46 protein-coding genes (2 of these 46 running past the window's edge) are annotated in these 57671 nt (G+C 63.9%); 20 read left to right on the top strand and 26 right to left on the bottom strand.

The features are described from left to right. Nucleotides 1-220: the 5' portion of a phosphotransferase family protein gene (locus GGR38_RS15105; protein ID WP_183626981.1), read on the bottom strand. The gene continues 803 nt to the left of window position 1, outside the view; 220 of the gene's 1023 nt are visible here — the first part of the coding sequence; it begins with the start codon at nucleotides 218-220; its stop codon lies beyond the left edge, outside the window. A 95-nt stretch (nucleotides 221-315) separates the two neighbouring features. On the opposite strand from GGR38_RS15105, the gene GGR38_RS15100 reads away from it, so the two are divergent. The 7 genes from GGR38_RS15100 to GGR38_RS15070 all read left to right on the top strand — a co-directional run bounded on the left by GGR38_RS15100 (nucleotide 316) and on the right by GGR38_RS15070 (nucleotide 7625). Then, nucleotides 316-1032 carry a TetR/AcrR family transcriptional regulator gene (locus GGR38_RS15100; RefSeq protein WP_183626979.1) on the top strand — a complete coding sequence of 239 codons (717 nt, stop codon included), beginning with the start codon at nucleotides 316-318 and terminating at the stop codon, nucleotides 1030-1032. A 56-nt stretch (nucleotides 1033-1088) separates the two neighbouring features. Next, nucleotides 1089-3440, top strand: a complete 2352-nt coding sequence (cofH, locus tag GGR38_RS15095; RefSeq protein ID WP_183627037.1) for a 5-amino-6-(D-ribitylamino)uracil--L-tyrosine 4-hydroxyphenyl transferase CofH — start codon at nucleotides 1089-1091, stop codon at nucleotides 3438-3440. Then, nucleotides 3430-4089 (top strand): NADPH-dependent F420 reductase, encoded by a 660-nt coding sequence (gene npdG, locus GGR38_RS15090; protein WP_183626977.1) that lies wholly within the window; start codon nucleotides 3430-3432, stop codon nucleotides 4087-4089. Before cofH ends, npdG begins: the two co-directional genes overlap by 11 nt. 6 nt (nucleotides 4090-4095) lie before the next feature. Then, nucleotides 4096-4863 (top strand): coenzyme F420-0:L-glutamate ligase, encoded by a 768-nt coding sequence (gene cofE / locus GGR38_RS15085; RefSeq protein WP_183626975.1) that lies wholly within the window; start codon nucleotides 4096-4098, stop codon nucleotides 4861-4863. Further along, nucleotides 4860-5789, top strand: a complete 930-nt coding sequence (gene cofD, locus GGR38_RS15080; RefSeq protein ID WP_183626973.1) for a 2-phospho-L-lactate transferase — start codon at nucleotides 4860-4862, stop codon at nucleotides 5787-5789. The genes cofE and cofD overlap by 4 nt, the downstream gene beginning before the upstream one ends. Next, nucleotides 5752-6378 carry a 2-phospho-L-lactate guanylyltransferase gene (gene cofC, locus GGR38_RS15075; RefSeq protein ID WP_343059117.1) on the top strand — a complete coding sequence of 209 codons (627 nt, stop codon included), beginning with the start codon at nucleotides 5752-5754 and terminating at the stop codon, nucleotides 6376-6378. Before cofD ends, cofC begins: the two co-directional genes overlap by 38 nt. Before the next feature lie 74 nt (nucleotides 6379-6452). After that, a complete protein-coding gene (locus GGR38_RS15070) occupies nucleotides 6453-7625 on the top strand; it encodes an acetyl-CoA C-acetyltransferase (protein ID WP_183626971.1) in 1173 nt (390 codons plus the stop codon). A gap of 245 nt (nucleotides 7626-7870) precedes the next feature. Here GGR38_RS15070 and GGR38_RS15065 read toward each other — a convergent pair whose 3' ends face one another. From GGR38_RS15065 to GGR38_RS15050, 4 genes are read right to left on the bottom strand one after another with little or no spacing between them, the layout of a single operon-like run. After that, on the bottom strand, nucleotides 7871-9526 hold the full coding sequence (locus GGR38_RS15065) for an acyl-CoA dehydrogenase family protein (protein WP_183626969.1): 1656 nt from the start codon (nucleotides 9524-9526) through the stop codon (nucleotides 7871-7873). Beyond that, nucleotides 9523-10386 (bottom strand): enoyl-CoA hydratase, encoded by an 864-nt coding sequence (locus GGR38_RS15060; RefSeq protein ID WP_183626967.1) that lies wholly within the window; start codon nucleotides 10384-10386, stop codon nucleotides 9523-9525. Before GGR38_RS15060 ends, GGR38_RS15065 begins: the two co-directional genes overlap by 4 nt. A 13-nt stretch (nucleotides 10387-10399) precedes the next feature. Further along, complete coding sequence (locus tag GGR38_RS15055; RefSeq protein WP_183626964.1) at nucleotides 10400-11182, bottom strand: SDR family NAD(P)-dependent oxidoreductase; 783 nt, start codon at nucleotides 11180-11182, stop codon at nucleotides 10400-10402. An 11-nt stretch (nucleotides 11183-11193) separates the two neighbouring features. Next, the gene (locus GGR38_RS15050; protein WP_183626962.1) at nucleotides 11194-12426 is read right to left on the bottom strand and encodes a CaiB/BaiF CoA transferase family protein; all 1233 of its coding nucleotides are present in this window, start codon (nucleotides 12424-12426) and stop codon (nucleotides 11194-11196) included. Nucleotides 12427-12680: 254 nt separating this feature from the next. Here GGR38_RS15050 and GGR38_RS15045 point away from each other — a divergent pair, with 254 nt between their 5' ends. Then, nucleotides 12681-13547, top strand: a complete 867-nt coding sequence (locus GGR38_RS15045) for a DMT family transporter (protein ID WP_183626960.1) — start codon at nucleotides 12681-12683, stop codon at nucleotides 13545-13547. A gap of 51 nt (nucleotides 13548-13598) precedes the next feature. Here the strand turns inward: GGR38_RS15045 and GGR38_RS15040 are convergent, their stop codons facing one another. Genes GGR38_RS15040 through GGR38_RS15010 form a run of 7 tightly spaced genes read right to left on the bottom strand, consistent with a single transcriptional unit; the run spans nucleotide 13599 to nucleotide 21376 of the window. Further along, entirely contained in the window at nucleotides 13599-14807 is a 1209-nt protein-coding gene (locus GGR38_RS15040; protein WP_183626958.1) for an acetyl-CoA C-acetyltransferase, read from the bottom strand. Between the two features lie 20 nt (nucleotides 14808-14827). Beyond that, nucleotides 14828-15979, bottom strand: coding sequence for an acyl-CoA dehydrogenase family protein (locus GGR38_RS15035; RefSeq protein ID WP_183626956.1), 1152 nt, complete (start codon nucleotides 15977-15979; stop codon nucleotides 14828-14830). Between the two features lie 32 nt (nucleotides 15980-16011). Beyond that, nucleotides 16012-16836 (bottom strand): HTD2 family dehydratase, encoded by an 825-nt coding sequence (locus tag GGR38_RS15030; protein WP_183626954.1) that lies wholly within the window; start codon nucleotides 16834-16836, stop codon nucleotides 16012-16014. Then, complete coding sequence (locus GGR38_RS15025; protein WP_183626952.1) at nucleotides 16833-18041, bottom strand: CoA transferase; 1209 nt, start codon at nucleotides 18039-18041, stop codon at nucleotides 16833-16835. Before GGR38_RS15025 ends, GGR38_RS15030 begins: the two co-directional genes overlap by 4 nt. Further along, nucleotides 18034-19062: an NADP-dependent oxidoreductase gene (locus GGR38_RS15020; protein ID WP_183626950.1), complete on the bottom strand. Its 1029-nt coding sequence runs from the start codon at nucleotides 19060-19062 to the stop codon at nucleotides 18034-18036. Before GGR38_RS15020 ends, GGR38_RS15025 begins: the two co-directional genes overlap by 8 nt. A gap of 3 nt (nucleotides 19063-19065) precedes the next feature. Further along, nucleotides 19066-20193, bottom strand: a complete 1128-nt coding sequence (locus GGR38_RS15015) for an acyl-CoA dehydrogenase family protein (RefSeq protein ID WP_183626948.1) — start codon at nucleotides 20191-20193, stop codon at nucleotides 19066-19068. Between the two features lie 13 nt (nucleotides 20194-20206). Beyond that, on the bottom strand, nucleotides 20207-21376 hold the full coding sequence (locus GGR38_RS15010) for an acyl-CoA dehydrogenase family protein (protein ID WP_183626946.1): 1170 nt from the start codon (nucleotides 21374-21376) through the stop codon (nucleotides 20207-20209). A gap of 350 nt (nucleotides 21377-21726) precedes the next feature. On the opposite strand from GGR38_RS15010, the gene paaG reads away from it, so the two are divergent. From paaG to GGR38_RS14990, 4 genes are all read left to right on the top strand, one after another. Next, nucleotides 21727-22521: a 2-(1,2-epoxy-1,2-dihydrophenyl)acetyl-CoA isomerase PaaG gene (gene paaG / locus GGR38_RS15005; protein ID WP_183626944.1), complete on the top strand. Its 795-nt coding sequence runs from the start codon at nucleotides 21727-21729 to the stop codon at nucleotides 22519-22521. An 84-nt stretch (nucleotides 22522-22605) separates the two neighbouring features. After that, nucleotides 22606-23931, top strand: coding sequence for an MFS transporter (locus GGR38_RS15000; protein WP_343059116.1), 1326 nt, complete (start codon nucleotides 22606-22608; stop codon nucleotides 23929-23931). Between the two features lie 207 nt (nucleotides 23932-24138). Next, nucleotides 24139-27024: a TonB-dependent receptor domain-containing protein gene (locus GGR38_RS14995; protein ID WP_246404723.1), complete on the top strand. Its 2886-nt coding sequence runs from the start codon at nucleotides 24139-24141 to the stop codon at nucleotides 27022-27024. Between the two features lie 84 nt (nucleotides 27025-27108). Then, nucleotides 27109-27939 carry an HpcH/HpaI aldolase/citrate lyase family protein gene (locus tag GGR38_RS14990; RefSeq protein ID WP_183626940.1) on the top strand — a complete coding sequence of 277 codons (831 nt, stop codon included), beginning with the start codon at nucleotides 27109-27111 and terminating at the stop codon, nucleotides 27937-27939. A 4-nt stretch (nucleotides 27940-27943) separates the two neighbouring features. Here the strand turns inward: GGR38_RS14990 and GGR38_RS14985 are convergent, their stop codons facing one another. Beyond that, a complete protein-coding gene (locus GGR38_RS14985) occupies nucleotides 27944-29437 on the bottom strand; it encodes an aldehyde dehydrogenase family protein (RefSeq protein WP_183626938.1) in 1494 nt (497 codons plus the stop codon). A 131-nt stretch (nucleotides 29438-29568) separates the two neighbouring features. On the opposite strand from GGR38_RS14985, the gene GGR38_RS14980 reads away from it, so the two are divergent. Next, complete coding sequence (locus GGR38_RS14980) at nucleotides 29569-30237, top strand: helix-turn-helix domain-containing protein (protein ID WP_183626936.1); 669 nt, start codon at nucleotides 29569-29571, stop codon at nucleotides 30235-30237. On the opposite strand, the gene GGR38_RS14975 is transcribed toward GGR38_RS14980, so the two are convergent. From GGR38_RS14975 to GGR38_RS14955, 5 genes are all read right to left on the bottom strand, one after another. Continuing rightward, on the bottom strand, nucleotides 30234-32513 hold the full coding sequence (locus GGR38_RS14975) for an arylsulfatase (RefSeq protein WP_246404721.1): 2280 nt from the start codon (nucleotides 32511-32513) through the stop codon (nucleotides 30234-30236). The two genes, GGR38_RS14980 and GGR38_RS14975, sit on opposite strands and share 4 nt — an antisense overlap. A 93-nt stretch (nucleotides 32514-32606) precedes the next feature. Further along, the gene (locus GGR38_RS14970) at nucleotides 32607-34562 is read right to left on the bottom strand and encodes an oxidoreductase (RefSeq protein ID WP_183626932.1); all 1956 of its coding nucleotides are present in this window, start codon (nucleotides 34560-34562) and stop codon (nucleotides 32607-32609) included. Between the two features lie 41 nt (nucleotides 34563-34603). Then, entirely contained in the window at nucleotides 34604-34927 is a 324-nt protein-coding gene (locus GGR38_RS14965) for a 2Fe-2S iron-sulfur cluster-binding protein (RefSeq protein WP_183626923.1), read from the bottom strand. Further along, nucleotides 34927-35121 (bottom strand): ferredoxin, encoded by a 195-nt coding sequence (locus GGR38_RS14960; protein WP_183626921.1) that lies wholly within the window; start codon nucleotides 35119-35121, stop codon nucleotides 34927-34929. The genes GGR38_RS14965 and GGR38_RS14960 overlap by 1 nt, the downstream gene beginning before the upstream one ends. Before the next feature lie 5 nt (nucleotides 35122-35126). Continuing rightward, entirely contained in the window at nucleotides 35127-36347 is a 1221-nt protein-coding gene (locus GGR38_RS14955) for a cytochrome P450 (RefSeq protein WP_183626919.1), read from the bottom strand. Between the two features lie 117 nt (nucleotides 36348-36464). Here GGR38_RS14955 and GGR38_RS14950 point away from each other — a divergent pair, with 117 nt between their 5' ends. Next, nucleotides 36465-37070, top strand: a complete 606-nt coding sequence (locus GGR38_RS14950; RefSeq protein ID WP_183626917.1) for a TetR family transcriptional regulator C-terminal domain-containing protein — start codon at nucleotides 36465-36467, stop codon at nucleotides 37068-37070. Here the strand turns inward: GGR38_RS14950 and GGR38_RS14945 are convergent. From GGR38_RS14945 to GGR38_RS14920, 6 genes are all read right to left on the bottom strand, one after another. Then, a complete protein-coding gene (locus GGR38_RS14945; protein ID WP_183626915.1) occupies nucleotides 37067-37963 on the bottom strand; it encodes an alpha/beta fold hydrolase in 897 nt (298 codons plus the stop codon). The two genes, GGR38_RS14950 and GGR38_RS14945, sit on opposite strands and share 4 nt — an antisense overlap. Nucleotides 37964-38014: 51 nt before the next feature. After that, nucleotides 38015-39496: a glycoside hydrolase family 30 protein gene (locus tag GGR38_RS14940; protein WP_183626913.1), complete on the bottom strand. Its 1482-nt coding sequence runs from the start codon at nucleotides 39494-39496 to the stop codon at nucleotides 38015-38017. After that, entirely contained in the window at nucleotides 39489-40952 is a 1464-nt protein-coding gene (locus GGR38_RS14935; protein WP_183626911.1) for a nucleoside hydrolase-like domain-containing protein, read from the bottom strand. Before GGR38_RS14935 ends, GGR38_RS14940 begins: the two co-directional genes overlap by 8 nt. Before the next feature lie 90 nt (nucleotides 40953-41042). Beyond that, nucleotides 41043-42617: an alpha-N-arabinofuranosidase gene (locus GGR38_RS14930; RefSeq protein ID WP_183626909.1), complete on the bottom strand. Its 1575-nt coding sequence runs from the start codon at nucleotides 42615-42617 to the stop codon at nucleotides 41043-41045. Between the two features lie 5 nt (nucleotides 42618-42622). After that, nucleotides 42623-44839, bottom strand: coding sequence for a beta-glucosidase family protein (locus GGR38_RS14925; protein WP_183626908.1), 2217 nt, complete (start codon nucleotides 44837-44839; stop codon nucleotides 42623-42625). A 111-nt stretch (nucleotides 44840-44950) separates the two neighbouring features. Further along, on the bottom strand, nucleotides 44951-47233 hold the full coding sequence (locus tag GGR38_RS14920) for a TonB-dependent receptor (protein ID WP_183626906.1): 2283 nt from the start codon (nucleotides 47231-47233) through the stop codon (nucleotides 44951-44953). A gap of 320 nt (nucleotides 47234-47553) precedes the next feature. On the opposite strand from GGR38_RS14920, the gene GGR38_RS14915 reads away from it, so the two are divergent. Together GGR38_RS14915 and GGR38_RS14910 are read left to right on the top strand one after the other, a co-directional pair. Continuing rightward, complete coding sequence (locus tag GGR38_RS14915) at nucleotides 47554-49689, top strand: beta-galactosidase (RefSeq protein ID WP_183626904.1); 2136 nt, start codon at nucleotides 47554-47556, stop codon at nucleotides 49687-49689. 42 nt (nucleotides 49690-49731) lie between these two features. Further along, nucleotides 49732-50514 carry a FadR/GntR family transcriptional regulator gene (locus GGR38_RS14910; RefSeq protein ID WP_246404719.1) on the top strand — a complete coding sequence of 261 codons (783 nt, stop codon included), beginning with the start codon at nucleotides 49732-49734 and terminating at the stop codon, nucleotides 50512-50514. A gap of 99 nt (nucleotides 50515-50613) precedes the next feature. On the opposite strand, the gene GGR38_RS14905 is transcribed toward GGR38_RS14910, so the two are convergent. After that, complete coding sequence (locus GGR38_RS14905; protein WP_183626902.1) at nucleotides 50614-52404, bottom strand: IlvD/Edd family dehydratase; 1791 nt, start codon at nucleotides 52402-52404, stop codon at nucleotides 50614-50616. Between the two features lie 11 nt (nucleotides 52405-52415). Beyond that, complete coding sequence (locus GGR38_RS14900) at nucleotides 52416-53555, bottom strand: aldose epimerase family protein (protein ID WP_183626900.1); 1140 nt, start codon at nucleotides 53553-53555, stop codon at nucleotides 52416-52418. A gap of 127 nt (nucleotides 53556-53682) precedes the next feature. Here GGR38_RS14900 and GGR38_RS14895 point away from each other — a divergent pair, with 127 nt between their 5' ends. The 4 genes in view from GGR38_RS14895 to GGR38_RS14880 are tightly spaced (at most 56 nt apart) and all read left to right on the top strand, a layout consistent with a single transcriptional unit that may run on beyond the window. Then, complete coding sequence (locus GGR38_RS14895; RefSeq protein WP_183626899.1) at nucleotides 53683-55017, top strand: sugar MFS transporter; 1335 nt, start codon at nucleotides 53683-53685, stop codon at nucleotides 55015-55017. A 56-nt stretch (nucleotides 55018-55073) separates the two neighbouring features. Then, entirely contained in the window at nucleotides 55074-56600 is a 1527-nt protein-coding gene (locus tag GGR38_RS14890) for an aldehyde dehydrogenase (NADP(+)) (protein WP_183626897.1), read from the top strand. Between the two features lie 51 nt (nucleotides 56601-56651). Further along, nucleotides 56652-57644, top strand: a complete 993-nt coding sequence (gene araD1, locus GGR38_RS14885) for an AraD1 family protein (RefSeq protein WP_183626895.1) — start codon at nucleotides 56652-56654, stop codon at nucleotides 57642-57644. A 3-nt stretch (nucleotides 57645-57647) separates the two neighbouring features. Further along, on the top strand, nucleotides 57648-57671 hold the 5' portion of the coding sequence (locus tag GGR38_RS14880; protein WP_183626893.1) for a Gfo/Idh/MocA family protein. The gene runs 897 nt beyond the window's last position; the window shows 24 of its 921 coding nt (coding positions 1-24); the start codon lies at nucleotides 57648-57650; its stop codon lies beyond the right edge, outside the window.

The following is a 57671-nucleotide window of genomic DNA, read 5'->3' as shown; positions in this document are numbered from 1 at the left end:
CGCGCAGCACGCGGGCCTCGCGGCGCATCGTCTCGTTCGAATTGGCGCGCGGATGCAAAGGGGGGCGGCGAAACACGAAGGTCCGTCCGTTCATGGCAAAGCGCAACAGGATATTCTGTGTGCCGCCCGCCAGCGTGGTGACATCCTCGATCACGCCGCCGCCCAGCCCTTGAACACGCATCCATGCGCCCAGCGAATCGGTGTTTACGCCCAAATTCACAAGAGACATCCTCAACTTATGCGATGTGTCATCATCGTCTAATGCAAATGGATAATGCACTTGACGGACGGGCTTGGCAATGAGATTTTGCACTCATGGTCAGACTTCAAAAACCACGGGCAGAGGAAAACACCGCAGGCGGCGCTGAGCAATTGCAGCGGATCGCGCTGCGCCTGTTTGCCGAACGCGGGGTTGATGGCGTGACCGTGCGCGAGATTGCGGCGGCCGCCGGACAGAAGAATCACGGCGCCGTGGGCTATCATTTCGGGTCCAAGGAAACGCTGGTGCGCGCGATCATCAAGGATGGCGCGGTGGAGCTGGACCGGCTGCGCAACGCGGCGCTCGATGCGATGGAGGCGGACGGTGGCCCGCGTCATTTGCGCGATGTGGTCGATGTGCTGATCGGCTCGGTCACGGCGCTGTCGGATGACGATTATGTGCGCTTCATCACGCTGTTCGGCATGACTCACCGCGATTTTATGATCGAGGCGATCGAGCCGGAATGGAACCATGCCTATGGCCGGTGTCTGGCGCATCTGCGCCGCCTGATGCCGGTGATGAGCGCCCAGATGCGCAACCAGCGCTTCGTTTTCATGGGCGCGCTGCTCAGCGCGGTGCTGTCGGCGCGGGCGCGGGCCTTGGCCGATCCCACGCGGACCCATGCGATGTGGGCGGGCGACATTGGCCTGGAACATTTCGCGCAGGTGATGACCGCGATGCTGGCGGCCCCGGTCGATTTGCCGGATAGTGACGTACAAATGGCTGATTCGAAAAGGCTTGCCGATCATGGGCCGCTTGGCCCCGTCGGATAGAATACGGGAGAGAGACAGTGGAAAGCGCGACCAAAACTGGCGCCTTTAACGCGGATATGCCGCTTGATGCCATGATGGCGGCGGCCTGCACCCTGCGCGATGCGGGGCACGGGCGGGTGCAGACATGGTCGCGCAAAGTGTTCATTCCGCTCACGCAATTGTGCCGCGACCGGTGCCATTACTGCACCTTTGCCCAGCCGCCCCAGCCGGGCGAATCGCCCTATATGAGCCGCGAGGATGTGCTGGCCGTGGCGCGCGCGGGGGCGGCGGCGGGTTGCACCGAGGCCCTGTTCACGCTGGGCGACAAGCCGGAGCTGCGTTACAGCGCGGCGCGTGAGGCGCTGGCCAAGATGGGCTATGCCAGCACGATTGATTACCTGATCGCCATGTGCGCGGCGGTGCGCGATGAAACCGGCCTGCTGCCCCATGTGAACGCGGGCGTGATGAGCCGCGAGGATATGGCGCGCCTGCGTGAGGTGTCCGCCTCGCAGGGGCTGATGCTCGAATCGCTCAGCCCGCGTCTGTGTGCGAAGGGCGGGCCGCATTACCGCTCGCCTGACAAAGAGCCGGAGGCGCGGCTGGCCATGCTGCGTCAGGCGGGCGAATTGCGCGTGCCTTTCACCACCGGCATCCTGATCGGCATTGGCGAAACGCGGGCCGAACGCATCGAGGCGCTGGAGGCCATTGCCGCCGCCCATCGCGCCCATGGCCATGTGCAGGAAGTCATTGTCCAGAATTTCCGCGCCAAGGCCCGCACCCCCATGGCCGATGCGCCCGAGCCGGATCTCGACGATCTGCTCTGGACCATCGCGGCGGCGCGGCTGATTCTGGGGTCGGATATGAACATTCAGGCCCCTCCCAACCTGTCGGCGGCGGATTTTCCGCGCCTGATCGCGGCGGGGATCAATGATTGGGGCGGGGTTTCGCCCGTCACCATCGACCATGTGAACCCCGAAGCGCCATGGCCCGAAGTCACCCGCCTGCGCGCCGGGACCGAGCAGGCCGGGCGCAGTCTTGTCGCGCGCCTGCCCGCCTATCCGGCATGGCTGAGCGCCGATTGGCAGGCGCCCGCGATGCGCCGTGCGATTATGGCGGCCAGTGACGCGCTTGGATACGCGCGCGATGATATGTGGTCGCCCGGCGTGGCGCTGCCGAAACGGGCGGCGGCGGCCTCGGCGCTTTCGGTTTCCCCGGAAATTGCCGATGCGGTGCAATCGGCGCTGGCGGGCGATGCTCTGGACGAGGAGGCCATCGTCACGCTGTTCTCCGCGCGCGATGCCGATCTCGAACATGTCTGCGCGGCGGCGGATACTCTGCGGCGGGAGAAGAAGGGTGAGGCGATCACCTATGTCGTCAACCGCAACATCAATTACACCAATATCTGCACCTTCAAATGCGGCTTCTGCGCCTTTTCCAAGGGTGATATGGCCGAGGCTCTGCGCGGGCGGCCCTATGACCTGTCGATGGACGAGGTGATCCGCCGCACCGCCGAGGCATGGGCGCGCGGGGCCACCGAGGTCTGCCTGCAAGGCGGCATCCACCCGCATTACACCGGCGAGACCTATATCAATCTGGCCAAGGCGGTCCGCGCGGCGGTGCCGGAAATGCATATCCATGCCTTTTCCCCACTGGAGGTGTCGCAGGGGGCCAAGGCGTCGAATCTCTCGCTGGAGAATTATCTACGCGCGCTGAAAGAAGCTGGCCTCGATACGCTGCCCGGCACGGCGGCGGAGATCCTCGACGATGAGGTGCGCGATGTCATTTGCCCCGACAAGCTGACCACCGATGAATGGTTGGAGGTGATCGAGACGGCGCATCGCGTGGGCTTCAAGACCACCGCGACGATCATGTTCGGCCATGTCGAAACGCCCCGCCATTGGGCGCGCCACCTGATCCGCATCCGCGATCTTCAGGAGCGTACCGGGGGCTTTACCGAATTCGTACCTCTGCCCTTCATCCATATGGAGGCGCCGATGGCGATCAAGGGACAGGCCCGCCATGGCCCCACCTTCCGCGAGGTGCGCCTGATGCATGCCGTGGCGCGGCTGGTTTTCAACGGCCGCATCGATTCGATCCAGACCAGTTGGGTGAAACTGGGCGAGGAGGGGGTGAAGGCCTGCCTCAATTCCGGCGCGAACGATCTGGGCGGGACCTTGATGAATGAAAGCATCAGCCGCGCGGCGGGCGCCGCCCATGGGCAGGAAATGCCGCCCGAGGCGATGGAAGCCTTGATCCGCAGCATCGGCCGAATGCCGGTGCAGCGCAGCACCGCCTATGGCGCGGTGACACAGGAAACTCACCAGCGCGGGCTGAATGCCGAGGCGCTGACCCCAATGATCCAGACCCCGCCGCGCAAAAAGCGCGAAGGGGCCAATGATAAAACAGAGAGGTTTGAACATGCAGGATAAGGCAACCATCGCCGTTCTGGGCGGCACGGGCAAGGAAGGCGGCGGGCTGGCGCTGCGCTGGGCGCACAAGGGCCACCGCGTCATCATCGGCGGGCGCAGCGCCGAGCGCGCGGGCGAAAGCGCAGCGGCGATGAATGCCACGCTGGGCGACGACAATGTGGTGGGCATGGCCAATGTCGATGCCGCCGCGGCGGCCGATATTGTCGTGCTGGCCGTGCCCTATGCCGCGCAGCAATCCACGGTACAGGAGGTGGCCTCAGGCCTTGCGGGCAAGATCCTGATCGACGTGACCGTACCGCTGGTCCCGCCCAAGGTCAGCCGGGTGCATATTCCCGAGGGCGGTTCGGCGGTCGAGGCGGTGCAGAAGATGCTGGGCGAGGGCGTCCGGGTGGTTTCGGCCTTCCAGAACATTTCGGCCCATCACCTGACCAAGCTGGATGAAGAGATCGAATGCGATGTGCTGGTCTGTGCCGATGATGGCGCGGCGGGCGATGAGGTGGTGGCGCTGGCGCAGGAAATTGGCCTTCGCGCATGGTATGCTGGCCCCCTGTGCAATTCGATTGTGGCCGAGGGGCTGACCTCGGTGCTGATCGCGCTCAACCGGCGGTATAAGGTGCCGGGCGCGGGCATTCGGATTACGGGCGTATAAGATCCCATGGGCGAACCTACTCTCTCGATCCATGCCTTGCCCGGCGTGCCGCTGATCGCGCCGGGCGACGATCTGGGGCCGGTGATCCTTGCTGCGCTGGGCGCGGGCGGGCTGGTCTTGCGCGATGGTGACATTATCGTGCTGGCGCAAAAGATCGTGTCCAAGGCGGAGGGGCGCGCCGTGCCGCTTTCGGGTGTGCGTCCCTCGTTTGCGGCGCAGGATCTGGCCACGCGCTGCGACAAGGATGCGCGGCTGGTCGAGCTGATCCTGTCGGAAACCGACCGGGTGATGCGGGTGCGGCGTGGGGTGCTGATCGTGCGGCATCGGCTGGGCTTTGTGCTGGCCAATGCCGGGATCGACCAATCCAATGTCGATCACGGCGGGGAGCCTGTGGCGCTGCTGCTCCCGCTGGACCCCGACGCCAGCGCGGCGGCGATCCGCGACGCCTTGGTCAAGGCCAGCGGGGCCGATGTGGCGGTGGTCATCATCGACAGTTTTGGCCGCGCATGGCGCAATGGCACATGCGGCGTGGCGATTGGTTGCGCTGGCATGGCGGGTCTGCTCGACCTGCGCGGCACGCCCGATCTCTATGGCCGCGAATTGGCCACCAGCGAGCTGGGCCTTGCCGATGAGGTGGCGGCGGCGGCGTCGCTTGCCATGGGGCAGGCGGCGGAAGGGGCGCCCATCGTGCTGCTGCGCGGGGTGGCCTATGGTCGGCGTGAAGGCAAGGCGGCGGAACTGATCCGCCCGCTGGAAATGGATCTGTTCCCATGAGCATATTGGCAATAGCGGGCGGGGTCGGCGGTGCCAAACTGGCGGCGGGGCTGGCTGCGGTCTTACCTGCGGGCGAATTGACCATCGCAGTCAACACCGGCGATGATTTCGAACATATGGGCCTGACCATCTGCCCCGACATCGATTCGGTCACCTATGCCCTGGCGGGGATGAACAACCGCGAAAAGGGCTGGGGCGTGGCGGGCGAGACATGGGCCTTTATGGACATGGCGGGCAAGCTGGGCGGCGAGACATGGTTCGCGCTGGGCGACCGCGATCTGGCCACGCATGTGCTGCGCACACAGGCGCTGCGTGGGGGGCAAAGCCTTTCGGCGGTGGTAGCGCGGATGACGGCGGCGCTGGGCATCGGCCAAAGGCTCGTGCCGATGAGCGATGACCCGGTGCGCACGATTGTCTCGACCGACGAGGGCGATCTGGCGTTTCAGGACTATTTCGTGCGGCGGCAATGCGCGCCTGTGTTCCGCGCGATCCGGTTCGACGGGGCCGAGCGGGCGCAGATGGCGGCGGGCTTTGCCGCCGCGCTGGGCGATCCGGGGCTGGAGGCGATTGTCTTTTGCCCGTCCAATCCGATCCTTTCGATTGCGCCGATCCTTTCGGTGCCGGGGGTGCGCGATGCCTTGATGCGGCGCCGGGTGCCAGCGGTCGCGCTCTCGCCCTTTATTGCCGGACAGGCGATCAAAGGACCGGCGGCCAAAATCATGGGCGAACTGGGATTGGGGACGACGCCCGGCGCGGTCGCGGATCAATATGCCGGGCTGATCGATGGGTTGATGGTGGATCGCGCGGATGCCGGGGCGCTGGATGGTGTGTTGGTCTGCGCCACCGACACGTTGATGCGCGACCCGGCGGATCAGGCAAGGCTGGCGCGTGAAGTACTGGGCTTTGCCCGCAAGCTGGCGGATTGAGGCGATGGCGCGGCCGGTCATCCTGATCCCGGTAAAGCCTTTCGCGCAGGGTAAGTCGCGGCTGGCGGGCGTGATGGATGAGGCCGCGCGCGAGGATTTGGCGCGGCGGTTGTTTGCTCATGTTTTGGCGCAGGCCAAGCAGGTTGCCGATGTGCTGGTGGTCAGCCGCGATGAGGATGCATTGGCACAGGCGCGCGCGGCGGGCGCGATGGCGCTGCGTGAGACATGCGCGGGGCATAATCCGGCGCTGGCGCAGGCCTTGCTGAAGCTGGACCGGATGGCCCGCGCGCCGGTGCTGATCGTCAGTTCCGATTTGCCGTTGCTGAACGCGCAGGATTTGCGGGCGATGCTGGCCCCGCCCATGGGGGTCTCGGTGATGATCGCCGCGGACACGGCGGGGCAGGGGACGAATGCGCTCTATCTGGCCCATCCCGCGATCCTCGCCCTGCGTTTTGGGCCGGGCAGCCGCGCCGCGCATGAGCGCGAGGCTGCGCGCGCCGGGCTGGGTTGCCGGGTGATCCGGCGCGAGGGGCTGGCGCGTGATCTGGATGTGCCGGAGGATCTGCCTATTTTGCTCTCAAGGGCATAATTGGCTTGTGCCGAAGGGCCGGGGATGCCTATAATTTTGCATTACAGTATAGATTCATAAAGAAGGGATGAGGCATGGCGGAAGCCTATATCGTGGCCGTGGCGCGTTCGGCCGGGGGCAAGCGCGGCGGGCGGCTGGCCGGGGTGCATCCGGCGGATCTGGCCGGGCGGGTGCTGGCCGGATTGATCGACCGGGCGGGGATTGATCCCGCGCTGGTCGAGGATGTCATCATGGGCTGTGCCTGTCCCGGCGGCGAGCAGGGCGCCAATATCGCTCGCAACGCCGTGCTGGCGGGCGGATTGCCCGAATCGGTGTCCGGCACCCATGTCGACCGCCAATGCGGATCGAGCCAGCAGGCCGTCCACTTTGCCGCCGCCACGGTGATGGCGGGCGTGATGGATGTGGTGATCGCGGCAGGCGTCGAGAGCATGACCCGCGTGCCGATGGGCCTGCCCTGGACGCTGGCGGCCAAGCATGGGTTCGGCACCTATCGCAGCCCCGGCATCGAGGCGCGCTATCCCGACACGCCCTTCAGCCAGTTTGGCGGGGCCGAGATGCTGGCGAAGAAATATGGCCTGACGCGCGATGTGCTGGACGCCTATGCGCTGGAAAGCCACCGCCGCGCCGCCGCCGCTACGGCAGCGGGCAAGTTCGACGCCGAAATCATCCCGCTGGAGGTGGTCACGCCTGAGGGCGAGGCGGTGATCCACAAGACCGACGAAGGCATCCGCGCCGACGCCAGCCTCGAAAAGATCAGCAGCGTCAAATTGCTGACCGAGGGCGGGGTGATCAGCGCGGCCAATGCCAGCCAGATCTGCGACGGCGCGGCGGCGGTGCTGGTGGTCAACGAGCGGGGGCTGAAGGCTTTGGGCCTGAAACCTTTGGCGCGCATCCATCAGATGACCGTTCTTGGCCACGATCCCGTCATCATGCTGGAAGCGCCCATTCCCGCCACCCAGCGCGCTCTGGCCAAGGCGGGCATGGGGATCGGCGATATCGACCTCTATGAAGTCAACGAGGCCTTTGCCCCGGTGCCTTTGGCTTGGGCGCAGGCGCTGGGTGCCGATGCGGCGCGGATGAATGTGCATGGCGGGGCGATCGCGCTGGGGCATCCTTTGGGCGGGTCTGGCGCAAAGCTGATGGCGACTTTGGTCAGCGCGCTGCATTCGACCGGGGGGCGTTATGGTTTGCAGACCATGTGTGAGGCGGGCGGGATGGCCAATGTGACGATTGTGGAGAGGTTGTAAGAAAGGGAGTTTGCCTCCGGCGGGCAAAGGGGCTTGGCCCCTTTGCAATCCCATTAATGGGGTGGTGGCAAGATCGCCATGTTGGGGGCAGTTATGAAAGCCTGCGGCGCGGTAAGGTAATCTCTTAATGCGCCGCAGGCTTTATCATTTCAACATCGCGTCCGACACAAAAGGTCGAACCCGACACGCAACGCAGACAGTAACGGGAGCGCGAGGGTCTAGACCCTCGCACCTAAAACTCCCTTTTAATTCCCTCCATCCAGCAACCGCCGCGCAATCACCTGCGCCTGAATCTCGCCCGCACCCTCGAATATGTTCAGAATCCGAGCATCAGCCAGCAGGCGGCTGACGGCATATTCCATCGCAAACCCATTGCCGCCGTGGATCTGCAAGGCATTGTCCGCCGCCGCCCATGCCACGCGGGCGCCGATCAGCTTGGCCATGCCGGCTTCCAGATCGCATCGCTTGCCCTCGTCCTTGCGGCGGGCGGCGAAGTAGGTGAGCTGGCGCGCGCCCATGATTTCCGCCGCCATCATGGCCAGCTTGTTGGCCACGCGGGGGAACTCAATGATGGCCCGCCCAAATTGCTTGCGATCTATCGCATAGGCGAGGCCCACGTCGAGCGAGGCCTGCGCTACGCCGATGGCGCGGGCGGCGGTCTGGATGCGCGCGCTTTCAAAGGTGGCCATCAATTGCTTGAAGCCTTGCCCCTCGACCCCGCCCAACAGGTTGGCGGCGGGAACGCGGAAATCGTCAAAGCCGATTTCGTATTCCTTCATGCCCCGATAGCCGATCACGCCGATCTCGCCCCCGCTCATGCCGGGGCTGGGGAAGGGGTTGGCCTCGTCGCCGCGCATTTTGGGCGCGATCAGCATGGACAGACCGCTGTGGTTGCGGGTTTCCGGGTTGGTGCGCACCAGCAGCGTCATCACATCGGCGCGGGCGGCATGGGTGATCCATGTCTTGTTGCCACTGATGCTGTATTCCTCGCCCGTTCGCGTGGCGCGGGTGCGCAAGGATCCAAGGTCGGATCCCGTATCAGGCTCGGTAAACACGGCGGTGGGCAGGATCGCGGCGCTGGCGATCTGGGGCAGCCAGTGCTGCTTTTGCTCCAGCGTGCCGCCGGTCAGTATCAGTTCGGCCGCGATTTCGGACCGCGTGGCCAGCGAGCCGACCCCGATCCACCCGCGCGACAATTCCTCGGACACCACGCACATAGCGGTCTTGCCCATGCCCAGCCCGCCGAATTCCTCCGGGATGGTCATGGCGAACACGCCCATCTCGCCCAGTTCGTCGACCAGTTCGATGGGGATCAATTCGTCCTTTAGATGCCATTCGTGGGCATGGGGCGCGACCTTGTCATTCGACAGGGCAAAGAACTGATCGCGGATCAGGGTGAGCGTTTCATCCAGCCCGCAATTTTCCAGCGTCACCCGCCCGCGAGCATCGATCAGATGGCGCGCGATGGCGGTTTTCACCTCCTGCGTCCCGCCCTCGCGGATCAGGCGGGTCAGGGCGGGGGCGTCGAGCGCATCGGCATCATCGCAAAGATCGGCGGGGCGGATCACCTCGCCCTGATTCATCGCGATGCCGCCGCGCATCTGCGCGCCATATTCGGCAAACAGCAATTGCGCGAGCAGGGCCTCGACTTCGGTAAATTCCCCATCCTGCTCCAGCGCGGCGGCCCATGTCGCCACCTCGCGCAGCAATTCGGCATAGGAGGCATACCAGCCAAAGCCATGGACGATATGCTGCTCTACATCGGCGGCCACACGGTCCACTTTGCCATCGGGGGCGGCGATGCGGGCCTTCACCTGCGGCTGGGCATGGGCGACAAAAGCCGCCGCCGCATCCGCTGCCCCGGACAGCAGGGCGGTCAGCCCCGGCAGAATAAGCGTCATTCCTTATCCCCCGCCTGCTTCTTGTTGGCCGCCGCCATCGCCTTGGAGTCCAGCCCGCCGACAAGGTGGCCCGTCATCAACTGATTATGCGCATGGGCCAGATGGTGCATGTGGAACACGCCATCCATCGCCTGACGCTTGCCGCGCAGGTCCTCGACGAAATTGAACGCCTGCTTGGTCAGCGCCATGCCGAAACGGTCGCGCTCGACCAGTTCGGCGGCGATCTTGGCGACCTCTTCGCGCAAGGTTTCGCGCGGGTGGATTTCGTTGACCATGCCGAACTGATAGGCGCGCGCCGCAGGCATCCGGCGCCCCAGCAAGAGCAATTCGCGCGCCACGCGGGGCGGCAATTCAAACGCATGGGCGAAATATTCGACGCCCGGCTGCGCCATGCGCAACACCGGGTCCTGAAAAAACGCATCTTCCGAGGCGATGATCAGATCGCACACCCACGCCAGCATCAGCCCGCCCGCAATACAGGCGCCCTGCACCATGGCGATCATCGGCTTGGGGATCTCCTGCCAGCGGCGGCACAGGCCCAGATAGCCGTCCTGCTCCAGCACATATTGCCGCTCGGCCCCGCCTTTGTTGGTGTGGTCCCACCAAAGCCCCACGCGGTTGCGCGGCATATGGCTGTCCTTTTCGGGTGTGCCAATGTCGTGGCCAGCGGAAAAATGCTTGCCCTCGCCGCCCAGCACGATGACCTTGACATCATCATCATTGACCGCGCGTTTGAACGCATTGTCCAATTGGCCCAGCAGGCGATAGTTCTGCGCATTGGAATATTGCGGGCGGTTCAGCATCACCCATGCCACGCCATCGGTGACGTTATAGGTGACGAATTCGGGTTCCTCGCTCATCGGCTCTATCCCCTCAACGCGGCGCCATGCGGATGCCGCCGTCAAGCCGGACATCCTCGCCGTTCCAATAATCGTTCTCGATCATAGCCAGCGCCATGGCGGCAAATTCGGGCGGACGGCCAAAACGCTTGGGGAAGGGCACGCTGGCGGCCAGCGAGGCCTTCACCGCATCGGCCGCGCGCGCCATCAAGGGCGTATCGAAAATGCCCGGCAGGATGCAGTTCACCCGGATGCCGTCATTCATCAGATCGCGCGCCATGGGCAATGTCAGGCTGACGATGCCGCCCTTGGATGCGGCATAGGCGGCCTGACCGATCTGGCCATCCTCGGCGGCCACGCTGCCGGTGTTGATGATGACGCCGCGCGCGCCATCCTCCAGCGGCGAGAGATCCAGCATCCCTCGCGCCGATTTGGCGCAGCAGCGGAACGTGCCGATCAGGTTGATCTGGATGATCCGCTCGAACTGGTCGGTGGGGAAGGCTTTGGTTTCGCCGGTCGCCCTGTCGCGCGATGCGGTCTTGATGACATTGCCGGTGCCAGCGCAGTTCACAAGGATGCGCTCCTGCCCATGGGCCGCGCGCGCCTGCGCAAAGCCTGCGTCCACGCTGGTCTCGTCGGTCACGTCCACCTTGCAGAAAATGCCGCCGATTTCGGAGGCGACGCGATTGCCGGTCTCCTCGTTGAAATCGAACAGGGCGACCTTGATCCCCTTGGCCGCCAGAGCGCGCGCCGTGGCCTCGCCAAGGCCTGACGCGCCGCCGGTGACAATGGCCGAAACGCTGGTGTCGAGTTGCATCAATTCTCTCCTCAAGCCTTGCGCTGGGCAATGACGCCATCGGCGGACAGCGCATCGAGCGCCTCGTCCGTCATAGGCAGCCAGTCCCGCAGGATCTCGTTGGTATGCTCGCCCACACGGGGAGGCTGGCGGCGGTAATCGGCGGGCGTGGCCGACAGCTTGCCCGGATAGGCGACGGTGGGGATTTCCACCCCATCCTCGCGCGTGAAGCGGTGGACGGTGCCGCGCGCCTCGATAAAGGGGTCTTCGAACACGTCCTTGATCGTGTTGACCGGGCCGGAGGGCACGCCGCAGGCCTCGAACCGGTCGATCAGGCTATTGCGCGTGTGGGGCCGGACCAGATCCTGCACGATGGCCTCGATCTCGTCACGGTTGATCAGGCGCGCGCGGCTGGTGGCAAAACGCGGATCATCGGCCAGATGCGCCGCGTCCATTTCGACGCAGAGCGCGCGGAACTGTCGGTCATTGCCCACCGCGATAATCATGATGCCATCGGCCACTTCAAAGGTCTTGTAAGGCACAACCGTGGGATGGCGATTGCCGAGCCGCCCCGGCACGACCCCGCCCACCAGCCAGTTCGAACCCTGATTGGCCAGCATGGCGATTTGCGTGTCGAGCAGGGAAATGTCGATCTGCTGTCCCTCGCCGGTGCGTTCGGCATGGCGCAGCGCGGCTAGGATCGAGACGGTGGCGTACATGCCGGTGGAAAGGTCCGCCATGGCCACGCCCGCGCGCAGCGGGCCGCCATCTTCCTCGCCGGTGATCGACATGAAGCCGCCCATGCCCTGCGCCACGAAATCATAGCCGCCGCGCCGCGTATAAGGCCCGGTCTGGCCAAAGCCGGTGATCGAGCAATAGACCGCGCGCGGGTTGATCGCTTTCAGGCTGTCATAATCCAGCCCGTATTTCTTCAGCCCGCCGACCTTGAAATTTTCGACGATAATATCGGCCTGCGCCGCCAGATCGCGGATCAGCGCCGCGCCGTCGGGATGCGCCAGATTGATCGCGGCCGAGCGCTTGTTGCGATTGGCGCACAGGTAATAGGCGCTCTCGCCCAGTTCAGGCGCGCCATCCGCGCCGATCAGATTGGGCGGTCCCCATGCGCGCGTATCGTCGCCATTGCCGGGCAATTCGATCTTGATCACATCGGCGCCGAAATCGGCCAGAATCTGCGTCGACCACGGCCCGGCCAGCACGCGCGACAGGTCCAGCACCCGCACACCATCCAGCGCGCGCGCACTCATGCCGGTTTCTCGCAAAACTTGGTTGTGGTTGGCACGCGCCTGTCTCTCCCGTCCTGATTCTGATCTGTGGACTTGTTGTTCCTGCGATAGACTCTGGCGCGGGCGAGGGCAAGATATTTTGCACCAAGGGTTACTTTTGATTTTGCGCGATGGGCGATTGGGCGATAGGATTTGCGATGAAAATGCTGGAATTCCGCCTTCCTTATGGGCAAGATTCCTGTACTCTTGTGCAAATATCATAAAGGGATGGGATCATGGAACAGCAGCACCCGCATATGGGCGCATCGGGATTGGCGGTGGCGCTGCTGGTCAATGTGCTGTTTGCGGCCAATGTGATCGCGATGAAGGTGGTGGTCGATGCCACCTCGCCGCTGTGGTCGATTGCGGCGCGCATGGGTGTGGTGGCGCTGGTCTGCGCGCCGTGGTTTCGGCTTCCGCGCGGGCGGGTGCGGGTCATCGCGGCCTATGGGGTGCTCAACGGCGGGCTGTTCTTGCTGCTGATGAACCTTGCGCTGCATCTGGCCACCAATGTCGGGGCTCTGGCGATTGTGGGGCAACTCAGCGTGCCTTTCTCGCTCCTGCTGGGCGCGATTGTGCTCAAGGAACGGCTCTCGCCCGCGCGCGGGGTTGGCGTGGCGCTGGCGATTATCGGCGTGCTGGTGCTGGGCTTTGATCCGCGCATTGCCGGGGAATTGCCCGCCGTGCTGGTGATGGCGGGGGCGGCGATGGTCTGGGGCGGCGCGGCCTTGATCCAGCGGCGGCTGGGCGGGATCGGGGTGATGACCATTCAGGCGTGGAACGGGCTGATGGGGCTGGTCATGCTGGCGCCCTTTGCCGCGATGTTTGAGGCGGATAAATTCGACCGCCTTTTCGCCATGCCCGCCCCGGCGCTGGGTTGGTTCGCCTTTACCAGCCTTGGTTCGACCGTGCTGGGGCAGGGGGCGCTGGCATGGCTGCTGCAACGCCATCCGATCAATGCGGTGATGCCGTTGATGCTGGCCGCGCCGGTGCTGGCGACCTGTTTTTCCGCGCTCTATTTCCATTCGCCGATCACGGCGATGATGGCGCTGGGCGGGGGGATTACGCTGGTGGGTGTGGCGATCATCGCCAAGGTTAAATGAAACCGGCCATCACGGGGAGAGCGTGATGGCCGGTCTTCAATAGCGCGTTGTTCAGGCGCGCTCGAAGATGGCGGCAAGACCCTGACCGCCGCCGATGCACATGGTTTCGATGCCATAGCGGCCATTGCGCCGATGCAGTTCGCGCATCAGATTGGCCAGAATGCGGCCCCCCGTCGCGCCGATGGGGTGGCCCAGCGAAATGCCCGAACCGTTGACGTTGAGCATCTCGTTGCGGCTGTCATCCGCGCTCCAGCCCCAGCCTTTGAGGCAGGCCAGAACCTGCGGGGCAAAGGCCTCGTTCAGCTCGACCAGATCAATGTCGTCCCAGCCCATGCCATTGCGGGCAAACAGTTTCTCCACCGCCGGCACCGGCCCGATGCCCATGCGCGAAGGATCGCAGCCTGCCGCCGCCCAGCTATGGAAATAACCGATGGGTTCCAGCCCCAGTTCCTCCAGCTTGTCCTCGGCCACGACCAGACAGGCCGCGCCCGCATCGTTCTGCTGGCTGGCATTGCCCGCCGTGACCACGCCGTCCCTTTCGATCAGCGGCAGTTTGGCGAGCGATTCCGCCGTGGCGTCCTCGCGGATGCCTTCGTCGCGGGCAAATATGACGGGATCGCCCCGGCGCTGCGGCACGGCCACGGGCACCAGCTCATCGTCGAACTTGCCCGCCGCCCACGCGGCCGTGGCGCGCTGGTGGCTGAGCGCGGCATAGGCGTCGCATTCCTGACGGGTGATGCCATAATCGCGGGCCAGATTGTTAGCCGTCTCGATCATGCCGGAAATCACGCCATAGCGGGCAATCGGCTGCGACATCACGCGCCCGCGCGTCAGGCGGTCATGCATGGTGGTCGAGCCCGAACGCGCGCCCCAGCGGTGGTCCATCGAGTAATATTCGACGTTGGACATGCTTTCCACGCCGCCCGCGATCACCACATCGGCCGCGCCCGTCTGGATGCGCATGGCCGCGTCAATCACGGCCTGAAGGCCAGAACCGCAGCGGCGATCCAGTTGTACCCCCGGAATGCTTTCCGGCAATCCCGCCGCCAGCGCCGACCAGCGCCCGATACAGGGTGCCTCGCCATTGCCGTAGCCTTGGGAAAAGACCACATCGTCGATGCGTTCGGGATCGAGTTTGGTGCGCTCCATCAACGCCTTGATGACAATGGCGCCCAGATCGCCCGCCGAGATGGATTTCAACGACCCGCCATATTTGCCAACGGCGGTGCGGATGGGGGCGACAATCGCGGCTCTGCGCATGGTATTTCTCTCCCTCCCGCTCAGGCCTGCTCGGCCTGACGGATCATCGCTTTGGCAATGATGGTTTGCTGGATCTGGCTGGTGCCTTCGTAAATGCGCAGCAGGCGCACATCGCGGTAAAAGCGTTCGACCTTGTACTCGGCCATATAGCCCGCGCCGCCAAAGATCTGCACTGCGCGGTCGGCCACCCGGCCCACCGCTTCGCTGGCGTGATACTTGAGAGCGGAGCATTCAAGGCTGACCTTCTCGCCCGCATCGAACCGCGCCGCGACCGAGTTCATCAGCGCCTCGGTGGTCAGCATATCGACCTTCATATCGGCCAGCAGCGCCTGCATGAGCTGGAAATTGGCGATGCGTTGGCCAAATTGCTTGCGCTCCATCGCATATTGCAAGGCCATGCCGATCAGCCGATCACACATGCCCAGCGCCACCGCCGCAATATGGATGCGGCCCCGGTCCAGCACCTTCATCGCGGTTTTAAAGCCCATGCCGGGTACGCCGCCGATGATGGCGCTGGCGGGCACGATCACATCTTCAAGGATGACATCGGTGGTGACCGCGCCCTTCTGGCCCATCTTCTTGTCAGGCTTGCCCAGCGAAAGGCCCGGCGTGTTGGCAGGCAGGATGAAGGCTGAAATGCCGCCCGCGCCCTTATTGTCCGGGTCGGTGCGCGCCATCAGGGTGAAAACCGAGGCGCGCGGGGCGTTGGTGATATAGCGCTTGGTGCCGTTGATGCGATAATTGTCGCCCTCGCGGATGGCGATGGTGCGCAAGGAGGCGGCATCCGATCCGGCCTCCGGCTCGGTCAGGCCAAAGCTGGCCATCGCCTCGCCGGTGGCGAATTTGGGCAGCCATTGCGCCTTTTGCTCGGGCGTGCCGTCCATCACGATGCCCTGGCTGCCGATGCCCACGGTCGTGCCGATCACGCTGCGAAACACGATCGAGGCGCGGGTCAGCTCGCGGATGAGGCCCGCTTCCTCGGCCATGGTGCAACCAAGGCCGCCGAACTCCTCGGGCACGGAAATGCCGAAAAGGCCCATTTCGCGCATCTGGTCGATGATTTCGGCGGGAACGGCATCGGCCTCTTCCACCGTGTCTTCGGCCGGGATCAGCCGTTCGTCGACAAAGCGGCGGACGGTGTCGCGCAGCATTTCAAAGGTTTCTGCGTCCACGGGTGAAACTCCTCATGGGTTGAAAGGGAAGCTCAATATTCGACGCTGGCCAGCATCGCGTCGGCCCCGTCCGCGCGGATTGCGGCCAGTTGCCCCGGCACGGCCTCGCGCAGGATGATGGGCGCGCCGCAGAACATCGGCGCCACCGCGCGGAAGGCATAAGACAGCGGGCGGGGGCCATGGCGGCAGGCATGGGCAAACAGGCGTGTGGCGGTGAAAGGCCCATGCACGACGAGGCCGGGATAACCTTCCTCGCCCTGCGCATAGGGCAGGTCGTAATGGATGCGGTGGCTGTTGAAGGTGACGGCGGAAAAACGGAAGAGATCGACGCTGGTGGGGTTCCAGATCGCATCCTCGGCGGCGGGGGTCACATCGGCCGGGATCACCGCAGGCGTGGCCGCGCCCGCATCGCGATAGACGATGGTTTGCCGCTCGGTGACGCGGACCTCGCCCGCCTGGTCGATGATGTGCTCGACCTCCAGCAGGATCAGATCGCCGCTGCGCCCGGATTTGTATTGCAAGTCGCGAATGGTCGAGCGGCGGGTGGCGGGCTGGCCCAAGGTCAGCGCTGAGCCAAATTCCATGCGGCCCGCTGCGAACATGCGCCGGGGCAGGGAAATCGGCGGCATAAAGCCCCCGCGCTTGGGGTGACCATCCGGGCCGATCTGATCGGTCGCTGCGATGGGCAGGAAGAAGGCCCAATGCGCCAGCGAGGGCTGATGGGCCTCGACATCAAGGCTCTCGCCAATCGCGGCGGCAAAGCGGCGCAGCGCCTCGCCGTCCAGCACCTCGTGGCGGACTTCCTCGCGCCCGACCCATGTGCGCCAAAGGGCCAGATCAGTTTCGGGAATGCTCATGCCACCAGTCCTTCATCATGCAGCCGCCCGATGGCTCCGCCATCCAGCCCCAGAACCTGCGCCAAAACCTCATCGGTATGCTGGCCAAGGCGGGGGGCGGGGGTGAGGGCCATGCGCGCTTCATCAGCCAAAGTGGCGGCGGGGCCGGAGGCGGGATAGGTCAGTCCGCTGGGGTGGGTCAGCGATTGAAACAGCGGATTGGCGGTGAACAGGCGCGGGTCATGCGTTACGGCCTGATGCAGGCTTTGATATTGCCCCCATGTCACACCGCCCGCGTCAAAGGCGGGTATCAGAGCTTCAGCATCGCGCTTGGCAAAGGCTGCCTCGAACAGGGGAAAGAGCGCGGCGCGATGGGTGAAACGCGCGCCCTCGTCGCGGGCGAAGCTGACGCCCAGCGCGGCCTCAATGGCGCCCACCGCCTCGGACAGGTCCAGCACTTTGAGCAGACCCGTCCACTGGCGTGGGGTGATGGCCACCACGATCAGGCGCTGGCCATCAGCAGTCACGAAATCGCGGCCAAAGGCGCCGAACAGGTCATTGCCCATCCGGGGGCGGTCGCCGCCGGTCAGCACTTCGGCCACTTGCCCCAGATGCGAGAGGCTGCTGGCGGCAAGGTCGGACAAAGGCACGCGGATTTCCGCGCCCACGCCCGAGGCTCGCCGCCGCAGCAAGGCCGAGGCCGCCGCAAAGGCCGCATAGGCCCCGCCCAGCAGATCCCATGCGGGCAGGACATGGTTGACCGGGCGCGGATCATCGGCAGGCCCGGTCATCTGCGGTACGCCCACGGCGGCGTTGATCGTGTAATCCACCGCAGGCGAGCCATCGGCCCAGCCCATCACGCGCACGGTGATAATATCCTCGCGCCGGGCCTTCAGCGCCTCGTGACTCAGGAAACCCTTCACCGGATAATTGGTCAGGAACACGCCGCCCTGATCCCCCGGCGCGGTGGCCAGCGCCACAGCCAGTTCGCGCCCCTCCGGGCGGCCAAGGTCGATGGCGATGCTCTTCTTGCCCTTGTTGAGCCCCTCCCAATAGAGGCTGGAGCCATCGGGGGCGAGCGGCCAGCGGCGATAGTCCGGCCCGCCGCCAATGGCGTCGAAACGGATCACCTCCGCGCCCATCTGCGCCATATGCAGCCCGGCGGAGGGGCCGGCGATAAAGGCCGCGCCCTCAACCACGCGCAGTCCGTTCAGCAGGTCATACATGGACCGGTTCCCCCAGCTTGACCAAGGTGCGGCCCAGATTGTCGCCGCTGAACAGGCCGTTGAAGGCGGTCAGCGCGTTTTCGATGCCTTCATGCACCGTCTCGGCCTGACGGATCAGGCCCGCCTTGTGCCATGCGATCATGTCGGCCATGAATTGCGGTTCCAGATCCTTGTGGTCCAGCACGATGAAGCCCTCCATGCGGATGCTTTTGGTCATCAGCATGGTCAGGTTTTTGGGGACGGTCGGCGCATCGGTGACGTTATATTGCGAGATCATGCCGCAGATGGCGAAACGCGCGTGCTTGTTGGCCAGAGCCAGCGCGGCCTGCAAGTGATCGCCGCCGACATTCTCGAAATTGACGTCTATGCCCTTGACCCCCAAGGCTTTGACCTCGCGGGCGAGAGCCTTGGTCAGGTTGGGTTCGGCCTTGTAATCAATCGCCGCATCGACGCCCACCGTGTCGAGCAGGAAGGCCTTCTTGCGCGCCCCGCCCGCCGCGCCGATCACCTTGCAGCCCTTGATTCGCGCGATCTGGCAGGCGATGGAGCCGACCGCGCCCGAGGCCGCCGAGACGAAAACGACGTCGTCCTCACGCAGACCCGCAATGCGGATCAGCCCGGCATAGGCGGTCAGACCCGTCGATCCGGCAAAGCCCAGATAGGCGGAAGGCGGCAGGGCATCGCGGTCACGATGCTCCAGCGCGGCGGCGGGGGCGTTGAATATTTCGCGCCAGCCAAGGCGGGAGAAGACCAGATCGCCGGGTTTGAAATCGGGATGGTTCGAGGCCGTCACCTCGCCAATCGCGGGCCCCTCCATCGGCGCGTTCAACGCAAAGGGTGGGACGTAGCTTGGCGCATCGCTCATCCGCCCGCGCATGGCCGGATCGACCGCCATGAACAGGTTGCGCACCTGCACCTCGCCGGGGGCGGGGGGCGGCACATCGCGCGTGATGAGCGCAAAATCCTGAGCCACCGGCGCTCCAACGGGTCGGCGGATGAGGTGAATCTCTCGCGATTGCATCGTTCAATATCCGTTGAGGCGCGCCCAGCGTTCGCGGTGGAAAGAGGAGGAACCATAGGCCTGTTCGGCCACGCGGGACCGTTTGAGGTATAGCCCGGCGTCATGTTCATGCGTCATGCCGATGCCGCCGTGCAGCTGCACCATCTCGCAGGTGATGCGATGGGCGGTTTCATTGGCAATCGCCTTGGCCAGCGAGGCGAGCGAGGGCAATTGCGGGTCATCGGCGTCAATCGCTACCAGCGCTGCCTCCACCGCCGAGCGGGTGAGCTGCAGTTCGCCGAACATCTCCGAGGCGCGATGTTGCAGCGCCTGAAACGATCCGATCAACTGCCCGAACTGGACGCGGGTTTTGAGATATTCCAGCGTGGTTTCAAACGCCTGCGTGGCAAGGCCGAGCAATTCGGCGGCTTGCCCCACATAGGCGCGGTCGAGGATGGCGGAAAGCAGGGCATCGCCCTGGCCCAGCATGGCATCATCGCCCAGCACCACGCCATCGAAGCGCAACAAGGCCGGGCGGCGCGCGTCGATCTGGTCGAGCGGTTCGCGCGTCAGCCCCGCAGCATCGGCGGGGACAAGGAACAGCGCCGTGCCATCATCCCCGCGCGCGGCCACGATGAACAGGCCCGCGCCCATGCCATCGGCCACCGGGCGCTTGATCCCATCCAGACGCCAGCCATTTTCGGCCCGCGTGGCCGTCAGTGCAAGTATATCGGGCAGGTGATGCGCGCCTTCGTCCACCGCCAGCGCGCCGATGATCGAGCCATCGGCCAGACCAGGCAGCCACGCACTTTGCTGCGCAGCATTTCCGCCAAGCCGCAAGGCGCTGACCGCAACCATCGCGCTGCTCAGCAAGGGCAAAGGCGAGAGTGCGCGCGCCAGTTCCTCCAGCACGAAGCCGAGGCTGAAAGCGCCGAAATCGCTGCCGCCATGGGCTTCGGGGACGAGGATGCCGCTCCAGCCCATGGCGGCGACTTCGGCATAGGCATCGGCGTCAAAGCCGGTGGTGGCGTCCTTGCGCCCGCCGCCGCTGTGGTCATACAATCCGCGCGCCACGCCCACCGGCATCCGGTCGCGGACCCATTGCGACACCATGTCTTTGAGCATGGTCTGTTCTTCGTTCAACACGGCCATCGCGCGTCTCCCTTCAGCGATCCGGCAGGCCGAGCGAGCGCTTGGCCGTGATGTTGTTCTGGATTTCGTAGCTGCCGCCATAGATCGAGAAGGCTTTTGAGTGCAGCAGCGCGCGGGTCGCCTCGCGCGCGTCGGCCGGATAGGCATCGCCCGACCAGCCCAGCCCATCGGCGCCCAGCACCTCGACCAGCAATTCGGCGCGGCGCTGGACAATGTTCGACCACAGGTTTTTCAGCGTCGAGACGCCATTGCCGGGGCCGCCATTGCGCGCCTCCTCGTTAAACCTGCGCACGGTTTGCAGATAGGCCGCGTGGCGCATTGCATTATGGACAATGCGCGCGCGCGCATCCGCATCGGCAATCCTTCCTTCCGCATCCGTGCCCAGCATCGCATGGGCGATGGGGGCCAGCGGGGTGACGTCGGTCTTGACCTCCGACAGGCTGGAGCGTTCAAATTGCAGCAGGCGCTTGGCGATGTTCCAGCCCTGATTGACCGCGCCGACCAGATTGCCCTTGGGCACTTTCACATCGTTGAAGAAGACTTCGCAGAAATGGGTCGATCCGCTGATGAGGACAATCGGGCGCGCCTCGACGCCGGGCGATGTCATGTCGATCAACAGGAAGCTGATGCCGCCATGTTTGACGCTGGTGTCGGTGCGCACAAGGGCAAAGCACCAGTCGGCCTGATCGGCGCCGGATGTCCAGATCTTTTGGCCTGACACCACCCAGTGATCGCCCGCATCGACGCATTTCATTTGCAGCGAGGCAAGGTCGGACCCCGCGCCCGGCTCGGAAAAGCCCTGACACCAGCGCAGTTCATGGGTGGAAATGCGGGGCAGATGTTGCAGTCGCTGCTCTTCCGTGCCGAATTCCAGCAGCGTGGGGCCAAGCATCATCGTGCCATAGGAACGGATCGGGTTGAACGCGCCGATGGCGGATAATTCCTGCGCTATGATCTTGGCCTGCGCGGCGGAAAGTCCGGCTCCGCCATAGGCTTTGTCCCATGTCGGTGTGCCCCAGCCCTTGTCGGCCATCGCCTTGCGCCAGACCTGAAAATCGGCGTTGGCGGCGGCGGCATGGGCGTCACCCTGAAAGATCAGCCCGTTCACGCCTGTCAGCGCCGGCGGGAAGTTGGCGGATAGCCAATCGCGGACCTCCTGTCTGAATTGCTGGTCTTCCATCATCCCGCCCGGTTTTTGTTGTTGAGTCTCTTTTCGGGGCCAGTCGTGGCTGGCTCTGCTTCGATGGTGATCTGTAAGCGATGCGGAGGCGCTAGGCTAGCGATATTTTGCATCATGGGGCAGAATTGAGGTAAAATTTTTATGATGTATCGGTGCGAAATCTGCGCTTTTGGTAAGGTTTAGGGACGGAGTAGGCAGACCTTAAATTAATTATATATCTGAAATTAAGAGATATGTGTGAAGGCTGCATCCCGCCGATTGACAGCTTATAGAATTGACGTAACTGTACCGTGGTGCAATTTTGATGTGGCGCACCATGATGGCGCCCTACCGATTTCCAAGAGGCGGCCCTCATGAGCGATTCCCAAACCTGCGTGCTGTTTGCTCTTGAGGATGGCGTGGCGCGCATCGTTCTCAACCGCCCGGATCAGTTGAACGCGATCACCGTGGGCATGCATCAAAGGTTGAGCGACATCCTCGACGAGATCGAGGCCAGCGCGGACCTTCGTGTGGTTCTGCTGACCGGGGCGGGGCGCGGCTTTTGCGCGGGGCAGGATCTGGGCGAAAGACCGGTGGAGCAGGAGGGGCCGCTCGATCTGGGGGAGAGTATTGAGCTGCGCTATAATCCGCTGATCCGGCGTCTGGCGCGGCTGCCGGTGCCGCTGGTCTGCGCGGTCAATGGCGTGGCGGCGGGGGCGGGGGCGGCGCTGGCGCTGATGGGCGATATGGTGATCGCCGCGCAATCGGCCAGTTTCATCCTGTCCTTCGCCAAGATCGGCCTGATGCCCGATTGCGGGATCAGCTGGCTGTTGCCCCGTCTGATCGGCCAGCCGCGCGCGCTGGGCATGGCGATGACGGGCGAGCGCATCAGCGCCGCCCGCGCGCAGGAATGGGGCTTGATCTGGCAATGCGCGCCCGACGATGATTTCATCGAGCATGTCGAGGCGCTGGTCTCCTTGCTGGCCGCCGCGCCCACGCAAGGGATCATGGCCGCGCGCAACGCGATTCGGCAAAGCTGGTCGCGCGATTTCGACGCCCAGCTCGACATTGAGCGCGATGGCCAGCGCCGCCTCGGCCATACCCACGATTACCGCGAGGGAGTCAGCGCCTTTCGCCAAAAACGCCGCCCGCAGTTTCGCGGCCTTTGATCTGCGTTAAACGTTGACCTGATGTAAAAATTGCACGAAGGTGCATTTATTGCGCCGTCAATAAGGCCACATGGGAGAGTTTTCGTGTCTGATGCAAATGTGGCCCAAGGCCCGATCTATCCGCGCGCGCCCATGGCATGGCTGACGGTGGCGATCCTTTTTATTCTGTACATCCGCTCGCTGGCTGACCGTTATCTGATGGCGCTGATGGTCGAACCGATCAAACAGGGCCTGCACCTGACCGACACGCAATTCAGCCTGTTGCAAGGCCCGGCCTTTGCGGTGTTCTACTGCCTCTGCGCCATGCCGGTCGGGCTTATGCTGGATCGCTACAGCCGCCGCTGGGTGCTGTTCTTCTGCATCCTGCTGTGGAGCGCGGGGGCTGGGGCTTGCGGCTTTGCGGGGGCCTTTGGCATGCTGATGGCCTCGCGCGCGCTCGTCGGCGCAGGCGAGGCGGGCTATACAACCGGCGCCTATTCGATCATCGGCGACAGTTTCCCGCCCTCGCGCCTGTCGCTGGCCATGGCGGTCTTCGTCATGGGCGGGGTGATGGGGGCGGGCATCGTCTTTTTGCTGGGCGGGCCGTTGGTGGGCTTCGTGCTGGAGGGCGGCATTTCCCATTGGCCGATGATGGGCCATTTCGCTCCCTGGCAGCAGGCCTTCGTCATCACCGGCATTCCGGGCATGGCCTTCGCCTTCCTCGTCTTCTTGTTCCCCGAACCGCGTCGCCGCCAACAGGCCGCCGTCTCCGCGCTCGAAGGTTATCGCGAGGCGTGGCGCTTCATTATGACTTATCCGCGCTGTTTCAGCGGCATCATCTTCGGCATCGGCTTTGTCTATACCGTCACCATCGCGCTGCAAATCTGGAGCCCGACCTTCCTGACCCGCGTCCATGGTTGGAAACCGGGCCAGATCGGGCTGGCGATGGGCATGGCGCAATTGCTGGCCGCGCTCAGCCTGCCGGTGCATGGCTGGGTGGTGGATCGGCTGTATAATGCCGGCTATCGCGATGCGCATCTGCGCTGGTGCCTGATCACGCTGGTGCTGGCCGGGCCGCTGGCGGTCGCGGCCTATCTGGTCAGCAATCCCTATGCCACGGTCGTGCTGTTCGGCCTTTATATGACCTGCATCCATTCGACCTCCTCGATGGGGCCTGCCTCGGTGCAATTGGTCACGCCAACGGCGCTGCGCGGGCGGGTCACGGCGATCTTTGTGCTGATGACCGGCCTGATCGGCATGGCGCTGGGCACGTTCCTTGTCGGCTTTGTGACCGATAAAGTATTGGGCGATCCGGCCAAAGTCGGGCTTTCGATGGTGGCTCTGGTGGTGGCAGGGCTGATTCTCGCGGCGGGATTTTTTGCCCATGGCTGCGCGGGTGTGCGCCGTTTGCTGGCCGCGCGGGCGGAGTAAACCGGGAGGTGGCGTAAAAATCTCCCGATTTCATGGGGCTGGCGCGGGTTGTGATATTTATCCGTCAGCCTTGATGATTATGCATAGGGATGCAAATTTGCATTGACTGGCAAAATTCTCCGGCCTACAAATTCTGCAACATAGGGCAAAAAGCGAGGCGTTGGACTTCGCGGGCTTTTATGGGAGGTTGGGATGCGAATTCATACCATGTCCGTATTGTTGGCAGGGACGGCGCTGGCCGCCGCGTTTCCGGGGGCCGCCAGCGCCGCCGATGAACCCAAAGCCGCCGACATCATCGTCACCGCCACGCGCATCGTGCGCGATGGCTATACCGCGCCGACGCCGGTAACCGTCGCCTCGGCCGAAGAACTGGCCAAGTCGACGCCGACCAATATTCCCGATGCGCTCAACAAGCTGCCCAATTTCCAGAACTCGCTGGGGCCGGGCAAGTCGGCGAACAATTTTTCGGCCATTCCGATCCATGGCAACATCCTGAACCTGCGCGGTCTGGGCACGCCCACGGCCAACCCCAAGGGGCCGCTGCGCACGTTGATCATGGTTGACGGGGTGCGCGTGGCGCCCACCGAATATATCGGCACCATCGACACCAACGTCATCCCCAACCTGCTGGTTCAGCGCGTGGACGTGGTGACGGGCGGCGCTTCGGCGGCATGGGGCTCGGACGCGGTGGCGGGCGTGGTCAACTTCGTGCTCGACAAGAAGTTCGTGGGTCTGAAGGGCAATCTTCAGGCGGGCACATCGCAGCGCGGCGACAATAACAACCAGCGCATCGGTCTGGCCTTTGGCACCAAGTTCGCGGGCGACCGTGGTCATCTGCTGCTCTCGGCCGAATATTACAACAATGGCGGCATGTATCGCGATGCACGCAAGGCGGGCCAGAATGGCTATGCCTGGGTCGGATCGACGCCGGGCTGCGTCAATACCACGTCTGATGCCACCGCCTGCTCGCCGGGCGGCTCGCTCAACCCGTATAAGCTGTCCAGCAATGTGCTGATCTCTTCGGCCTCGACCTATGGCAAGCTGTATAATGGCGCCGCCGCTCTTGGCACCAAGCTGAATGCCGATGGCACCGTCTCGGCCTTCAACACCGGCACTGCCACGGGCAGCGCGGGCATCCAGATCGGTGGCGACGGCTATACGATCCCGGCGCATACCACCGCGATTGCCCCCTCCAAGACCTATCAGAACTTCGGCCGCCTCAGCTTTGATTTCAGCGACAATTTCAGCGCTTATACGCAGATGATCTATTCGCGCACCGAAATCGGCTATGACGCGATGGCCAACACGCTGGTTCAGGGCAGCCCGACCGCGACGATCTTCGCGGGCAATCCCTATATCCCCGCCTCGCTGGCCTCGACGGTGGCGACCAATGGTTCGGTGGGCATTGCGGCCTATTATTCCGACAATCGGACCAATGTGCGCGAAACCACCGATTTCATCCAATCGACCTCGGGCATCGAGGGCAAGATTGGCGGGTGGAAGGTCAAGGCCGATTACACCCATTCGGAATCGACCCATAACATGGCCCAGTCGGGCCTGTGGGACTGGAAGAAGTTCTTTGCCGCGGTCGATGTCGTATCGGTGGGCGGCACGCCAACCTGCCGCGTGCTGACCGATCCGACGGTGGCCGCGCAATATGCCGGGTGCCAACCGATCAACCTGTTCGCGGGCAATCCGGCCACCACCAGTCCGGCGGGCTATGCCTATGCCACGGGCACATCGCAATATCGCGCACGCTTCAAGCATGACTCGTTCACCGCCAGCATCAGCGGCAGCCCCTTCAGCCTGCCCGCAGGCCCGGTCGATATCGTCGTGGGCGGTGAATATCGCAAACAGTCGATGGGCCTGACCAGCAATGCCGACCCGGCCAATCTGGACACGGCGGCCAAGAAGGCGGCCTATTTCGCAGGCTTGCGCGGGGTGCAATCGGCCTCGCTCTATTACTGGCTGACCAATGTCGGCACGGCCAATGGTTCGATGGATGTCAAGGAAGCCTTTGGCGAAATCGCGGTGCCGCTGTTGAAAGACGCCCCGCTGGCGCAACAGCTCAGCCTGAACGGCGCGGTGCGCGTGACCGATTATTCGACCTCGGGCACGGTGACGACGTGGAAAGCGGGCGGCACCTGGAAGCCGGTCAGCGACTTCCTGCTGCGCGCCACCTATTCGCGCGATATTCGCGCGCCCAACCTCTATGAACTCTATCGCGGCGACACCAGCGGCATCGGCATCGTGCTGGACCCGGTCACGGGGCTGAACCAGAACGCGTCGACCGTATCGGGCGGCAACCCCAAGCTGAAGCCCGAAGTGGCCAAGACGCTGACCATCGGCGGCGTGTTCACGCCCAGCTTCCTGCCGGGCTTCAGCATGTCGGTCGATTTTTACAAGATCGACATGACCGGCGCCATCGACGCGCTGACGGCACAGCAGATCCTCAATATCTGCGGCACGGCCGGCACGGCACCTGAATGCGCGCTGATTTCGCGGCCCACATCGTCCTCGTTCCCCTCGATGGTGCGGATCACGGAATCGAACATCTCGTTCCTGAAAACGCAGGGCGTCGATATTGACGCCAGCTATCGCCGTCAGGTCGGCAAGGGCGCGCTGGGCATCCGCCTCTATGCCAACTATCTGGGCCAGTTCGACACCCAGCTCTATGCCGGACAGCCGGTGGTGCATTATGCCGGGGCCAACGTGGTGGGTTCGAACCCTGTGTCCTATCCGCGCTGGCGCGGGTCGCTCTCGGTCGATTACACGATCGGGCCGATCGGCATCAATATTGCCGAACAATATATCGGCTCGATGAACCGCTTCCTCAATGCTTCGGCGCCTAATCTGTCGAACTTTGTCGGTGGTTCGGTGCCCGCCTATGTCTATACCGACCTTTCGGTGCGGGCGCGCATTCCTCATGGCAATGGCGGCTATTTCGAAGTGTTCGGCACGGTCAACAATCTGTTCGACACCGATCCGCCGATCATTCCGGGCATCACGCCGGGCGTCAATCTGGCCACCAATATCTCGACCTATGACATGATCGGCCGCGCCTTTACGGCGGGTGTCCGCTTCAAGTTCTGACGAACCTGCCCCTTACCGGGGGGCACAGGCTGGCCGCGCTCATCTCCCGATGGCGCGGCCATTTTTTTAAAAGAAGGGTGAAAGATGCTGCGCTGGCGTTCGATGCTGTTTGCCCCTGCCGACAATGCGGGGCGCTGCGCCAAGGCGGCGCGGGCGGGGGTCGATGCGGTGATCCTCGACCTTGAGGATGCGGTGGCCCCCGGCGCGAAACCTACGGCGCGAGCTGCTCTGGCCGGGGTGGTGGCGGATGTCCGGGCGCAGGGCGTGGCGGCGACGGTTCGGATCAACGGTGCGTGGATGATGGCGGTCGAGGATCTGCGCGCGGCGGTGAGCGCGGGGGCCGATGCGATCATGGTGCCAAAAGTGGAATGCCCGCATGACCTGTGCGTGATCGCGGCGATGGTGGCCGAATTGCGCGGGGCGGCCTTACCGCTGATCGCGTTGATTGAAAGCCCATTGGGCGTGGCGCGGGCGCAGGCGATTGCGGATGTGCCCTGTGTGGCCGGTCTGGCGCTGGGCACCGAGGATTTCAGCCTTGCTATGGGGGTGGAGCCGTCCCCCGCCGTGCTCGACCTGCCTGCGCGGCAATTGGCTTTGGCGGCGGCGGGGCGGGGGCTGATGGCGCTGGCGCTGCCTTTTTCCATCGCGCGTTTCCGCGAAGAAGAAGCCTATCGCGCCATCGCGGGCGAGGCGGCGGCTTATGGCGTCAATGGCGCGATCTGTATCCACCCCAAGCAGGTGGCGGTGGCCAATGAAGTTTTCGGCCTGTCCCCCGCCGCACGCGAGGAGGCAGAGCGCATCTGGGCCGCTTGGGAGGAGGCGCGGGCGCAGGGCCTGTCGGTGGTGTCGCTCGACGGCCGGATGATCGACCTGCCCGTGGCGGAGCGGGCCAGAAAGGCTCTGGCCCGCCAGTAATGGATCAGTTCGTCTTGATCCAGACGCCCTTGGTTTGCAGATAGGCGTCAATATGCTCATGGCCGCCCTCGCGGCCAAATCCGCTCATTTTATAGCCGCCAAAAGGCACCGCCGGGTCCATGGCGAAATAGTGATTGACCCAGACCGACCCGGCGCGGATGCGTTTGACCGCCGACATGGCCTTGTCGATGTCCTTGGTCCACACCCCGCCCGCAAGGCCGAAACGGGTGGCATTGGCCCGCGCTATCACCTCGTCAAACGTGTCAAAGGGCATGATCGAGGCGACGGGGCCGAAGATTTCCTCGCAGGCAATCCGCATATCGTCGCGCACATCGGCAAAAACCGTGGGGGCCACCCAATAGCCCTTGTCCAGCCCGCCCGCCGTCACGCGCCCGCCGCCGGTAATCAGCCTTGCGCCCTGCTGCGCGCCCAACGCAAGATAATCGGAGACGCGATCGAATTGCTTGCCCGACACGATGGGGCCGATCTGCGTGGCCGGATCGAGGCTGAGGCCGACCTTCAGCCCATCGGCGAAGGCGGCAAAGCGGCCGACGAATTCCTCATAGACCGGGCGCTCGACATAGATGCGCGTGCCCGCCGCGCAGACCTGTCCGCTGTTGTTGAACACGCCCATGGCCGAGGCAGGGATGGCCGCGTCCAGATTGGCGTCGGCAAAGATGATATTGGGCGATTTGCCGCCCAGTTCCATCGTCACCTTTTTGAACGTCCGCGCCGAAGCTTCGACGATCCGTGCGCCGGTGGGGCCTGATCCGGTAAAGGCCACCTTGTCCACATCGGGATGGGCCGAAAGCGCGGCCCCGGTGGCCCCCGCGCCCGTCACCACATTGACCACGCCCGGCGGTACGCCCGCCTCATGGCAGAGTTCGGCAAAGCGCAGGGCGGACAGGCCCGCATCCTCGGCAGGCTTCAGCACGATGGTGCAGCCCGTGGCCAGCACCGGCCCGATCTTCCAAGCCGCGCTGAAAAGCGGCCCGTTCCACGGGATGATCGCGCCCACCACGCCGATGGGTTCGCGCAACGTATAGGAGAGCAGGTCGACCGGGAAGGAATTGCCCATAGTCTGGCCATAGATCGCCGTGGCCGCCCCCGCGAAATGGTGCAGCGAACGTTTCAACATCCCGCGCAGCCCGCGCGATGCGGTGATCGGGCGGCCCATCTCCAGCGTATCGAGCATGGCCAGATCATCGCATTCGGCATCGACCAGTTCGGCCAGCTTGAGGATCACCGTCTGCCTTTCGGCCGGTTTGAAGCGGCTCCATGGACCTTCAAAGGCGGCTCTGGCGGCTTTGACCGCGCGGTCCACATCGTCCCCTCCGGCCAGCGCCAATTGCGCCACCAACTCGCCGGTAGAGGCGCTGATGCTGTTGAACGTCTCGCCCGAAAGCGCGTCTACCGCCTCGCCATTGATCAGCAGTTTTTTGCGTCCATCGCCCAGCCACGCGGGGCGGAAAGCGCTGATGCTGCTATAGTCGGTCATGTCTGGCATCCTCTTGGATCTTTTGCGGATCATAGGCACATTTCTGCACATGAGGTCAATAATAAAACGTGGTAGGCGGTTTGCGCCCTGCCGCGCCCTATGGCATGGCGGGATAGGAAAAGAGAGGAACCATGGCCGACCCCGCCCCACCATTCAATGCGGCCAAACGCCACCTGCTGCTGACCGCCGAGCGCCTGTTCGCCCAGCGCGGATGCGAGGGCGTGTCGCTGCGCGAGATTGCGCAGGCGGCCGGATCGCGCAACAACAATGCCGTGCAATATCACTTCGGATCGCGTGAGGGGGTGATGGCGGCGATCCATGTCTGCCGCGTGGGCGATATGGAGACGATGCGCGAGGCGATGTTGGCGCGGGCCGGGGCGGAGGGGCTGCTGGGCGACTCGCTGACCTTGCTGCAAATCCTGTGCCTGCCGCATCTGGCGCTCAAAGGTGAGGATGGCAGCCATCCCTATGCCGGGTTTCTGGTGCATTATGTGATGCGCCACTGGCGCGCGCCCGACCCGCAAGCCGCCGTGGGGGCGGGCGGCGTGGCCCCGGCGCAAAGGCGGGTGGTCGAATTGATCGCGGCGACTTTGGGCGATCTGTCGCCGGCTTTCATCCGCTCACGCAGTATGCTGGCTCTGATGCTTTTCCTTAACGCGCTGCTGCGCCACGATCATGTCGATCGGCAATTGGGCGGCGCGGCCCTGCTGGAGGATGCATTGCGCAGCGCCCATGCCGCCCTGTGTCAGGGGGCCACAGGGCGTGCGCCTTTGCTGTTTGCCGATATGCTGGCGCTCTAACCCCCGATCTTCACCGTCACCGCGCGCAGGGTGCCGGTAAAGCGGCTGCTGGCCACACTATAGGACGGATCGACCGGCGAGATCGTGTCCTGTCCTATGTCGAAACCTTCGGTATGCGAGATGACCTGTGCGAAGGTGCGGGGGATGCGCCCGCCGCCCACCGGCGCGCCATCGAGGAGCAGCGTGACATTGCCGCCGCTGGTCGCCGCTTCCTTGTCGAGGGTAAAACGCATTTCCAGCCGATGCGCGCCTGCGCCGATGGTCTTGGTGGCGGCGATGCGGGTCATATTGGCCGGGGTCAGATTATAGGCAAACACCGGGCGGCCATGGTCGAGATAGAAGCTGTATCCGCCAAAGCGCCCGCCTTGGGCTGCAATCACGCCATTCCCGGTAGTCAGCTCCGCGCTGATGGTGAAGGAATGGCCGACCGTGGGCGGGGCGGCGCTTTCGGCAATGTCGGTGATCGGCATCGTATAGGTGAAACTGGTGCGGCCCGCGCTGGGGTCGGGCCTGCCCTTTTGCCCGCCATCGGGGCTGTGGATCGGCAGGATCTTGGCCTTGGCGGCCTCGGCCCAGAATGTCGCCTTCATCCGCTCCAGCCGCGCCGGTTCGGCAGAGGCAAGATCATGGGCCTCGCTGAAATCCTTGTCGATATTGTAGAGTTCCCATTGCCGGTTTTCGACCGCGACGCGGGGTGGGGGCGTGCGCTCCCAAGGCGTCACCATCGGCTTGGTTGCGGCGACCCAGCCGTCCTTATAGAGGCTCAGGTTCTCCGCCATGGCAAAGACCTGCGTGGTGCGGCGCGAAGGGGCGGCGGGCTGGTCCAGAGTGTAGCGCGCGCTGATGCCGGTGATCGATTGTTGCGGCACGCCGTTGAACACGTCGGGCGCGACGATCCCGGCCACGTCCAGCAGCGTGGGCATGATGTCGCTGACATGCAGGAATTGCGAGCGGATCGCACCCGCATCGGCAATATGATGCGGCCATGCCACGACCATCCCGTTGCGCAGGCCGCCGAAATGCGAGCCATAGCGCTTTGACCACTGAAACGGCGCATTGAGCGCCCAGCCCCAGCCGCCGGGATAGAGATTATAGGCGTTGCGCCCGCCAATATCGCCAATATGCGCGATGGAGCGGGCCAGATCCTCCTTCACCCCGGACAAGGGCGATTGTTCGTATAGTTTGCCGTCGAAACTGCCCTCGGCGCTGGCGCCATTGTCGCCCTGAATATAGATGATCAGCGTGTTGTCATAGGTGCCATTGTCTTTCAGGCTCTGGATCACGCGGCCCACCTGATCGTCGGCATAGGCGAGCGATGCGGCATAGGCCTCCATATAGCGGGCATAGAGGCGCTGCTGATCGGGCTTCAGGCTGTCCCAAGCAGGCAAGGTCGCGGGGCGGGGCGGGGCCTGCGTGTCGGCGGGAATGGTGCCCAGCGCCTTTTCGCGCGCGAAGATCTCATCGCGCAGCGCGTCCCAGCCCTTATCAAACCGGCCCTTGAATTTGGCCAGCCAAGCGGCGGGCGCATGGTTGGGTGCATGGGCCGCGCCGGTGGCGTAATAGGCGAAGAAGGGGCGGTCGGGCGTATTGGCCTTTTGTTCGGCGATCCAGGCGATAGCGTGATCGGCCAGATCGCTTTCCAGATGGTATCCTGGGCGGTTGACATCGGGATGGGCGGGGCGAGTGTTTTCCACCAGCGAGGGTTCAAAAGCGGAGGAATCCGCGCCCAGAAAGCCGTAGAAATAGTCAAACCCCAGCCCCGTGGGCCAGCGGTCGAAGGGGCCGGAGGCGCTCATTTCCCATTCGGGGGTGATATGCGATTTGCCGAACATCGCGGTGGAATAGCCCCCGGCGCGCAGCAGCGCGGGCAGGGCGGCGGCGCTCTTGGGAATGGCGCTGTTATAGCCTTCATAGCCGGTGGCCCAATTGGCGACATAGCCCATGCCGACCGCCTGCGGATTGCGCCCGGTCAGCAGCGAGGCGCGCGTGGGCGAGCAGATGGCGGTGGTGTGAAAGCGGTTATAGCGCAGCCCTTCGCGCGCTAAGGCGTCGAACGTGGCGGTGGGGATCGGCCCGCCAAAGGCGGACGAGGCGCCAAAGCCGACGTCATCGGTCATGATCAGCAGGATGTTGGGCGCGGATTTGGCTGCGCGGACCGGTTGCGGCCAGACGGGGGCTGAGGATTCCGCCGCCGAGATCCCGGTTTGCGCCAGAGCGGCAGCGGGCAGCAGGGCCGACACGGCCAGCAGGGCGGATTTCAGGCGTAGCAAGCGCATCGGCATTCTCCCGAACCGGGGTCTGATGCGCCGGTTTCGGGAGCGAATATGCCGGTTAAAATCTGCACGTCAATATAAATTAAGTCGATTGACTTAAATCGTCCTCCCGCAGCGATCCCCCTCGCGAAACGCCTCCAGCGCGGATCGCGGGGCCACCATGTCGCCCGCGCTCATCACCTTGTATCGCCCGCCCAATGCCTCGATCAGCCCGGTTCGGGGCGATGGCGCCACGCCCGCGACGATCAGGTCGAATGCTTCGCGCCTTTCCGCGCCGGAGAAAGCATGGCGGATCACCGCCTCGCCATCTTCGACCCGCGCCAGCAGGGATTGCGCCACCAGTTCGACGCCCAGCGTGGGGAAGCTTTTGAGATAGTCGATCAGATGGGTGAAGCCCACGTTGACGCCATAGGACATATAGGGCGTGACCACCGTGACCTTGGCCCCGCGCCGGGCGATGGCTTCGATGGAAAGCGCGGTTTCATAATTGGCGCGAATATCGACGAACAGCACGCGCAACCCGCGCATATCCAGCTTCTCGCCCTCAAACGTCCCTTCCGCCCCCTCATCACTGGAAATCACCGGGATCGAGCCGTCGCTGATGGTCTTGAGCGTGGTCGAGGGCGCGGCGCCCGTGGCCAGAATCACCGCATCGGGGGCCAGAGCATCGACCAGCGCCGTATCGGCCACGGTCTGCATCCTGATGTCCACCTTAAGCAGGCTCAACTCGCTTTCCACCCAAGCTACCGCCGAGAGCAGGTTGCTGGCATCGCCCAACTTTTCCACCGCCGCGAAACGCCCGCCAAGGCGCGCGCCCTGTTCGACCAGCGTGACCTGATGACCACGCCTCGCGGCCACCTCTGCGGCCTTAATCCCCGCCGGGCCGCCGCCCACGACCAGCACCTTTTTATGCTCCACCGGCGCGGCGTCGAGCGCGGCAAAGCGTTCCTCCTCGCCCACTTCGGGATTGTGGATGCAGGTGATGGGGTAAAGGCCGGTGCGGTCGATACAGCCCTGATTGGCCCCGGTGCACAGGCGGATGCGGTTGGCCTGTCCGCTCATCAATTTGGCCACCATGTCGGGGTCGGAAATCTGGGCGCGGGTCATGCCGACCAGATCGCAATCGCCCGCCTCCAGCGCCTGTTCGGCAAGGTCATGGGTGGGGATTTTGCCCACGCCGATCACGGGGATCGCGCCGCCGATGGCCTCTTTCAACCCCCGCGTATAGGGCAGCCATTCGCCCATTTTGTACCGATAGCTGCCGATGGCGCGGACATAATGCGCGCCGCCTGCGCCTTCGGAATGGTTGAGATAGTCGAGCATCCCGGTATCCACCGCGCCCGCCGCAATCTCGCGCAAACCCTCCGGCCCCAGACCGCCCGCGCCCGACAGGAAATCATCGGCGGAGATGCGCAGGCCAAGGATCTTGTCCGGCCCGATGGCCGCGCGCACGCGGTGGATCACAGCGGTCAGGAAAGCCAGCGGCGCTCCCCAGCGGTCAGTGCGCTGGTTGCCCCATGGGCTGAAACTCTGCTGGATCAGATAGCCATGCGTGCCATGCAGTTCGACGCCGTCGATGCCATTCTCGCAGGCCACGCGCGCCGCCGCCGCAAAGCTCTCGATGATCTCCTCGATCTCGGCCTCGCTCATCGCATGGGCGGTTTCGCCCAGCGACGAGGTAAGCGCCGACATGCCCCAGAGCGGGTGCATATCATCGCGCGCCTCGGATTTGCCGGTGGCACCATAGTGGAACAATTGCTGCACCAGCCGCGCGCCATGGGCATGGGCGCGATCCGCCAATTGGCGATATTTGGGCGCCATATCCTCCGCGTCATAGACGAAATGCATCTCTTTCTGGCTGGAGGCATGGACATGCATCGCCGTCAGGATCAGCAAGCCACAGCCCCCGCGCGCTCGCCGCTCGACATAGGCGATGTAGCGCGCACCATCATTGCCCTTCTGCCAGAAATCCACAAAGGCCGAATGGGCCGTCTGCACGACGCGATTCTTCACCTCGACCCGCCCGAGGCGGATCGGTTGCAGCAGTTTCATGAGTGTCTCTCCCTTGCGTCCCGCTTATGGCGCGGGTTGGCTCAGATCAGTTGGGTTTTGGGCAGTTGCACGACCATCCCATCCATCGCCTCGGTCACGGGGATCTGGCACGAGAGGCGGCTGCCCGCCTGCGGATCGGCGGCAAATTCCATCATCGCCTCCTCCTCCTCGCTGGCAGGCGTCAGGCGGGCGATCCAGTCATCGGGGATCACCACCTGACAGGTGGCGCAAGAGCAAGCCCCGCCGCAATCGGCCAGAATGCCGCGCAACCCGTTCTTGACCGCGCCCTCCATCAGGCTCCAGCCCTGTGGCACATCGACCACCTGATCGGTGCCATCGGCAAGGCGATAGTTGATTGTCGCCATCAATCCTCTCCGATGCTCAGCGCCCGCTCGGGGCAGGCGCGGGTGGCGCGGCCTGCCAGCGCTTCCTGTCCCGGCGGCACGGTGATGTCGCCGGGCAGGACATAGCCTTCGTCATCCAGCTCGAACAAGTCCGGCGCCAGCGCCCAGCAGCGCGCATGGCCAGCGCATTTCTCGCGGTCTACCTTGATAATCATCGTCCTTAACTCCAGTCGATCACCAGATTTTCCACGCCAAAGACAAAGCCGCCGAAGGTGACGGGGGCTGTGCCTTCCTTGATGCGGAAAGGCGGGATGCGGGCGAACCATTCATTGAGCGCGATGATGATCTCGCGCCGGGCCAGATGCGAGCCAAGGCAGCGGTGCGGGCCATAGGAGAAGGCGGTGTGGCGATTGTCCTCGCGGTTGAAATCGATGGTGTTGGGATCGGGAAATTCGGCCGGATCGCGGCTGGAGGCCATTGAGGGGCAGGAGACCAGATCGCCCTTTTTGATTGGGCATCCGCCCAGATCCATGTCGCGCGTGGCGGTGCGGATCGGGGTGACGCTGGGGAAGGCGCGCAGCATTTCCTCGACAGCGCTGGGCAGAATCGCGGGATTGTCGCGCAATTCCTGTTGGCGATCGGGGTTGCGGGCGAGGAAATAGAGGTCGAGGCCGATGGCGGTGGCCACTGTATCCAGCCCGCCGATGAAGAGCAGCACGGCAATCGAGCGGATTTCCTGATCGGTCAGGGGGCGGCCTTCGACCTGTGCCTGCACCAGAAAGGTCATGAAATCGTCGGCCGGTTCTTCCTTGCGCTGGGCGATCATGCCTTCAAGGAAATTCAGCACCTTATGCGCTGCCGCCGTGCGTTCGGCAGGCCCCATATGCAGCAGTTCATTGGCCCAGCCGACAAATTCCATCAACCGGTCATCGGGAATGCCAAGGAAGGCGAGGAACACGCTGACCGCCAGCGGGAAGGCGAATTCGGTCATCACCTCGGCCGATGTGCCGCGCGCCTTCAGCCCCTCGATCAGTTCGACCGCCTTGGCCGTGACGAAGGGTTCGAGCGCCGCCACCCGCTTTGGCGAGAGCAGCGGGTTGAGCATCGAGCGATATTTGCCATGTTCGGGCGGGTCGAGTTCGAGCGGGATTACCGGCCAGTCCTCGCCGATGGCCGAGGAGAAGATGCGGCGATAGGAGGAATAGCTCGCGCCGTCCTGAAGGACATTGCGCTGTTCTTCGGCGGTGGTGACGATCCATGCGCCTTGACCGTCGCGGGTGGTTTCGGGGGCGTAGAACACCGCAGGCCCATCGAGCAATTTGGCCACCGCGGCAAAGGGGTCGCCAAAGGGGGTGGGGCGCATTTCGGGCGATTTGTACAGGTTGAAGGCCCCCACGCAGTGCGCGGGGACGTGATCGGGAACCTTAGGCTGACTCGCCATGGCAATCCTCCAGTGTTCTGTTCTTTGGACAGGCTATAGAATCCTGCACCTGAGTGCTAGATACAACAGATGTTTTATCTGTACAACGCCTGTTTTATCGCGCAGTCATGCCGGGCCATGAACGACATCGCCCCACCCCAATCCGCCGCCGATCTGCGCCGCGCCGAAGTGATTGCCTGCGCGGCGCAATTGCTGGTCGAAGGGGGGCTGGGGGAAATCACCTTTCGCAATCTGGCGCGGCGGATGGATTGTTCGACCACCGTGATCAGCCACCATTTCCGCAACAAGGATGAGGTGGTGCTGGAAACCTATCGCCATGTGAATGCGCGGGCGGCCGCGATGCGCGATGCGGCGTTGTCGAATCGCGCGCATACGGCGGTGCGCGCCATCGAGGAACTGCTGCCCATCAGCACGGCCCAGCGCGACAATTGGGCGGCATGGCTGCATTTCTGGAGCGCGGCTTTGCATGATCCGGTGCTGGCCGCCGAACATGCGGTGGGCCTGTATCAGACGGTCGAGCGAGTGGCGGCCTATCTGCGCTCCATCGGCATGGAGGGCGATGCGGCGCAAGGCGCGGCGCAGGCGATCAGCAACGCGCTCTATGGCATCGCCATACAGGCCCTGTTCGACCGCGAGCATTGGGACGAGGCAAGGTTGCGGCAGGAATTCCGCCGCACCACGGCCTATGCGCTGGGGCCGGACATGGCCGCCAGACAGGTTTAACCCTCGGCCAGAAACGCCCGAATATCCTCCAGCACCGTCGGAAAGCGGTCATGGTGGAGCCAGTGGCTGGCATTGTCATATTCGATCAGGCGCGCGTTGCGGAAATGCTCGATCCGCCCGTCCTTGCCCGGATTGGGCATGAACGTGTTGCTGCCATGCAGGAACAGCACCGGACAGGTCACGGCCTGCCACATGGCGATTACTTCCTCTTCCGGGAAATCCAGCACCGGCCAGATGTTGAGCCGGGGGTCGAATTTCCAGCTATAGGTGCCGTCATCATTGCTGCGCAGCGCATGATGGGTCAGATGGCGGACCTGATCGTCGGAGAGATAGGGGTTCTTTTCCCGCATCCGGGCAAAGGCGTCCTCCTCGGATGCATAGCGCTTGGGGTGGCGCTTGGCCGCTTCCTGATGCAGGCGGATCCAGTTGGCGACGCGCGCGGCAAAGGGCTGGATCATCCGCTGCGAATTGCGCCCGCTCGACAGGGCCAGCCCCTCGATATTGACGAAGCGCGCGACCCGGTCGGGGAAGATCCCGGCGTAGCGCGTCGTCACCATCGCGCCCAGCGAATGGGCGCAGATGGTCAGCTTCTCCTGCCCCAGCGCATCGGCCAGATTGGCGAAATCCATCAGGAGCGCGGCCATCGTGTAATCGGCGTCAGGCGACCATGCGCTGTTGCCATGTCCGCGCAGATCGGGCGCGATCACCCGCCATTCCCCGGCCAATTCGCGCGCCAGCCAATCCATCGAGCGAGCATGATCAAAGCCGCCATGTTGCAGCACCAGCACCGGAGCATTGGGATCGCCCCATTCCAGATAATGCAGGCGCAGGGTCTGGCTGGTGAAATAGTTCGACCGGGGCCGGATGGAATCAGAGGATGACAGCTTGACCATGCGTGCAGGTTTGGATCGCCCCGCACGCATGGTCAATGGGCTTATGGCGTCTCACCCTAGGGCGCTGGCGGGCAGCACGATGGTGTTGAGCGAATCTGCCGCCAGTTCCAGCGTCAGCGCCTTGCCGCCCAGCGCATAACGCACCTTCTGCTTTTGCCCCAGCGCGTTATTGGCGATCAGCACCACGCTGCCGTCGGGATTGCGGAAGGCGATGTTGTCGTCAAAGCCAAGGAAGCTGTCGACCGAAAGCGCGCGTGCACCCGGCTTCACATAGGCGGACAGGTGGCGCATCAGCCAGTAATCGGGCGTCAGGCGCCATGATTTCGTAACCGGATCGACCACGATCAGGCTGTTCTGCGGCCATCCCCAAGGCGACAGCCCGCCCGTGGGCAGGGCTGCGTTCCAGTAATCCCACGCGCTCGCGCCAAATTCGATATAGCGGCGCAGATTGGCCCAGCCATAGCGGGCATAGTGCCAGTCATTGGTGGACGTGCCGCATTCCCATTCGGTGGCCCAGATTTCCATCTGAGGATATTGCCGCGCGATCTGGGGCAGGGCGCGCTTGCCGTCCCATTGCACACCCACGCCCTTGATGACCGCCGCCGCCTTGGGATCGGCCAGCACAGCGTCGAGCATTTCGACCTTGCCGCGCTCCAGCGTACCGAAGAACACGCGCGCGCCCACCTTGTCCATCTCTCGGCCAAGGAACGGCAGGAAACGCGCGATCCCCTGCGGCGTCCATGTGCAGGAGGCATAGGGCTGGGCCGAGTTGAATTCGTTTTGCGGCATCACCGTGCCGATGGTGATGCCCGCCTTGGCGTAATCCTCGACATAGCGGCGGAAATAGCGCGCATAGGCGTCGAAATAGCGGTCTTCCTGAATGAAGGAATCCTCGCCTTCGCGGCCGGTCTGATCGTCGCGAATGCCGGTTTCGGGCGTGCCGGGCCAGGGCTTGGCCAACGCATAAAACCCGTTCTTCTTCATCCAGCTTGGCGGGCTCCACGGGCTGGCCCAGAGTTTCAGGTTGGGGTTAAAGCCCTGCGCCGCCTTGATATAGGGGATCAGCGTCTGCTGGTCATTGGCGGTGGAGAAGCTCTTGAGATCAAAATCGCCGGGCGTTTCGTCATAGGAATACCACCGCCGCGCAAAGTCATTGGCCCCCACCGGCGTGCGGCACAGGGTAAAGGCGGCCTGATCGGGGGCAAACAACGCGCCCAGCGCAGCATGGCGATCGGCGGGCGAGAGATGCGAGAGCGCCACCCAGCCAAGCTCGTTAAAGCAGGCGCCAAAGCCCGCCATCGTCTGGCGCGGATTGGCCAGATTGATCGTCGCATCGGTGCCGAACAGGCTGGCCCGGCTGACTTCGGCCAGCGCGGGCACGCTCTGCTTTTGCCATGGCGCATCGGCCTGCGTGGAAAACCAGAGCGCGCCGGGCAGGGCGGGCGTTTCCACCGCGCGGGCGGCCACAGGCGCGACAGCCGTGGCCCCGATCAGGCCAAGCGCCACGCGGCGGGAAACGGAAAGATCAGTCATGGTCGGACACCTCGATCAGAATGCGGCGATAGCGGGTAAGGGCGGGGGCGCCATTGTCGGTGACGGCAAGGATGACATGGGCCGTGCGCACCGGCGGACATTTCATTTGCGGGAAATCCAGCCAGCTCTTGGCGCAGCGCGCGGCCACCTTCACCGTGGCGCGGGCGGTGCTGCCATTGGCGATTTCCAGCGCGGGATTGGGCGATGCGCCGTCAAACCCGGCCTCGTCATAGGCGAACCAGCGATAGGTCAGCTTGTTGCCGTCAGGATCGCGGCTGGCGGCGGCGTCCAGCGTGATGGACTGGCCGACCTTTGCCTTGATCGCGATGGGCGCAAGGCCCGCGTTGCCATTGACCACCGGGGCGGGCGCATGGTTGGCCTTGGCGGGGGATTGGATGGTCCAGTCCATCCGCGCGGCGAAATCGTTCTGAAACGCCTCGCGCCAGCGCCAGATCGTGGCCTGATCGCTGGTATGCTCGCCCACCGTGTCGGCGCTGGTCACGCGCATGAAGGCGTCGCCACCCTGCGTCCAGATCTTGTGGCTCTCGCCCGCAGGCTGGCGCAGCAGATAGCGTCCGCCCCAGCCGCCCCAGTTCGGCTTGTCCTGCGCGTTCAGCCCGTTGGTGATGAGGCCGAGGAAGGAGGGCGTGTCGCCTTCCATGATGAACATATGGCGCGGATAGGCGGCGCCCAGCGGGCCTTTCGAGCGGATGTTTTTATCCAGCCATTCGTTGGAAACGGGCGTGAAATTGGCCCCCGCGCCATTGCGGTAATATTTGTCGCCCGAAATGCCGGTCCATGTCGCTGCGGCATAATCGCCGCTGTCGGGGGAGGACGGCGTGCCGATCCAGAACAGGCCCGGATAGGTGCGACGAAGCTGCGCGCCCGCATCGTCCTGATCGCTGATGGCGTAAACGCGCAGGCGGGCGATCAGCGCGTCGAATTCCCCTGCGGGCAGGGTCTTTTGCGCATGGCCCAAAGCTTCGGCCAGCGTATTGCCGCCGCCCCACAGGCCCACCCACAGCGGGCGCGGATCAGGCCGCCGCGCCGCCTCGATCAGCGCCAGCGCGGCGGGCGAGGGATGGTCCATATCCACCGCCGCCATGCCATAGCCCGCGCGGCCAGCATAAACCCGGGCGCCTATCGCCTCGCCGGTGGGATAGGCCGGATCGTGCAGGCGCAGATTGCCCGCCACCTTGCCATAGGCGTCGATCACCTTGTGCATGATCTCGGGGCTGACCTTTTCGCGCTGCCAGACCGAGGTGGTGGCGCCAAGGCCCTCGATGTCGATCTCGTTCGAATAGAGCAGCAGGCGCACCAGCGACATCTGGTCGTCCGGCTCATTGCCAATGTCGGACAGGACGAAGAGGCGGGGATGGGGCTCTGCCGGGGCGGCCTGAACCGCAGGCGCGGCGGCCAGCAAGAGGGCAGCCGAGAGCATGGGCAGACGGGGCATCGCTTTCTCCTGTTTATTGCTGGCCCCGCCCTTGATGAAGGGCGGGGCCAAGGCTCTTTCGGCCTTCGGGTGTATTACGGTTACTTACGATTAGCCTTCGATTTTTACGACGACAACCGATTTTGCCGGAATATCGAGCAGCAATTTGCCGCCCCCGATCCGCCCGCCATTAAAAGGCGCGGGTGCGATCTCTTCCTTCTGCCCCGGCGTGTTATGCGCATCCAGCTTGGCCGCCGTCAGCACCTGCCCGGAAACCTTGGTTCCCTTCAACTCGCCAAGGTCGAGCGAGAGCTTATAGCCCTTGTCCTTGTCGGCATTGGCCACGGCCACATAGGTCTTGCCGTCCTTGGCCTTGGCCGCGCTGACGGTAAAGGCAGGGAAAGACCCGCTCTCGGCCTTGAGCATGGGGGCTGGCGCATTGACCGGGATAAAGGTCGCGTCCTGAAACGGCGTGTACATGGCAAAGGTGTAATAGGTCGGCGTTTTGGCCAATTTATCGCCATCGGTCAGCAGCATGGCCTGAAGCACATTCACCGCCTGGGCAATATTCGCCATCCGCACCCGGTCGGCATGGGCGTGGAAGATGTTGAGCGTGATCCCCGCCACCAGCGCATCGCGCAGAGTGTTCTGCTGATAGAGATGCCCCGGTTCAGTGCCCGGCTCGGTGCGATACCATGTGCCCCATTCATCGACGAACAGGCCGATCCGCTTTTTCGGGTCCATCTTGTCCATCACCGCCTCATGCCCGCGCAGGATCTCTTCCATGCGCGAGGCCTGATAAAGGATCTCGTTCCAATGAGCGGCGGGGAAACCGGTGGCCATGGCGGTGTCGCGTTGCGCCCAGTCGCCATGCCACACGGTGTAGTAATGCAGCGAGATCGCATCCATCTGCTCGCCTGCATTTTTCAGGACGACTTCCATCCATTTGGTGTCGTCATTGTTCGGACCCGATGCGACCCGGAGAGCCGAATTGTCATTATGCATGTGGAAGGTTGAACCGTTCTTGTGAAAGAAGGTTGCAAATTTCCGATATTCATTTGCGAAATATTCCGGAGTCTGCGCGCCGCCGCATCCCCATGCCTCGTTGCCGATGCCCACGAAATCAACCTTGAAAGGCGCAGCATGACCATTGGCGCGGCGCTCCTGCGCCAGCGTGTCATCGCCCTTGGAGGTGAGATAATCCATCCATTCGCGCATGACGGCGGGCGTGGCCGTGGCCATGTTGATGGCGACATAGGTGTCGGTGTTGATCTGCTCGGCAAAGTCGAAGAATTCGTGGGTGCCAAAGGCGTTGGTTTCCAATCCGCCCCACCAGTCATTTTTGCGCACCGGACGCTTGGCCGCCGGGCCAATGCCATCGCGCCAGTTATAGATGTCGGCAAAGCACCCGCCCGGCCAGCGCACCACCGGCACCTTGATGGCGCGCAGCGCATCGACCACATCGCGGCGGATGCCGCGCGTGTTCGGGATCGCGCTATCCGGTCCGACCCAGATGCCATCGTAAATATCGCGGCCCAGATGCTCGGCAAACTGTCCCTGAATATGGCGCGAGATGACCGGGCCGGGCTGGTCGGCCCGGATCGCCCCGTTAATGACGTCCTGCGCGGCGGCAGGGGTGGCAAAGGCCACCGCAGCGGTGGCCATCAGCGAAGCGATCCAGCGCATCGGGCTTACTCCTTCCAGCTCTTGGCGGGCAGGGTGATGTTCACCTTCTCGCCCAGATGTTCCGCATCCCGGCCCAGCGCAAAGCCATAGGCGCCCTTGGGCGTGACCCACTGGCCATCCTTCCAGTCGGCCAGCAGGCGCGGGTCGATGGTCAGCGTGACGGGCTTGGATTCCCCGGCCTTGAGCGACACGCGGGCAAAGCCGACGAGGCGCTGCTTCACTTCGCCATTGCGGGTGGCAAGGTAAAGCTGGGCCACTTCATCGCCATCGCGCGCGCCGGTGTTCTTGACCGTAAACGTCGCGGTCAGGCCCTTGAGGGCAAGGCCGCCGGTCTGGAACGTGGTGTAGGACAGGCCATAACCGAAGGGGAACAGCGCCTTCTGACCCTTGCGAGCAAACCAGCGATAGCCGACGTCCGAACCTTCGATGTCATAATCGGCATGAAGCTGATCGCTGCCCGAGGTGGGGTCGCCGGCGAAGTTGGGCTCAACCCAGTCGCTGCCGTCCAGCTTGGGGCGGGGGAGTTGGTCGGTGCTGGCCGGGAAGGTGATGGGCAGGCGGCCGCCGGGGTTGGTGTCGCCAAAGAGCACGCTGGCGATGGCTTCGCCGCCGCGCGCGCCGGGATACCATGCCTCGACCACGGCCTTGACCTTGCCCAGCCAGGGCATCGCCACCGGCCCGCCATTTTCCAGCACGACCACGGTGTTCGGATTGGCCGCCGCCACCGCCGCGATCAGCTCATCCTGACCATTGGGCAGATGCAGGTCGGGCACGTCCAGACCCTCGGTGGTGTATTGCGTGGCAAAGATCACCGCGACTTCGGACTGCTTGGCCTTTTCCACTGCATCGGTGATGTAGCGGCCGTCGCGGAAGGTCACCTTGGCGTCCGGCGCCTGCGCCTTGATCGCCTTCAACGGGCTGGAGCGGTGATAGTTCTGGCCGATCAGGCCCGCCCAGACGCCGTCGCCCATGATCGGGATCGTGACAGCCGGGCCGCCTTCACCCTGAACCTGCGACGATCCGCCGCCCGACAGCACGCCGCCATCGGCAAAGCCGCCGATCACCGCGATCGACTTGGCGGTCTTCATCAATGGCAGCAACCCGCCTTCATTCTTGAGCAGGACAATGCCCTGCTTGGCGGCGTCCTCTGCCACCTTGGCATTGGCGGCGAAATCGATCTTGCCGCCCTTTTGCGCGGGGAACTTGTCCACGCCCGCCGCATAGATCGCGGTCAGCACGCGGCGGTTCATGTCATCGACGCGCGCCGCCCACTTGGGGTCGGCCTTGGCCTTGGCGGCCAGTTGGTCGGTGAAGAACACGCCCTTGTCGAGCTGTTCGCCCGATTGCTGGTCAAGGCCATTGATCGCGGCCTCAACGCCCGGCACCGCGCCCCAGTCGGACATGACAAAGCCCTTCCAGCCCCAGTCCTTCTTCAGCACCTTGTTGAGCAGGAAATCGTTCGAGCAGGCGTTCTGGCCGCCCACGCGATTATAGGCGCACATCACCGAGAGGGGCTGGCCCTGTTCAATGCCGATCTTGAAGGCCAGCAGGTCGGATTCCTTGGCCGCCGCCTCGCTGATCTTGATGTCGACATATTTGCGGCCGGTTTCCTGACCGTTGAGCGCGAAATGCTTGATCGTGGAGATGATGTGGTTCGACTGAATGCCGCGGATCGCCGCGCCCACCAGCATGCCCGACAGAAGCGGGTCTTCGGACAGATATTCAAACGTGCGGCCATTGCGCGGATCGCGCATCAGATTGACGCCGCCCGCCAGCAGGACGTTAAAGCCCTTGGCGCGGGCCTCGCCGCCGATCATCGCGCCGCCGCGATAGAGCACATCGGGGTTCCACGTGGCCGCCTGAAGCACGCCGGAGGGCAGGGCCGTGGCCCCATCCTTGCGCAGACCCATCACATAGGACACGCCCAGCGAAGCGTCCGATTCCTTGAGAGCAGGCACGCCAAGGCGATCAATGCCCGCCACATAGCCAGCCCCCGGCACCGCATCGGCGGGGATCTTCGTCGTGCCAATGCCCAGATCCATCGGCATGATGCCATGGGTCAGGATGGTCTTTTCTTCGGTCTTCATCGCCTTGACGGTGGCGGCGGCGCGGGCGTCGGCCTTTGCGACATCCTGTGCATTGGGGGCCTGCGCGGCGGCGGGCTGCGAAGCCATGGCCACTGCCATCACGCTCAAAGAAGTCCAGACCTTGGGGGTGCTCATCACTGTCATCCTCGTATCTTCAGATAGGCAATAATTCGGGGGCAAACATAAAAAAAAGCGGGTGCGGCCAAAGACCGCACCCGCCCTCCCTCATGGCTCGTTTGTGGCCACTTAGAACTTCACACCGGCGCGGACGCCATAGGTGCGCGGTTCTTCCATCGTCACGGCGGGCGTGTTGCCCGCCACGGCGTTGGCCACGGTGATCACGTTTTCCAGATTCTTGGCATAGCCCTGGATGTACCAGCGATCCTGCGGCGCCTTATAGGTCACTGTCACGTCGGTCTTGGTATAGCTGGGCATGCGGAACTGATACAGCATGTTCAGGTCCGAGATGTAATATTCAGACGAGAGCTGGGTGCGCACACCGGCTTCGACATGGGCGCCATTGGCCACGTCAAAGTTGCGGGTATAGCCCACGGTCGCGGTCCACTTGGGCGCGTGGTCCAGCTGCTTGCCGCCAAAGTTCACCGTCTGGCCCGACGAATTGGTGGGCGAGAAGTTGCTGTAGCGGGCATTGGTGTAGTTGCCGGCGATCGAGAACGTGTCATCCGGGGTGGGCTTCAACGTGGTTTCGGTTTCGATACCATCGATCTTGGCGGTGCCCGCGTTCTGGATCAGGGTCTGCAACACCTTGGCGCCGGTGGTGGCGTCGGTCAGCGTGGCAGCCTGCGAAAGCTGGAGGTTGCTGTAATCATAGTGGAAGGCCGAAGCGTTGAAACGCACCTTGCCGTCGGCGAACTTGAACTTCACGCCGCCTTCATAGGCGGTGAGCTGTTCGGGGCGATAGTAGAGCTGACCGGCGCTGAGCGCGCAGCCCAGACCCGAACCGCTGACGCAGCCGTCGTTGAAGCCGCCGGCCTTATAGCCGGTCGAAACGTTGAAATAGGCAAGGCCCAGACCCGGCACGTCATAGTCAACGCCGACCTTCCACGTCACCTTTTCGAACGTGGCCGAAGCGATGTTCAGGTTGAGCGTGCAGGTGGTGCCCACGCACTGTGAACCAAAGGCCGAGGGGACCGAAGCCTGATTGGGGAAGTACAGGACCGTGGCGCCGCTGCGCGACTTGAAGTCGTTGGTGTAACGCACGCCGCCCGTGATGTGCAGGCCGGGCTGAACGTCATAGGTCAACTGGGCAAAACCGGCCTTCGAGCGCGACACGGTCGGGCCCTGCGGGAAGGCGTAGCCCGAAGCGCCCGCATAGACCATCGAGGAGAGCGGGTTGCCCAGCGTGTAGTTCAGGTGCGACTGTTCGTCGAAGTAATAGCCACCGGCCTGACCGTGCAGCTTGTTGCCCTTGCCGAAGGCCAGACGCAGTTCCTGCGAATTCTGGTGATAGCGGCCCCAGAAGGTCGCCGGGTTTTCCAGCACGCCAAGGAACAGCAGGTCCTGCGTGAAGTCCTGCTTGGATTCGCGATACGAACCCAGATAGGTCACGTCGATCGTGTCGGTCAGGGCATAGGTGAACTCGCCCATCACGCCCTTGGTCGTGTTCCACTTATAGCTGGAATATTGTTGGCCATAGCCCAGCGCGCGATAGGCGTTGGCGCTCTTGCCCGAGATATACGTGGGGTTTACGCCCACGGTGCCGGTGTTGGTGTAGAAGTTGCTGAGCGGCACAACGTTGGTCATCGAACCGCGCTGGCTCGAATAATCGCCGCGCACGACGAACTTCAGACGACCGATATCGCCGCCGAACGACAGGCGCGTCGAGAAGATCTTGCGATAGGGGTTGAGCGGATAGGCCGGGTTGCTGGCCGTTTCCAGAACGTTGCCGTCCTGACGGTCATAGTTGGCGGCCAGACGGATGCCCAGCGAGTTGCCGATCGGCGCGTTGATCATGCCGGTGTAGTTCTGGCTGTTCAGATTGCCGATCTTGGCGTCGAACGAACCTTCCCACTTGGCCTTGGGGCGGGCCGACTGAACGTTGACAACGCCAGCGGTGGTGTTGCGGCCATAGAGCGTGCCCTGAGGGCCGCGCAGCACTTCAACCTGCGCCACGTCGAAGAAGGCGCCCTTCTGGTCTTGCGGGCGGGCGATATAGATGCCGTCGAGCAGGAAGGCGGCCGAGGGGTCGCCCTTTTCGGTGCCGTCGGTGCTGGTCACGCCGCGGATGGCGATGCGCACACCGTCACCGCTTTCGGTGATGGCAAGGTTGGGGGCGACCTGAGCCAGCGAGCGCGGATCGGTGATGCCGGCCGAACGCAGGCTGTCGCCGGTCACGGCGGTCATGGCGACCGGGGTCTTGGAAAGCAGAGTGCTCTGGCGGGTTGCGGTCACCACGATGTCGCCCGAATTGGCGGCGGGTGCCGGAGCGTCGGCGCTCTGAGCAAAAGCGGGGGTCGCGACGGACAGGGCAAGGGCAACGGCAGCGCCGCCCAGCAGATTCGTCTTCATGAAATTCCTCTCTATCAAACCGGCTAAAGATTTGGGGGCAGCGCGCTTTGGGCTGCTCGGTCTTTGGCTGGGGCGGAGTTGGCTGGACCTGTCAACGCTGTCAAGGCGACTCAGGAAAAGTCCTACCAAATGAGAGGTGATTCTTGCGTATTTACTTCTCGATGTTGCGCAAATGGCACAGGCAATCCTGTCAGTCTGTTCAGGAATGGCGGATTTTGGCCATTCTTGATCTGGCGCAAATTGCACATATCCACGCTGGCCAAGGGCGCGATGGCGCGCTAGGCTTGTATTAGTTTATCAAAATATCTGGGGAAGCTGAGATGGCGCCGCTCAAGAAATCTGCTCTGGCATCACTGTGTTTCGGTGCGATTTCGCTGATTTTGCATGGAAATGCGGTGGCCCAGACGGCGCCAAAACCCAAGGATCGCGCGACCTTGCCGCAAAACATCCTGTTCGGCGCAGCCTATTATGACGAATATGCTCCGACTGATCGGCTGGACGAGGATGTCGCCTTGATGAAGGCGGCCCATATCAGCGTGGTGCGCATCGCCGAATCGACATGGGGCACGATGGAAACCGCGCCCGGCATCTTCGACTTCCACCATATCGACCGCACTCTGGCCGCGATGCAGAAGGCGGGGATCAAGGTCATCATCGGCACGCCCACCTATGCCGTGCCGACATGGCTGGCGCGGCAGCACCCCGATGTGCTGGCCATCACGCCGCAGGGACCCTACACCTATGGCCGCCGCCAGAACATGGACATCACCAACCCGGAGTTCCGCAAGGCGGCCGAGCGAGCCATCATCGCCCTGATCGACCATGTGAAGGATAATCCAGCGGTCATCGGCTATCAGCTCGACAATGAAACCAAGGCCTATGGCACCAGCGGTCCCAATGTGCAGGCCGCTTTCGTCGAGCATATGAAGCAGAAATTCGGCGGCGATCTGGATGCGCTAAACAAGGCCTATGGCCTCAATTACTGGTCCAACCGCATCAACCGCTGGGAGGATTTTCCTTCCGTCAACGGCTCGATCAACGCCAGCCTGAGCGCCGCCTTCGCCGAGTTTCAGCGCGGGCTGGTCACCGAATATCTGGGCTGGCAGGCGGGGCTTGTCCGCGCCCATGCTCGCAAGGACCAGTTCCTGACCCAGAATTTCGACTTTGAATGGCGCGGCTATTCCTATGGCGTCCAGCCCGATGTGAACCACTGGCAGGCGGCGCGCAGCCTCGATGTAGCGGGCGTCGATATCTATCACCCCGGACAGGACAAGCTGACCGGCACGGAAATCGCGCTGGGCGGCGATCTGGCGCGCTCGATCAAGAATGGGCAGAATTACCTCGTGCTGGAAACCACCGCGCAAGGCTTCCCCGAATGGACGCCCTATCCGGGGCAACTGCGCCTGCAGGCGTTCAGCCATCTGGCATCGGGTGCCAATATGCTGGAATATTGGCATTGGGGCACCACGACCAATGGGATCGAAACCTATTGGCGCGGGCTGCTGTCTCAGGATTTCAAGCCCAACGCCACCTATCGCGAAGCCGCGACGATCGGCGCGGATCTGGCGCGGATCGGGCCGAAACTGGTCAATATGACCAAGGCGAACAAGGTGGCGATCTATGTCAGCAATCGCGCGCTGACGGGGTTCGAATCGTTCAAGCCGCAGGGCGAGGGGCGCGCCATCGGCTATAATGACGTGCTGCGCGGCTATTACGATGCGCTCTATCGCATGAATGTCGAGGTGGACTTCATCACGCCCGACAGCACCACGCCGCTGTCCAATTACAAATTCGTCGTGGTCCCCGCGCTCTATGCCGCCAGCGATGCCGAGATCGACAAGCTCAACGATTACGCCAAGGCGGGCGGCCACCTGCTCTATACGTTCAAGAGCGGTTTTTCCGACGAGAACGTCAAGGTCCGCTATGCCGACCAGCCGGGCCGCATCGCACAGGCCGCCGGCATCCATTATCAGCAGTTCGCTGCGCCCGTGGGCGTCTCCCTCGATGGCGACCCGTTCCATGTGGGCGAGGCGGCCAACAAGGTGCGCTGGTGGATGGAATTTGTCGAACCCGATACGGCGCAGGTCGTCGCGCGCTACAAGCATCCCTCCTGGCCCTCCTATGCCGCGATTACGCGTAATGCCTGGGGCAAGGGGCAGGTCACCTATGTCGGCTTTATGCCGGGCGATGAAACCATTGCAGCGCTGCTCAAGGATGAAGTGGCGCAGGCCGGGGTCAGTGCCGGGGCCGAGCAGGTGCAATTCCCGCTGGTCCTGCGTCAGGGCGTGCTCAGCAATGGCCACAAGGTGCGTTATGTGTTGAACTATTCGCCCACCCCGACAACCTATGCTATCCCGGCCCCATCCGCCGAGTTGCTGAGCCAGCGCAAATATGGCGCGGGGCAAAAGCTTGAACTGGGTGCATGGGGAGTGGGGATTCTGGAAGAGGATCGCTGAAACAGTGAACGGGGCGAATGAGATGATTCTGGGGGCAGTAATTTGACCGAGCCGGAGGAAGGCCCGGAAGAAGCCGTTGCAAAGAAGGCCAAGCGCGGCACAGGGCGTCGGTTGCAAGGGGCGATCGCGCATCGGCTGGGTACGGATATTGTCTCGGGGGTCTATGCCCCCGGCACGGTCCTCTCCAGCGAGGTTGAATTTGCTCAGGCGCTCGATGTCTCGCGCGGGGCGTTGCGTGAGGCGATGCAGGTGCTGGCGGCCAAGGGGCTGGTGGAAAGCCGCCCCAAGGCAGGCACCAAAGTGTTGCCCCGCACGCGCTGGAACCTGCTTGATCCCGATGTGCTGGCATGGGCCTTTTCGGGTGAGCCGGACCCGGCGCTGGTGCGCGGCATCTTTGAATTGCGCGCGGTGGTCGAACCTGCGGCGGCGCGTTTTGCCGCGCAAAGGCGCGACCGCGAGGATCTGCGCGCGATGAAGGATGCGCTGGGCGCGATGCGTCGCCACACGCTGGCCACCGAGGCGGGCAAGGCGGGCGACCGCGATTTCCACGATGCCATCCTGCGCGCCACGCGCAATCCCGCGCTGGTGGTCCTGTCGGCCAGCATCGGCGCGGCGGTGCATTGGACCACGCAGTACAAGCAACGTTCCCGCGCCCTGCCGCGCAACCCGATTCCCGATCACGCCAAGGTCTATGAGGCGATTGCCGCCGGCGATGGCGACGGCGCCGCCGAGGCGATGCGCGTGCTGGTTGACCTTGCCATGAAGGACACCGCCGAGGAAATGGGGCTGAGCCTGTTGCCCCAACCGGGGATCGACCCGGCATAAGAAAAGGCCGGGCTGCCATGCCGCCCGGCCTTTCCCGCTATTCCCACACTGCCGGGCGCGGTGGCCCGGCAGTGCATTTCTTCATCAGTGATTGTCGCGTTAGTGATTGTCTCTGGGAAGCCCCATGGTCTGAGCAATGCGCTGATACTTTTCCGCGCCTTCCAGAATCGCGCCGCTGTTCATCTGGCCCACCAGCGCGCGCTGGATTTCCTGCCAGGGCGTCTGGCTGGCCGGATAGGCATAGCCGCCCGCCTCGGTCAGGGCCTTGCGGCGTGCATCAAGTTCCTCATCGGAAATCAGCACATTGACCGTGCCCTTGCGCAGGTCGATCCGCACCCGGTCGCCGGTTTGCAGCAGCGCGAGGCCGCCATTGGCTGCCGCCTCGGGGCTGGCATTGAGGATGGAAGGGCTGCCGCTGGTGCCCGACTGGCGCCCGTCGCCGATGCAGGGCAGGGCCGAGACACCCTCGGTGATGAGATAGGCGGGCGGGCGCATGTTGACGACTTCGGCAGCGCCCGGATAGCCGATGGGACCGGCCCCGCGCATGAACATCAGCGTTTGCGGCGTGATGCCGACGGCGGGATCGTCGATGCGGTGGTGATAATCCTCGGGCCCGTCAAACACGACCGCCGGGCCTTCAAACGCTTCGGGATCGTCCGGGTTCGAAAGGTAGCGCGCGCGGAATTCTTCCGAAATCACGCTGGTCTTCATGATCGCCGCATCGAACAGATTGCCCGACAGCACGAGGAAACCGGCTTCTTCCTTGATCGGCTGGTCAAACGGGCGGATGACCTTTTCATCCTCGATGGTCGCCTTGGCGCAGTTTTCGCCCATGGTCTTGCCATTGACGGTCATGGCATTCTCGCGGATCAGGCCCTGACCCATCAATTGCGCGACCACGGCGGGCACGCCGCCCGCGCGGTAGTAATCCTCGCCCAGATATTCGCCCGCCGGTTGCAGATTGACCAGCAGCGGGATCTTGTGGCCAATATCCTGCCAGTCCGACAGCGGCAGTTCGACGCCGACATGGCGGGCAATCGCGGCCAGATGGATCGGCGCATTGGTCGATCCGCCGATGGCCGAATTGACCGCAATCGCATTGTGGAACGCATCCAGCGTCAGAATGTCGGAGGGCTTCAGATCCTCATGCACCATCTGCACAATGCGCTTGCCGGTGTGATAGGCGCATTCCTGACGGTCGCGATAGGGGGCCGGGATCGCCGCGCTGCCGGGCAGCATCATGCCCAAAGCCTCAGCCAGCGAGTTCATGGTCGTGGCCGTGCCCATCGTGTTGCAATAGCCGGTCGAGGGGGCCGAGGAGGCGACGAGCTTGATAAAGCCTTCGTCGTCGATCTCGCCCGCGGCCAGCATCTGGCGGCCCTTCCACACGATGGTGCCGCTGCCGGTGCGTTCACCTTTGTGCCAGCCATTGAGCATCGGCCCGACCGAGAGCGCAATCGCGGGCAGATTGACCGTGGCCGCCGCCATCAACAGCGCAGGCGTGGTCTTGTCGCAACCCGTGGTCAGCACCACGCCGTCGAGCGGATAGCCATAGATCGCCTCGACCAGACCCAGATAGGCCAGATTGCGGTCGAGCCCGGCGGTTGGGCGCTTGCCGGTTTCCTGAATCGGGTGGACCGGGAATTCCAGCGCGATCCCGCCCATTTCGCGGATGCCCTCGCGGATGCGTTCGGCCAGCACGAGGTGGTGGCGGTTGCAGGGCGAAAGGTCGCTGCCGGTCTGGGCGATGCCGATGATCGGCTTGCCGCTGCGCAATTCCTCGAGGCTGATCCCGAAGTTGAGATAGCGTTCAAGATAGAGCGAGGTCATGTCGATATTGTCGGGATTGTCGAACCATGCGCGGCTGCGCAATTTGCGTGTTTCGGTCATAAAGCCTTCAATCAATGCGAAATGGTGAGGCGGTAGATCATGGCGTGGCGATAGGGCTTGCCGGGATCGACGCGGGCGGAAATGAAATTGCTGTGATTGGGCGCGTCGGGAAACTTCTGCGGCTCCAGCGCGATGCCGTCGCCCATGCGATAGAGATGTCCGTGTTTGCCGATCAGCGTGCCGTCGAGGAAATTGCCCGAATAGAATTGCAGGCCCGGCTCGGTGGAAAGCACCTCCAGCGTACGGCCCGATGCCGGATCAACCAGACGGGCAGCCAGTTGCGGCGTGGGCGTCACGCCTTTGTCCAGCGCGAAATTATGGTCATAGCCGCGCCCGGCGACGATCTGGTCGTCATGGCCATCGCGCAGGGCGTCGTTCAACCGGCGCGCCTTGCGGAAATCGAAGGCGCCGCCCGCCACCTTGCGCAACTCGCCCGTGGGGATGAGGGTGGCCGACACCGGCGTATAGGCGCCGGCCGGAATGGTCAGGCGATTGTCCATCGCGCCGCCGCTGCTGCCTTCGCCCGCCATGTTGAACAGCGCATGGTTGGTCATGTTGACAATGGTGGGCTTGTCGCTCTCCGCCTCGAACAGGATGCCAAGGTTGCCCTTTTCATCCAGACTGTAGGTGACGCGGGCCTTCAACGTGCCGGGATAGCCGGAATCGCCATCAGGGCTGGTGTGGGTCAGCACAAGTTTGGCGACCGGGCCGGAGGTGACGGATTCGACCTTCCACAGCACCTTGTCGAAACCGCGCCCGCCGCCGTGCAGCGTCTGGCCATGGTCGTTCTGGGGCAATTGATAGGTCTTGCCATCCAGCGTGAAACGCCCGTTGGCAATGCGATTGGCAAAGCGGCCGATGGTCGCCCCGAAATAGTTGGGGTGATTCACATAAGAATCGAGGTCGTCATAGCCCAGGGCAATGTCTGCCTTGCGCCCCTTGGCGTCGGGCGCGATCAGCGATTGCAGCGTGGCGCCATAGGCCAAAATCCGCGCCGAAACTCCATTAGCCGCCTTTAGTGTCACCGCCTCGACCACCGCCCCATCGGGCAGTTTTCCGGCATTTTCGCGGCTGACGGTTACGGCCATGGCATCATTCGCCGTCGTTGCCGCGCAAAGGGCGGCCAGTGATGCGAGAGCGTAAAATTTCATGCCTTTCCTCTCCCGGCAATCTTGGGCCATTGACGCGGCCGCGCGCTCTCTATAGTCCGACAAATATGATGAGCGCAAGCTGCTATGCCGTGCAAAAGGCAAGCGGCCGGCTTTTGAGAGGATCGAGATGGCCCCCCCTGTAGGTTCGAGTGCGAGTTTCGCCGCGACGGATGTGTCCCATAGTCATGGCCATTATGGTCGCGCGCTGTCGCTGCTGGCCACGCTGTTTTTCATGTGGGGCTTTATCACGGTCATCAACGGCACGCTGCTGCCCCATCTGCGCAGCGTGTTTGAGCTGAGCTATTTTCAGGCGGCGCTGATCGAATCGGTCTGGTTCATCGCCTATTTCTTCGCCTCGATCCCCGCCGCCATGCTGATCGAGCGGATCGGCTATCAGAAATCGCTGGTCACGGGTCTGCTGATCATGGCGGGCGGGGCGGTCGGCATGATGGTGGCGGCCTCGATCCCTTCCTATGGCATCACGCTGGCCATGCTTTTCGTGATCGCCAGCGGGATCACCCTGCTTCAGGTCGCGGCCAATCCCTATGTCGCGGTGATCGGTCCTGCTGAAACCGCCTCCTCGCGCCTCAATCTGGTGCAGGCGATGAATTCGGCAGGCACGATGCTGGCGCCGATGTTTGGCGCATGGCTGATCCTTGGCCGGTCCAAGGGCGGCACGGCGGCGGCGGGCACGGTGCTGACACAGGCTGAACGTCTGGCCGACGCGCATTCGGTGATCCTGCCCTATGGCATTGTCGCGGTGGTGCTGACGGTGCTGGCGATTGTGATCGCGCGCTTTCCCTTGCCCGCCATCGGCGCTGCCAATCGCCGGGTCAAGGAAGCGACCGCCGAAGGTTCGCTCTGGAGCCGTTTCTGGAATCATCCCCTGTGGCAGCATCGCAATCTGGTGCTGGGGGTTCCGGCGATCTTTATTTATCTGATCGCGGAAATCGGGGTCGGCAATCTCTTCATCAATTTCATCAGCCGCCCCGACATCGGCGGCATGACCACCGAACAGGCCGGGCGCTATCTCACGCTGTTGTGGGGCGGGATGATGGTGGGCCGGTTCATCGGTTCGGCCATCATGCAGAAGGTCGATGCCGGGATCGTGCTGGCGGTATTCTCGATCGGCGCCTTTGTGGTGATGAGCATCACGGTTGTGTCCTCCGGTCCGGTGGCGATGTGGTCGCTGATCCTGGTCGGCCTGTTCCATTCAATCATGTTTCCCACGATCTTTACCCTCGGCATTCGTGGCCTTGGCCCGCTGACCGAGGAAGGTTCGGGCCTGCTGATCATGGCGATTGCGGGCGGGGCGCTGGTGGCGGTGCAGGGCTGGCTGGCCGACCGTTACGGGCTGCAGACCTCCTTCATCCTGACCGCCGTTTGCGAGCTTTACACCCTGTTCTACGCGGTCTGGGGTTCGCGCCCCACCCATGCCCTGCCTGATTTAGAGGTGGAATGATTTTACTCTGACTAAACGCATCAGCGAGTGGTCGGGAGTGCAATGTGGAGTTTTCGATGACTGAATTTCGTTCGATTGATGCCGCCACCGGGCAGGCATCGGGTCCGGCCTATACGGTCGATGGTCTGGCGCAGGTCGAGGCGGCATGCGCCGCCGCCGATGCTGCGTTTGACGCCTATCGCGCCACCACCCGCGAGGCGCGCGCCGCCTTCCTCGAAACCATCGCCGATGAAATCCTTGCCCTTGGCGACGATCTGATCGTGGCGGCGATGCGCGAGAGCGGTCTGCCTCGCGCCCGCCTTGAGGGCGAACGCGGTCGTACGATGGGTCAGCTTCGCCTGTTCGCGGGCGTGGTGCGCGCCGGTGCATGGCAGCAATTGCGCATTGATCCCGCTCTGCCTGATCGCGCTCCTTTGCCGCGCCCCGATCTGCGCCTGCGCATGATCCCGGTGGGGCCGGTGGCGGTGTTTGGCGCCTCCAACTTCCCGCTCGCTTTCTCGACCGCTGGCGGCGACACGGCCTCGGCGCTGGCTGCCGGTTGCCCGGTGGTGGTCAAGGGCCATCCGGCGCATCCCGAAACTGGCGCTCTGGTCGCCTCGGCCATTGCCAAGGCGGTTGCGGCCTGCGGCTTGCCTGCGGGCGTGTTCGGCCATCTGGTCGGCCCGTCGAACGAACTGGGCGCGGCCTTGGTCACCGATCCGCGCATTGCGGCGGTGGGCTTTACCGGTTCGCGCGCTGGCGGTCTGGCGCTGGCCAATCTGGCTGCCTCGCGCCCCGTGCCGATCCCGGTCTATGCCGAAATGAGCAGCATCAACCCCGTCCTGCTGATGCCCGAAGCCTTGAAGGCTCGCGGCGCGGCGCTGGGCACCGCTTTTGTCGGTTCGCTGACCATGGGCGCGGGCCAGTTCTGCACCAATCCCGGCCTGCTGCTGGCGATTGAGGGCGAGGGGCTGGACGCATTCGTCGCCGCCGCCACCGGCGCCGTGGCGCAGGCCCCCGCGCAGACCATGCTGACCACGGGCATCGGCAATGCCTATCGCAGCGGCACCGCCGCTCTGGCAGGCGCAGATGGCGTGGAACAACTGGCGGCGGGCGAACCGGGCGAAGGCACCGCTTGCGGCGCGATCTTGTTCCAGACCACGGCTGCGGCTTTCCTTGCCAATCCGGCGCTGGCGCATGAGGTGTTTGGCGCGTCCTCGATCCTCGTGCGCTGCGCCGATGCGGCGGAACTGACGGCGGTTCTGAAGGGGCTGGAAGGGCAATTGACCGCCACGCTGCATATGGACGAGGCCGACGCTGATCTGGCCGCCACCGTCCTGCCGGTGCTGGAGCGCAAGGTGGGCCGCATTCTCGCCAATGGCTGGCCCACGGGCGTCGAAGTGTGCCATGCGATGGTCCACGGCGGGCCTTTCCCGGCCACCAGCGATCCGCGCACGACCTCGGTGGGCAGCATGGCCATTGACCGTTTCCTGCGCCCGGTCAGCTATCAGAACATCGCGCCTGCGCTGCTGCCCGCCGAATTGCGCGATGATGCGCGCGGCGATGGCGCGCCGCGTCTGATCGATGGCGTGCTGACACTCTGATTTTGGCATTCACCCCGCCGGAGCATCCCGGCGGGGCAAGGAGTTTTGACGATGGCCCAGCGCCTTTTGCAACATCGCGCCGAAGATGGCGCGCGTTCCGTTATTCTGGCCGATGGGGATCAGGCATGGTTCCTGAACGGCGTGGCCTCCACCCGCGAACTGGCGCAGCGTGCGATTGCCGCGGGGCATTCGCTGGCGGCGGCGGCTGAGGCCGCCGGTAAGGGCGCGGCGGTGGATATTGCCGCCGAACTGGCTGCCGGTCGCCTGCTGGCCCCGATCGACCATGAAGACCCGGCGCATCTGTGGATGACCGGCACGGGCCTTACGCATCTGGGTTCGGCGGAAGGCCGCAACAAGATGCATGCCGCCGCTGCCGCGGGCGAAAAGCTGACCGATTCGATGCGCATGTTCCTTGAGGGCGTCGAGGGCGGCAAGCCCGAGGCGGGCCAGACCGGCCAGCAGCCCGAATGGTTCTACAAGGGCGATGGTTCGCAGCTTGTCGGCCCCGGTGATGACCTGCTCAGCCCCGCCTTTGCGCAGGATGGCGGCGAGGAGCCTGAACTGGCGGGCGTTTATATCGTCGGCCTGGATGGCACGCCCTTTCGCCTTGGCCTCGCGCTGGCCAATGAATTTTCCGACCATGTGACCGAGCGCCACAATTACCTGTGGCTGGCCCATTCCAAGCTGCGCGTGGCGGCGCTTGGCGCGGAATTGCTGATCGGCGAAGTGCCGGAGGACATTCGCGGGACCAGCCGCATCCTGCGCGATGGCGAAGTGCTTTGGGAAAAGCCCTTCCTGTCGGGCGAGGCGAATATGTCGCACAGCATCGGCAATTTGGAGCAGCACCATTTCAAATATGGCCTGTTCCGCCGCGCGGGCGATGTGCATGTGCATTTCTTCGGCACAGCCACGCTGTCCTTCTCGGACGAAGTGCGCACCAACCCCGGCGACGAGTTTGAAATCAGCGCTGCGCCCTTTACCTTGCCGCTGCGCAACCGCCTTGCCATCGCGGCGGCGGAAACTGTCTCGGTAAAGGTGCTCTGAGCCATGGCCATCCGCATCGCCGTCATC

It is taken from the genome of Novosphingobium sediminicola, assembly GCF_014196525.1.
GTDB classification, from domain to species: domain Bacteria; phylum Pseudomonadota; class Alphaproteobacteria; order Sphingomonadales; family Sphingomonadaceae; genus Novosphingobium; species Novosphingobium sediminicola.
Note: the sequence above shows the minus strand (reverse complement) of the source record. Positions and strands in the feature narration are given on the sequence as shown.

Excerpts from the sequence above, each read along its gene's own strand:
- GGR38_RS15020 (WP_183626950.1), bottom strand. The coding sequence starts at position 19,062 with ATGCAATCGCGAGAGATTCACCTCATCCGCCGACCCGTTGGAGCGCCG.
- GGR38_RS15070 (WP_183626971.1), top strand. The coding sequence starts at position 6,453 with ATGGCGGAAGCCTATATCGTGGCCGTGGCGCGTTCGGCCGGGGGCAAG.
- GGR38_RS14930 (WP_183626909.1), bottom strand. The coding sequence starts at position 42,617 with ATGCGCTGGATCGCTTCGCTGATGGCCACCGCTGCGGTGGCCTTTGCC.
- GGR38_RS15065 (WP_183626969.1), bottom strand. The coding sequence starts at position 9,526 with ATGACGCTTATTCTGCCGGGGCTGACCGCCCTGCTGTCCGGGGCAGCG.
- GGR38_RS14960 (WP_183626921.1), bottom strand. The coding sequence starts at position 35,121 with ATGATTATCAAGGTAGACCGCGAGAAATGCGCTGGCCATGCGCGCTGC.
- araD1 (WP_183626895.1), top strand. The coding sequence starts at position 56,652 with ATGGCCCAGCGCCTTTTGCAACATCGCGCCGAAGATGGCGCGCGTTCC.
- GGR38_RS14985 (WP_183626938.1), bottom strand. The coding sequence starts at position 29,437 with ATGACCGACTATAGCAGCATCAGCGCTTTCCGCCCCGCGTGGCTGGGC.
- GGR38_RS15100 (WP_183626979.1), top strand. The coding sequence starts at position 316 with ATGGTCAGACTTCAAAAACCACGGGCAGAGGAAAACACCGCAGGCGGC.
- GGR38_RS14900 (WP_183626900.1), bottom strand. The coding sequence starts at position 53,555 with ATGAAATTTTACGCTCTCGCATCACTGGCCGCCCTTTGCGCGGCAACG.
- GGR38_RS15055 (WP_183626964.1), bottom strand. The coding sequence starts at position 11,182 with ATGCAACTCGACACCAGCGTTTCGGCCATTGTCACCGGCGGCGCGTCA.
- cofD (WP_183626973.1), top strand. The coding sequence starts at position 4,860 with ATGAGCATATTGGCAATAGCGGGCGGGGTCGGCGGTGCCAAACTGGCG.
- GGR38_RS15015 (WP_183626948.1), bottom strand. The coding sequence starts at position 20,193 with ATGGCCGTGTTGAACGAAGAACAGACCATGCTCAAAGACATGGTGTCG.
- GGR38_RS14925 (WP_183626908.1), bottom strand. The coding sequence starts at position 44,839 with ATGAGCACCCCCAAGGTCTGGACTTCTTTGAGCGTGATGGCAGTGGCC.
- GGR38_RS14980 (WP_183626936.1), top strand. The coding sequence starts at position 29,569 with ATGGCCGACCCCGCCCCACCATTCAATGCGGCCAAACGCCACCTGCTG.
- npdG (WP_183626977.1), top strand. The coding sequence starts at position 3,430 with ATGCAGGATAAGGCAACCATCGCCGTTCTGGGCGGCACGGGCAAGGAA.
- GGR38_RS14895 (WP_183626899.1), top strand. The coding sequence starts at position 53,683 with ATGGCCCCCCCTGTAGGTTCGAGTGCGAGTTTCGCCGCGACGGATGTG.
- GGR38_RS14915 (WP_183626904.1), top strand. The coding sequence starts at position 47,554 with ATGGCGCCGCTCAAGAAATCTGCTCTGGCATCACTGTGTTTCGGTGCG.
- GGR38_RS14955 (WP_183626919.1), bottom strand. The coding sequence starts at position 36,347 with ATGGCGAGTCAGCCTAAGGTTCCCGATCACGTCCCCGCGCACTGCGTG.
- GGR38_RS14990 (WP_183626940.1), top strand. The coding sequence starts at position 27,109 with ATGCTGCGCTGGCGTTCGATGCTGTTTGCCCCTGCCGACAATGCGGGG.
- GGR38_RS14975 (WP_246404721.1), bottom strand. The coding sequence starts at position 32,513 with ATGCGCTTGCTACGCCTGAAATCCGCCCTGCTGGCCGTGTCGGCCCTG.
- GGR38_RS14995 (WP_246404723.1), top strand. The coding sequence starts at position 24,139 with ATGTCCGTATTGTTGGCAGGGACGGCGCTGGCCGCCGCGTTTCCGGGG.
- paaG (WP_183626944.1), top strand. The coding sequence starts at position 21,727 with ATGAGCGATTCCCAAACCTGCGTGCTGTTTGCTCTTGAGGATGGCGTG.
- cofH (WP_183627037.1), top strand. The coding sequence starts at position 1,089 with ATGCCGCTTGATGCCATGATGGCGGCGGCCTGCACCCTGCGCGATGCG.
- GGR38_RS14965 (WP_183626923.1), bottom strand. The coding sequence starts at position 34,927 with ATGGCGACAATCAACTATCGCCTTGCCGATGGCACCGATCAGGTGGTC.
- GGR38_RS15060 (WP_183626967.1), bottom strand. The coding sequence starts at position 10,386 with ATGAGCGAGGAACCCGAATTCGTCACCTATAACGTCACCGATGGCGTG.
- GGR38_RS14945 (WP_183626915.1), bottom strand. The coding sequence starts at position 37,963 with ATGGTCAAGCTGTCATCCTCTGATTCCATCCGGCCCCGGTCGAACTAT.
- GGR38_RS15025 (WP_183626952.1), bottom strand. The coding sequence starts at position 18,041 with ATGTATGACCTGCTGAACGGACTGCGCGTGGTTGAGGGCGCGGCCTTT.
- GGR38_RS14890 (WP_183626897.1), top strand. The coding sequence starts at position 55,074 with ATGACTGAATTTCGTTCGATTGATGCCGCCACCGGGCAGGCATCGGGT.
- GGR38_RS14950 (WP_183626917.1), top strand. The coding sequence starts at position 36,465 with ATGAACGACATCGCCCCACCCCAATCCGCCGCCGATCTGCGCCGCGCC.
- GGR38_RS14935 (WP_183626911.1), bottom strand. The coding sequence starts at position 40,952 with ATGCCCCGTCTGCCCATGCTCTCGGCTGCCCTCTTGCTGGCCGCCGCG.
- cofE (WP_183626975.1), top strand. The coding sequence starts at position 4,096 with ATGGGCGAACCTACTCTCTCGATCCATGCCTTGCCCGGCGTGCCGCTG.
- GGR38_RS14905 (WP_183626902.1), bottom strand. The coding sequence starts at position 52,404 with ATGACCGAAACACGCAAATTGCGCAGCCGCGCATGGTTCGACAATCCC.
- GGR38_RS14970 (WP_183626932.1), bottom strand. The coding sequence starts at position 34,562 with ATGAAACTGCTGCAACCGATCCGCCTCGGGCGGGTCGAGGTGAAGAAT.
- GGR38_RS15010 (WP_183626946.1), bottom strand. The coding sequence starts at position 21,376 with ATGATGGAAGACCAGCAATTCAGACAGGAGGTCCGCGATTGGCTATCC.
- GGR38_RS14940 (WP_183626913.1), bottom strand. The coding sequence starts at position 39,496 with ATGACTGATCTTTCCGTTTCCCGCCGCGTGGCGCTTGGCCTGATCGGG.
- GGR38_RS14920 (WP_183626906.1), bottom strand. The coding sequence starts at position 47,233 with ATGAAGACGAATCTGCTGGGCGGCGCTGCCGTTGCCCTTGCCCTGTCC.
- GGR38_RS15045 (WP_183626960.1), top strand. The coding sequence starts at position 12,681 with ATGGAACAGCAGCACCCGCATATGGGCGCATCGGGATTGGCGGTGGCG.
- GGR38_RS15050 (WP_183626962.1), bottom strand. The coding sequence starts at position 12,426 with ATGAGTGCGCGCGCGCTGGATGGTGTGCGGGTGCTGGACCTGTCGCGC.
- GGR38_RS15030 (WP_183626954.1), bottom strand. The coding sequence starts at position 16,836 with ATGAGCATTCCCGAAACTGATCTGGCCCTTTGGCGCACATGGGTCGGG.
- GGR38_RS15040 (WP_183626958.1), bottom strand. The coding sequence starts at position 14,807 with ATGCGCAGAGCCGCGATTGTCGCCCCCATCCGCACCGCCGTTGGCAAA.